A 57671-nucleotide genomic window follows, 5' to 3' on the forward strand; every position below is an offset into this window, starting at 1 on the left:
AGGGCATGAACCCGGTAGTGGCCAACCAAGGTTGGCGCCTACCAGGGCGGGCCGGTCAACCGCCGCGTACTGATGGCCGTTTACCAAGGCAGGGCATGAACCCGGTAGTGGGTGCAGGCCGGGCGCCTGTGGGATACTGCCGCCGAATGTGCGGATGATCACATTCGGGCGGGGAGCCCGGATCACCACTGGCGGAATGGGGAAAGGACGATGGCCACGGTGTTCACCGAGGAGCCGGCGCGGCCGGCGGCCGATGCCACGGTACTGCTGCAGCGCTGGCGGCGCGGCGACGCGGCCGCGCTGGATGCACTGATGGAATTGCTGTACGGCACGCTGCGGGCGATGGCGGCGGCGCGCGTATCGGCGCGCGGCGGTGATCGCACCCTGCGCCCCACTGCATTGGTGAACGAAGCGCTGCTGCGCCTGCTCGACAGCCGTGCCGACCCGCAGGACCGCCAGCACTTCCTGGCACTGGCCGCGCTGAAGATGCGCGGCGTGGTGGCCGACCATGCGCGCGCGCTGGGCGCGGTCAAGCGCGGTGGCGGCCAGGTTGCGCTGACCCTGTCGGCGGTCGATCACGAAGCGCTGCCGGCGATGACCCTGCAGCAGGATCTGTTCGCGCTGGACCAGGCGTTGCTGCAACTGGAAACCCAGGACCCGCGCGCGGCCCGCGCGGTGCAGTGCATGTACTTCGCCGGCATGGACCGTGAGGCCATCGCCGAAGTGCTGGAGATTTCCGTGCCCACGGTCGACCGTGACCTGCGCTTTGCCCGTGCCTGGCTCAACAGCCAGCTGGGCAGCGCGGCCTGAGCACGGCCATGCCGCAGGCCGCGCACTGGGGGCAACTGCGTGAACTGTTCGATGCGGTGTGTGAGCTGCCGCGGGAACAGTGGGGCCCGGCATTGGCGGCGCGCAGCAGCGATGCCGCGTTGATTGCCGAGGTCACCCGGCTGCTGCATGCACAGACCGATGAGCTGATGCGGGTGCGTGCGCCGCTGGAGCGGCTGGCCGAAGACATCGCGCGGCCGGAAGTGCAGGTGGGCGATTGCCTGGGCCCGTGGCGGCTGACCGCACTGCTGGCCGAAGGCGGCATGGGTGCGGTGTTCAGCGCCGAACGGGCCGACGCGCTGTACCGGCGCACGGTGGCGGTGAAGGTGCTGCCCAGCCCGATGGCACCGGCACTGCGTGCGCACCTGCTGGCCGAGCAGCAGATCCTGGCCGACCTGCAGCACCCGGGCGTTGCGCGCCTGTACGACGCAGGCGAAACGCCGTCGGGGAATCCATACCTGGTGATGGAGCACGTGGCCGGCCTGCCGCTTGACCGCTATCTGCAGGTGCACGCGCCGCCGCTGCGGCAACGTCTGGCGCTGTTCGTGCAGATCTGCCGCATCGTGCAGTTCGCCCACGCACAGCTGGTGGTGCACTGTGACCTGAAGCCGTCCAACGTGCTGGTGGATGACCAGGGCCGGCCGGTGCTGCTGGATTTCGGCGTGGCGCGACTGCTGGGGCAACCGGCCGACGAGTCGGCCGATGACGGTCTGCCACGTTATGTCACCCCCGCCTACGCCAGCCCCGAGTTGCTGGGCGGCCAGCGCGTGGGCGTGGCCAGCGATGTGTTCAGCCTGGGTGCCATGCTGGCGGAAATCAGCTGTGGGCAACGCGTGCTGCGCCCGCTGCAGGCCGAGCCCGTTGCGGTGCCTCTGCCCAGCGCGCTGGCCCGCACGGCACGCGAACGGCGCGCGCTGCGCGGCCCGTTGGATGCGATCGTGGCGCGGGCCTGCGCGATGGTGCCCGAACAACGCTACGCCACCGTGGAAGCGCTGGCCGACGATGTGGCGCGCTATCTGGCATTCCGCCCGGTGCGCGCCGGGCACAGCGGCGCACTGCAGCAGACGCGGCTGTTCCTGCGCCGCAACTGGCGCAGCAGCGTGGCCGCCGCCGGCGTGGTGCTGGTGGTGGCAGGGCTGCTGGTCCGGCTGGACATGGCCGGGCGCGAATCGGCGCGCAACGCCGATATCGCCAACCGCACCAGCGATTTCCTGGTGGCGTCCTTCGATGTGCTGGACCCGGGCACCCGCGGCGGTGCGGCCACCTCGGAACTGAGTGCGCGCGAACTGCTGGACCAGAGCGTACGCCGCCTGCATGCCACGCCCACGATGCAGCCAGTGCTGCGTGCGCGGCTGCAGGTGGTGCTGGGCCGTGCCTACATGAACCTGGGCCAGCCGCAGCAGGCCGAGCCGCTGTTGCAGCAGGGCGCACAGGCGCTGGCGGCGGCCGGCCCGGCCGACCTGCGCGATGCGGCGCTGGCCTATGCCGACCTGGCCACCCTGCAGGACCAGGCGCGGCAGCGCGACGCGGCCGCGCGCAGCGCCAGCCAGGCCGCTGCGCTGCTGGCCTCTGCCACGACGCCCGATGCGCTGGCACGCGCGCGGGTACTGGCCGTGCAGGCGCAGGTGCGCAGCCGCAGCGCAGGCGGCAGCCAACCGGCGGTGGCCATGTTCACCCAGGCGCTGGGCATGCTGGATGACCAACACACCCTGGACGCGCGCCGGGTGCGTTCCAGCCTTCGCCGGCAGCTGGCCAGCGTGCAGGCCGCGACCGGTGCATTGCTGGCTGCCGAACAGACCCTGCGTGCGGCCATCAATGACGACGGTGGCGCCGATGGTGAAGGCATCGATTACCAGAAGGATCTGCAGCTGCTGTCGCAGGTGCTGTTCGACCAGGGCCGCATCGATCCGGCGCTGCAGGTGATGGAACGCAACCTGGAACTGACCCGGCACATCTACGGTGAACAGAGCAGCTTCACTGCCAGCGCCGAAAGCGCACTGGCCGGGCAGTATCTGGATCTTGGCCGCTACGAAAGCTCTGACCGCCACTTCCGCCACAGCCTGCAGATCAGCGCGGCCATCGACGGCGTGGACAGTTTCGCCTACGCCCGCAAGCTGTTTGCGCACGGCATCATGAAGGAAGCCTACGGCGATACGGCGGCGGCCGAGGCGCTGTACCGGCAGGCGCTGGACCGCCACCAGCGCTTGCTGGGTGCCGACCAGGGCGAAACGCTGGACGTGGAAATGGTGCTGGCGCGGCTGCTGATGCGGGTGGGCCAGCTGCAGGCATCCGACGCGCTGCTGCAGCGCGTGGGCCGGGTCTGGCGGCGCCAGTCCGACCCGGGCAGCCCGGACCGGCAGTCACTGCGCCTGGTGGAAATCGAGTGGATGACCCGCAGTGGCAACCTGGTGGCCGCACGCACCGCGCTGGATGCGTTCCGCGCGCAGCATCCTTCACCGTCGTCGTCGCTGGCGCTGCGCCAGACCATGCAGGAGGCCCTGTTGGCCCAGCGCAGCGGCGCGGCCGATGCGGCCGAACGTGCCGGGGAAGTCGTGCGCGAGTTCTCGCGGCTGTACGGCGCCGATTCGGTGGCCACGGCCAAGTGGCGCATTCCCTACGCCGAAACCCTGACCGACGCGGGCCACATCGCGCAGGCGCGCGCCGAGGTGAAGCGGGCCCAGCCCCGCCTGGGCGAAATCTACGCGGGGTCTGAGTTCACTACGCGCATGCATGCGCTGGCCCAGCGCTGGACCCAGGGCACGACGGCTGTCGCCCCGCCGCCGGTCGGGGAGAGCGCTGCCCCCTGACGGCCCCGGTTCACAAACGAAAGTATGAACCGTTCATAATTTTTGCAATTTTGTGTGATGGGAATCCCGTTTCTTTTCCGGTTGCTCTGGTGAGACCCCGCGTATGCCCCGCGGTCGGGTCGCTTTCACTCGCCTCCGGATGCTCCCATGAACAAGATCTACAAGCTGGTTTTCAACGCTGCCCTCGGCGTTGTCCAGGTCGTTTCCGAAATCGCCCGCAAGCCCGGCCGCCTGTCGGCAGGTGGCGCCGCCGTCGGCCTGCGCCGTGACGTGCTGGCCATGGCGCTGGCGTTGGGTCTGGGGCTGCTGCCGGGGCTGGCGCTGGCGGCCAACTATTCGGTCCGTAACCCGGACGGCAGCTATTCCACGGTCGACCTGATCCTGACCAGCGAAGTGGCCGGCGAAACCAATGACGATGGCGATGTGATCGCCTCGCGCAAGGTGGGCGTGATCGCCACCGATGGCAGCAACGATTACCTGGTGCGCGACATCAAGGGCTTGGGCAGCAGCGTGCTGATCGCCAGTTCCGGCACCGGCGTGGAAACCGACGGTGACGGCCAGGCGCAGTCGGTGACGGTGGTGGGCTACCGGCTGGCCGGCAGCCCCGGCACCACCACCCGCGATGTGGTGTTCAACAGCAGCAGCGGCCGCTGGGAAAACAGCAACGGCGATGCGGTGACCATCCTGGCCATGGTTTACGGCAGCACGTCCACCGACGACGAGGGCAACCTGACGGTGACCGAGAATGGCACCGTGGACGTGGCCACGCGCATGCTGGCCGATGGCGATGGCCCCGACCCCACCGACAGCTACGGCAGCGGCACGCTGGTGAAGGTGACGCGGGTGGGCAGCAAAGGCAGCAAGGGCCGCACCGGTGCCCTGTTCGTACCGGCCAAGGCCGGTGGCAATGGCGGCCGCGGGCCCGACATCACCCTGGGCCCGGGCCAGGATTCCAAGCTGCAGATCAACGACACGGTCACCATCAGCAATGGCAACCCCGGCATCCTGATCACCAGCACCGGCGGCAATGGTGGCAACGGCGGCAGCATCTACCTGTCCACCTCCAAGGCCAAGCCCGGCGGTGATGGTGGCTCGGGCGGCAACGTGGATGTCACCGTGGCCGGTTCGGGCAAGATCATCACCACGGCGTCCGGCGGCACGCCGGCGCCGGGCATCGCGGTGCAAAGCCGCTCCGGCCAGGGCGGCGATGGCGGCAATTCCTACGCCGGTGGTGGCGCCGGCGGTGGCGGTGGCACCAAGCAGGGCGGTGACGTGTCACTGACCAGTTCGGTGAACGTGGAAACCCATGGTGCCGATTCGGCCGCGCTGCTGGTGCAGTCGCTGGGCGGCGGTGGTGGCAGCGGTGGCAATTCCTATGGCCTGTTCCCGACGGCGGGCGCCAGCGGTGGTGCCGGTGGCCACGGCGGCAAGGTGACGGTGAACAACAGCGGCACGCTGGTGACCGACGGCGCCGGTTCGGCGGGCATCAACGCGCAATCGATCGGTGGCACCGGCGGCAACGGCGGCACCACCGTGGCGCTGGTGGTGCTGGGCAGCGACAGCAGTTCGATTGGTGGCAACGGCGGCGCGGTGGAGGTGTTCAACAGCGGGGCGATCAGCACCGGCGGCACGGGGTCCGATGGCATTTCCGCGCAGTCGATCGGCGGTGGCGGTGGCCGCGCTGGTACCCAGATCGGTCTGGTCACCCTGGGTGGCAGCAGTGGCGCCGGCGGCAACGGTGGTTCAGTCGCGGTCGACAACGACGGCAACATCACCACCCGTGGCGCCGATGCCAACGGCATCCTGGCGCAGTCGATCGGCGGCGGCGGTGGCAAGGCGGGGTTGAGTGCGGCGCTGGCCGCGCTGGGGTCGTCCGGTGGCGATGCCGGTACCGGCGGCACCGTGCGCGTGGACAACAGCGGGCGCATCCTGACCCTGGGCGAGCGCGCGATGGGCATCCTGGCGCAATCCATTGGTGGTGGTGGCGGCACCGGCGGCAGCAGCCTGGGCGTGTTCGCGCTGGGCGGCGATGGCGGCAAGGGCGGCAATGCCGGCGATGTCAGCGTGACCCACAGCGGCAGCATCGAAACCCATGGCACGTCCGCCGACGGCATCCTGGCGCAGTCCATTGGTGGCGGTGGCGGCAACGGTGGCGGCGCCAGCGCGGTGGCACCGTTCATTGCATTTGCCTTCGGTGGCAGTGGTGACAACGGCGGCACTGCCGGCAAGGTTTCCACCACGCTGGTGGATGGCGGCAGCATCCTGACACAGGGCAGCAACGCGGCCGGCGTGCGCCTGCAGTCGATTGGCGGCGGCGGTGGCAACGGCGGCAGCGCTACCGCGGTGTCGGTGGGCGTGGTCGTGCCGATCAGCCTCAGTGCTTCCTATGGCGGTTCCGGCGCGGCTGGCGGCAATGGCGGCGTGGTGGAACTGCAGGGCAACGCCGATGTCACCACCCATGGCAACAACGCCGATGGCCTGTACCTGGCCTCGATTGGTGGCGGTGGCGGCAGCGGTGGCAACGCGCTCGGTGTTGCACTGACCGGCGGCAACGCCTTCGCGGTGAGTTTGAACAGCAGCAAGGGCGGCAGCGGTGCCGGTGGCGGCGACGGCGGCGCGGTCACCGTCGACAGCGGCGGCACGCGCGGTTCGATCTGGACCGCGGGCGATTTTTCCAACGGGCTGGTGGCGCAGAGCGTCGGCGGCGGTGGCGGCTCCGGTGGTGATGCCATCGGCGTGACCGGTGCGGCCAGCGGCGGTATTTCGCTCACCGTGTCGTCCACCCTGGGCGGTACCGGCGGTGCCGGCGGCAAAGGCGGTGATGTCGATGTCACCTACAGCGGGGACATCACCACCGGCGGCACCAGCACGCTCAACACCGAAGCCAGCGGGCAGGGGGCAGTGGGTGCGCTGATCCAGTCCGTGGGTGGCGGCGGTGGCAGTGGTGGCAGCGTGGTGTCGGTGGCTGCCGGCCTGGGCGCTACCGCCATCAACATCGGCCAGAGCCTGGGCGGCAGCGGCGGTGATGGTGGCAACGGTGGCCGCGTGGATGCCGTACTGGACAGCAGCATCTGGACCGGCGGCGACGATGCGGTGGGTGCGCTGATCCAATCGGTGGGCGGCGGTGGCGGCAACAGCGGCAACAAGATCGACGTGGGCGTGGCGGTGGCGGGCGGCACCGCGCAGTTGTCGCTGGGCATCGGCGCGACCGGCCTGAGCAGCACCGGCGGCAACGGCAGCAACGGCGGTATCGTCACTGGCGACTACCGCGGTGAAGTGACCACGCTGGGGCAGCGCGCCAGTGGCGTGGTGATGCAGTCGATCGGCGGCGGTGGCGGCAACGGTGGCTTCACCGTGGATGCTGATGTGTCGGTGAGCGCAGCGCTTTCGCTGCAGGGCACGCTGTCCATCGGCGCATCCGGGGGCGAAGGCGGCAATGGTGGCGCGGTCACCGGTGCGGTGGATGCCACGGTGATCACCGCCGGCGACCAGGCCACCGGCGTGCTGCTGCAGTCGGTGGGCGGTGGCGGTGGCAGCGGTGGCTTCGATGTGGCCGTGGGCCTGCAGACCGCGGTGATTTCCGGTGCCACTGTCGGCGCCACCATGGGGCTGGGCGGTGACGGTGGCGACGGCGGTGATGGCGGCGCGGTCAGTGGCCAGTTCGCCGGCAGCGCATCGACCCTGGGCGCGCAGTCCGATGCCTACGTGGTGCAGTCGCTGGGCGGCGGTGGCGGCAACGGCGGGTTCGCCGTGGCCGGTGGTCTGGCGATCAGCAATGGCGCAGCGGCGCAGGCCGCGATCGGCATCGGCGGCAGTGGTGGCAAGGGCGGCAATGGCAGCAGCGCGCACGCGGAACTGGACGGCCTGCTGCAGACATTCGGCGCACAGTCCAACGGCATGCTGGTGCAGTCGGTGGGCGGTGGCGGCGGCAACGGTGCCTTCAGCGTGGGCGGCGCCCTGACCATCGGCAGCACTGGTGCAGGTTCGGCATCGGTCGGCATCGGTGGCAACGGTGGCGATGGCGGTACCGCGGGCGCGGTCAGCGCCACCTTCAACGACAGCACGGTGCTGACCGAAGGTGTCGGCTCGGGCGGCGTGGTGCTGCAGTCGATTGGCGGCGGTGGTGGCAACGGTGGCTTCAGCGTGGGCGGTGGGGTCACCGTCAGCACGGTGGCGGTAAGTGCGTCGGTGGGCCTGGGCGGCACGGGCGGCTCGGGCGGCGTGGCCGGCAGCGTACGTGCCGATGCCACCGATCTGCAGGTACAGACCCTGGGTGACGGTGCCACCGGCATGCTGCTGCAGTCGGTCGGCGGTGGCGGCGGCAACGGCGGCTTCGTGGTGGCCGGGGGCATCAGTGCCGGTGCGGCAGCCGGCGCGGTGTCGGTCGGTATTGGCGGCAATGGTGGCGATGGCGGGCGCGCCGGCGCGGTGACCGCTGATCTGCGCGGCGGTTCGGTCTACACCGTGGGGGACAACGCCTCGGCGCTGGTGCTGCAGTCCATCGGTGGCGGCGGTGGCAACGGCGGCTTCAACATCAGCGGTTCGCTGGCCGCCGGCATGGGCAGTGGCGCGGTCAGCGTGGGCCTGGGTGGCAACGGTGGCAGCGGCAACACCGGTGGGCGCGTTGTCGGCTACGTCGATCAGGACGTGCAGACCGACGGCGATGATTCCACCGGTGTGCTGGCGCAGTCGGTCGGTGGTGGTGGCGGCAATGGCGGCTTCAACGTGGCCGCCGGCATCAGTGCGTCGTCCAGTGGCGGCGTGGCCGTGTCGGTGGGCCTGGGGGGCAGCGGCGGTACCGGCGGCAACGCGTCCACGGTGCAGCTGGAAAAGCAGGGCAGCGTACTGACCCGTGGCGATCGAGCCGACGCCGTGGTGGCGCAGTCCATTGGCGGCGGTGGCGGCAACGGGGGCTTCAATGTGACCGGCAACCTGGCCGCCAGTGGTGGCGGTGCCGGCAGCGTGTCGGTGGGCCTGGGCGGCACCGGTGGCACCGGCGGTACCGGCGCCGCGGTGGGCCTGACCCAGGTCGGTCGTGTTGCTACCGAAGGCGAGCAGTCGCTGGGTCTGCTGGCGCAGTCGATCGGTGGTGGCGGCGGCAACGGTGGCTTCAACGTCAGTGGTGCACTGACCGCCAGCGGCGGTGCCGGCGGTTCGGTGTCGGTGGGCCTGGGGGGCAGCGGTGGCGACGGCGGCAGCGCCGGCGCGGTGACCGTGGACAGTACCGGCCTGGTGTCCACCGAAGGCGACGGCAGCCATGGTGCGCTGGCGCAATCGCTGGGCGGTGGTGGCGGCAACGGCGCCTTCAACATCAGCGGTGGGCTGACTGCCACCGGCAGTGCCGGTGGCTCGGTCACCGTGGGCCTGGGCGGCAACGGCGGCCAAGGGGGCAGCGCCGGCAACGTGAGCGCCACGTTGCAAGCGGCTGCGCCGGACGGCTCGGCCGACGACGGCCGGGTGCTGGCCACGCTGGGCGATGGTGCCTCGGGTCTGGTTGCTCAGTCGATTGGCGGCGGCGGTGGCAACGGTGGCTTCAGCGTGCAGGGCGCGCTGACCGCCAGTGGCGGTACCTCCGGTTCTGTGAGCGTGGGGCTGGGCGGCAACGGCGGTGACGGCGGCAGTGCCGGTTCGGTGGAAGGCAGCACCGTGGGTCTGGTCACCACCGCAGGCAATGACAGCCATGGCGTGCTGCTGCAGTCGCTGGGGGGTGGCGGTGGCAACGGCGGCTTCAACGTGAGTGGCAGCCTGACCGCGACGGCGGGCTCGGGCGGTTCGATCAGCGTGGGGTTGGGCGGCAACGGCGGCCAAGGGGGCTTGGCTGGCAACGTGACCGGCAGTGTGCGCGCGCTGGCGCAGAACGAGGGCTATGCGGTGATCACCGAAGGCGACGACGCCATGGGGGTGGTGGCGCAGTCCATTGGTGGCGGCGGTGGCAACGGCGGCTTCGTGGTCGGTGGCGCGCTGACCGCCTCGGCCGGCAATTCCGGTGCGATCGGCGTGGGTGTGGGCGGGCGTGGTGGCAGCGGCAATACCGCAGGCGATGTGCACGTGGACGTGGAAGGCCATGTGCAGACCGCCGGTGACGGCGCGCAGGGCATCCTGCAGCAGTCCATCGGCGGCGGCGGTGGCAACGGCGGCATGACCATCGCCGGTGCACTCAACGCCAGCGCCTCCAACGGCGGCAGCATCGCCATCGGCGTGGGCGGCAGTGGCGGCAGCGGTGGCGATGGCGGCGCCGTGAGCGGCAGCCTGGTCGGCAACGTGGTGACCGCCGGTAGCGATGCCGGTGCGGTGACCTACCAAAGCCTGGGCGGTGGCGGCGGCAACGGCGGCATGACCATCGCCGGCAGCCTGGCCGCGTCGGGCAACGGCAGCGGCAATGTCAGTGCCAGCATCGGCATCGGGGGCAGCGGCGGCACCGGCGGTACCGGCGGTGACGTGCAGGCCGATCTGGACGGCAGCTTGTCCACGTTGGGGGACGGTGCCTGGGGTGGCCTGTTCCAGTCGATTGGTGGCGGCGGCGGCAATGGCGGCATGACCATTGCCGGCGCGCTGACGGTGGCCGCCTCGGCACAGAACCAGTTGGCGGTGAGCGTGGGTATCGGCGGCAGCGGTGGCAGCGGCGGCACGGCCGGCGATGTGCAGGTGAACCACACCGGCAATGTGAGTACGTCGGGCAACGATGCGCAGGGCATGGTGCTGCAGTCGCTGGGCGGCGGTGGCGGCAATGGTGGGCTGACCGTGAGCGGTGCCGGCGGCATCAACCTGGGCGATGGTTCGCGCAACCTGGCGGTGTCGGTGGGCGTGGGCGGCAACGGCGGCAGCGGTGGCAGCGCCGGCGATGTCAGCGGCACGCTGGAAGGGGACTACTTCACCGCGGGGAATGGATCGACGGCCGTGCTGGCGCAGAGCCTGGGCGGCGGTGGCGGCAACGGTGGCATCACCGTGGCCGGCAGCATCAGCGCCAGCCTGGGCGACAACGGCGTGGCCAGTATCGGCATCGGTGGCACCGGCGGCAGTGGCAATACCGCCGGCGACGTCGGTCTGCTGCGCCAGGGCAGCACCGTGACCGAAGGTGAGCGCGCAGACGCCATCGTCGCGCAGTCCATCGGCGGTGGTGGCGGCAACGGCGGCATGACCATTGCCGGTGCGCTCAGCCTGGGCGACAGCCGCAACGGCAGCGTGGTGGTGGGCGTGGGCGGCAAGGGCGGCAGCGGTGCCACGGCCGGGGATGTGAGCGTGGATGTGCTCGGCACGGTGGCCGCGCTGGGTGGACTGGGCGACGTGCTCACGCTCGGCAACGGCAGCGCGTTCCAGGTCGATGCCAGCGATCTGTCCAAGGGTTCCAGCGGCATCGTCGCGCAGTCCATCGGCGGTGGTGGCGGCAATGGTGGCATCAACATCCAGGGCGGCCTGGCGGTCGATCCGACGGCGGTGTTCGGCGGTGGCAGCAGCGGCGGTGGCAGTGGCGGATCGTCCGGCGGCGGCAGCGGCAACAGCTCCACCAGCGTCGGCATCGTTCTGGGCATCGGCGGCAATGGCGGCACCGGTGGCCATGCCGGCAAGGTGGCGGTGAACGTGGGCCCGGAAGACGCCGACACCCCGCTGGTGGTCGCCATCGGCGATGAGCAGTCGGCCATCCTGGCGCAATCCATCGGGGGCGGTGGCGGCAACGGTGGCATCAACATCGGCGCAGCGGTCACCACCGGCAGCAGCATCACCGTGGGTCTGGGCGGCAACGGTGCCGATGCCGGCCGCGGCAACGATGTGCAGGTCGATGCCAGCGCCGATGTGTTCGCCTTCGGCGATCACGCACGCGGCATCCTGGCGCAGTCGATCGGTGGCGGCGGTGGCGCCGGTGGCATCAACATCAGCGCGGCACTCAGCAAGCCCTCGTCGCAGAACAGCGCTTCGCTGGTGGTGGGGCTGGGCGGGTCCGGCGGTACCGGCAACACCAGTGGCGTGGTGGACGTCACCCACATGGGCAGCATCAACGTGGTGGGCAGCCATGCCAGCGCGCTGCTGGCGCAGTCGATCGGCGGTGGTGGCGGTGCCGGTGGGCAGAACATCTCCGCCTCGGCCAGCCAGGGCGCGCAGCGCCTGGCGGTGTCGGCCGGCATTGGCGGCGACGGTGCCGAAGGCGGCGATGCCGGTGCGGTGTACGTGCACAGCGGCGGCGGCGACATGTTCGTCAACGCCAATGGGGCCGACGAGGTGGCGCAGGGCGGCACCGGCATCCTGGCGCAGTCGATCGGCGGCGGTGGCGGTGCGGGCGGTGGCAGCATCAGCGGTCTGTATTCGTCGGCGCAGGTGCCGATCAGCATCGGTATCGGCGGCACCGGTGGCAGCGGCGGCAATGCCGGCGCCGTCAGCGTGCTGCGGGGCGATGCGGCGGCCTGGGGCAGCGGCACGACGCCGGCGCTGAACCTGTTCGTGGGCGGCGACCATGCCACCGGCATCCTGGCGCAGTCCATCGGCGGTGGCGGTGGCAACGGTGGCGGCACCCTGGTGCTGGAAAAGTATTCCGACAGTTCGGGTTCCGGCTCAGGTTCGGGCTCGGGCTCGGGTTCGGGCAGCGGTACCGGCACTGGAAACGGCAGCGGCAACCAGCAGCGCACCACGGTGGCAGCCAGCCTGCAGATCGGCGGTGGTGGTGCCGGTGCCGGCAGTGGCGCCGCGGTGGAGGTGACCAGCATCGGCAACATCATCACCGATGGCCTGGCGTCGTCGGCCATCGTGGCGCAGTCGATTGGCGGTGGCGGCGGCAATGCCGGCCAGAACGTGCGCAAGGCCAGTGGCCTGGACGATGTGGATGTGGGCCTGAAGGTCGCGCTGGGCGGTGCGGCCGGTGCGGCCGGCACCGGTGGCGATGTGACGGTGCGCAGCCAGGGCAATCTGCTGACTGCGGGCGCATCGGCTTACGCGATCCTGGCGCAGTCGATCGGTGGCGGCGGCGGCAACGCGGCGGTGGACAACACCGGCGATGCGGCGGGCCAGAACAGCCTGGCCTTCACTCTGGGCCGCCAGGGCGGCGAAGGCGGCAGCGCCGGTACGGTGCAGGTTGCGCTGGAACAGGGCGTGCTGCAGACCGCCGGTGCCGGCGCGTCGGCCGTGCTGGCACAGTCCATCGGTGGTGGTGGCGGTACCTCCAGCAGCACGTCGGTGGCCGTGGCGGTGGCCGGGTCCAGTGGCAGTTCGGGCGGCAGCTCGGGCGGCGGCAGCGGCACGGGCGGTGGCACGGGTTCTGGAACGGGCACGGGCACGGGCGGCAGCAGCAACAGCGCCGATGAACCCGATGCACTGGCGCTGGATATCAGCCTGGGCGTGGCCGGTGGCAAGGGCGCCGCCGGCGGCGCGGTGCTGGTCAGCAGCGTGGCCGATTCGCAGATCCTGACCAGCGGCGACGACGCGCGCGGCATCGTCGCGCAGTCGGTGGGCGGCGGCGGTGGCACCGGCGGCAGTGCGGCCAGCAAGGGCGGCACCGCGACCGTGGCAGTGAACCTGGCACTGGGCGGTGCCGGCGGTGAAGCAGCCACCGGCGGCCGCGTCGATCTGGACCTGGACGGCGTGATCGAGACCCGTGGCGACCGTGCCGACGGCGTGCTGGCGCAGTCCATCGGCGGTGGCGGTGGCCTGGCGGGTTCGGCTTCGGCGACCTCCACGTTCAAGCAGGGCGGCACGGACGGCGGCCAGGGCAGCGGCAGCACTGGCAGCAACGGCAGTGGCAATGGCAGCAGCACTGGCAGCAGCATTGGCAGCAGCACTGGCAGCAGCGAAGCAGCCACCAGTGTGGCGCTGAACCTGGCCCTGGGCGGGCAGGGCGGCGACGGTGCGACCGGCGGTGATGTGAGCGTGGCCCACGGTGGCACGGTGATCACCTGGGGCGACGACGCGGTGGGCATCAACGCCCAGTCCGTCGGCGGCGGTGGCGGTGTGGGCGGCCAGAGTTCGGCCAAGGGTGAAGCGTCGGCCAGCAGCGCACTGACCCTGGTGATGGGCAACATCGCGCTGTCCGGCGCGGGCGGCACCGGTGCATCCGGTGGCGCGGTAAGCGTGGAAAACAGCGGTCGCGTACAGACGGCGGGCGCGCGCTCGGTGGGTATCGGCGCGCTGTCGGTCGGTGGCGGCGGCGGCAGTGGCGGGGTGGCATCCAGCGAATCGAAGGTGGACACCGACAAGGACGAGACCGGTTCAACCACGGTGTCGCTGCAGTTGGCGCTGGGCGGCAGTGGTGGGGATGGCGGTGCCGGCGGCGACGTGGCCGTGTTCAACGTGGCCACGGCCGGTAGTGCCGATGCACCGGTGGTATTGACCCTGGGTGACAGCGCACACGGCATTCACGCACGATCGATCGGCGGCGGTGGCGGTGATGCTGCGATGGCGTCGAGCCGCAGCGCGCAGAGCGGGGGCGGCACGGCGGTATCGCTGGACCTGGCATTGGGCGGCAGCGGTGGCACCGGCAACACCGGCGGCAACGTGCAGGTGCGCAACGAGGGCTACGTGATCACCGGCGGTGACACCGCCCATAGCGTGTTCGCGCAGTCCATCGGTGGCGGTGGCGGCAGTGCGGGGGTGACCGTGGCCGACGCGGCCAGTGCCGGTGAAGGCAGCATGGGCCTGGCACTGGCGCTGGGCGGCGAAGGGGGCAGCGGCGCCGCCGCCGGCAACGTGCAGGTGGACAACAGCGGTTGGATCAGCACCGTTGGCGCACGAGCATTCGCGATCTTCGCCCAGTCGGTGGGCGGTGGTGGCGGCGATACCGCACTGACCCTGGCCAACCGCAACGAGGTGGACAGTGGTGATGAGGATGCCGACAGCAGCACGGGCAACAGCAACAACAGCCAGGCGCAGCAGGGCAGTGGCGCGCTGCAGTTGAACCTGGCATTGGGCGGCAGCGCCGGCGACGGCGGTACCGGTGGCAATGTGAGCGTGAGCAACCGGGTGCAGGCCGGCGTGGCCGACAGCGGGGTGATAAGCACCACGGGTGAGGGCGCACACGGCATCTTCGCCCAATCCATCGGCGGCGGCGGCGGCAGCGCGTCGCTCACCGTGGCCAGCGTAGCCAATGCCGTGGAAGGTGCCACGTCGTTGAACCTGGCGCTGGGCGGCCAGGGCGGCAGCGGCAACCGCGCCGGCAGCGTGGAGGTGATCAATGACGGCCTGGTGCAGACCCGTGGCGACGCGGCCTACGGCATCCTGGCGCAATCCATCGGCGGCGGTGGCGGTGATGGCGGCCAGTCGGTGGCCATGACCGCGGCAGCGCTGCAGGGCGGTGCGGTCGATGCCAGTGTGCTGGCCGGTCTGTCCGGTGCAGCGAATCTGTTCGCGGGCAACAGCGGCGATTACTTCATGGCCGTGGGTGGCCACGGCGGTGATGGCGGCGACGGCGGCGATGTGCGGGTGGTCAACAACGGCCGCATCGTGACCTTCGGCGCCGGTGCCGATGGCATCGTGGCGCAGTCGATCGGTGGCGGCGGCGGCAACAGCCGCCTGGGCTTCGGCAGCATCGATGGCGGTGGCGGCCTGTCATTGGCCGGTGTGCTGCTCAGCCAGCTGGGCGGCAGCAACCTGGACGGTGGCGGCAAGGCCGGCACGGTCACCGTGGAAAACAATGGCAGCATCAGCGTGTCGGGTGCCGGTGCGGTGGCCGTGCGCACGCAGGCCATCAACGGTGGCGGCGGCGTGCTCGACCAGACGTTCACCGGTGTGGATCTGTCTGCGGCAGCGGCGGATGCGGCAAGTGGCAGCAGCGCAGCGTCGGGTATCGGCAGCGTGCTGGGCAGCCTGCTGGGCAGCCGGGGTGCCACCAACACCAGCGGCGGTGATGTGGAGGCCGGATCGAAGGGCGACTACGCCATCGCCGGTGACTTCTCGCTGGGCGAACTGACCCAGTCGATTGGTGGCGGTGGTGGCAGCAGTCTGACCCGCGTGCTGGGCGGTACCGACAGCGTCGCGCCGCGCGTGGCGTTCACTGCGGCCAGCGCCGGCAATGGCCTGTCGCAGGCCCTCACGCAGGCGCGGCCGACGGCACCGGCGCTGGTGTTCGCGGCCAGCCTGGGGGCAATCGGCGGCAGCAACAACAACGGTGGTGCACTGCGCCTGAGCCACGACGGCATGATGCTGCTGGAAGGCAGCCAGGGCGTGCTGGCCCTGCACCAGTCCATTGGTGGCGGCGGTGGCGAAAGCCGCGCGCAGCTGGAAGGCGCCGGTAGCGCCGTGCAGCTGCAGTTGCAGATGGGCGCCAGCGGCGCGCAGGACAGCCGCGGCGGCGCGCTGGCCTACACGCAGCGCGGCGATGTGGCCGTGGCCGGGCAGGACACGCAGGGGCTGCTGCTGCAGAGCATCGGCGGCGGTGGTGGCGTGGCGCGGGTGAGCCTGGATGCACCGGGTGCGGTGCAGGCGCAGGCGCGATTGGGGGCCGACGGCGGTGCCGGACTGGATGCCGGAGCCGTGGACATGCAGGTGGCCGGCAATGTGCTGGACCTGTCGGCCAATTCGGTCGCCCTGCTGGCGCAGTCGATCGGCGCCGGTGGTGGCATGGCCCTGTTGTCGCAGGGCATCGGCGCCGATGTGCAGTTCGGCGCACGCAATGGCGCGCAGGGCGATGGTGCAGCGGTCAGCATGGATGTGCAGGGCAGTGTGATCACCACCGGCGACAACAGTCTGGGCGTGGTGGCGCAGTCCATTGGTGGCGGCGGTGGTCTGTTGATGCAGTCCGCTGACACCGCCGCCATCGGCCTTTCCGCCGACAATCAGGGCGACGCCGGTGCGGTCAGCGTGCAGGTGCAGGGCGATGTGCTGGGCCTGGGCGCGCGCAGCGTGGGTGTGCTGGCGCAATCCATTGCGGGCGGCGGTGGCTGGGTAGCCGGGGTGGGCTCGGCGGCTGCAGGCGGGCAGGGCAGTGCAGGCGCGGTGAGCGTGGCGGTGAGCGGCGATGTGCTGCAGACCGGCACCGATGCGGTGGGCGTGCAGGCCGCCAGCCTGGGCCACGATGGCCGCGGCAACATCGACGTCACCCTGGCCGGTGCCGTGCGCGGTGGCAGTGGTGCCGGTGCGGGCGTGGTGATCGAAGGCGGCGCCGACAACCACATCGTGGTCGAGCGTTCGCTGTCGTCGGTATCCACGCTGGCTGCGTTGGCCGGTGAGGGCAACGACCTGCTGCAGAACCAGGGCAGCCTGTACGGCAACGTCGACCTGGGCAACGGCAGCAACCGGCTGTTGAACGAAGCCGGCGCACGCCTTGTCACCTATGACCGCCTGGCCATCGGCCAGGGCAGTGGCGTGGCCGCGCTGACCAGCGCAACGTCGGGCACGCTGGTGAACCGTGGCGATCTGCATTTCGGCCTGGCCGCACCGCAGTTCCCGATCGATCTGGCCGCCGGCGCGGTGCATGCCAACGTGGATGATGCGGCGGCCGCAGCGGACAACCTGCTGCTGGGCGCACGGGTGATCAGCAAGGTCGCGCTGACCGGCAACTTCGTGCAGGAGAGTAGCGGTGCGCTGTACATGGATGTGGCCTTCGGCTCGCCCGCGTCGGACCGCCTGATCGCCAGTGGTTCGGTTGCGCTGGCCGGCACCGGCTATTTCACCCTGGCGTCGCTGTCGAACGCGCAGTGGTTGCCGATCCTCTCGGCCGCGCAGGGCAGCCGCGATGATGGCTTCCAGATGCAGGACACGCTGGCGCTGACCTTCAAGGCCAGCTATCGCGCCGATGGCGTGCACCTGTCCTACGATCCGCACTTCCAGCAGGCGTGGCTGCGCGACAACCAGAATGCGCTGGCGGCGCACATGAACAGCGCACTGCTGACCGGCAGCAGCGATGGCATTGGTCGCCTGATGGCCCTGCTGGGCAACTACAAGGCCGGTGATGAAGCTGCCTACCGGCAGGTGTTCGACCTGATCAACGCCGATGGCCTGGGCTCTACGCTGTACAACCAGGTGCAGGTGCAGCGCGGCTTCACCGGCAGTCTGTTCGGGTGTAGCCGTACGCTGGAAGACGGCCGCTGCGTGTGGGGCGGCATCAGCAGCTACGATGCGCACCGCGATCGCACCGCTGCCGACCTGCCGATTTCGTTGTCAGGCAGCTACGCACGCTTCGGCATCGATGGCACGCTGCAGGGGCCCTGGTCGATTTCCACCGCGTTCGAGTTCGACCACTTCTCGCAGATCAGCGTGGACGATGGCCAGACCCGCAGCCGCGGTCGTGGCGTGAACCTGGGGGTGGGCTTCGAGCATGATGTCGACAACGTGCAGAGCCGCCTGAGCCTGGCCGCCGGCTGGTCCTGGTATGACACCACGCGGTTGTCGCCGGTGTTCGACGACAACGCACAGGCCACATCGTCACCGCGCACAGGTTACGTGAGCCTGGGCGCAGGCATCGGCACGCGTTTGGGCAGTGGCGGCTGGTCGCTGCAGCCGCGGGTGGATGCGCGCTACACCCTGCTGCACCACGACGGCCTGCGCGAACAGGGCATGGGAGATATCGGCTACCGCGCCGGTGCCCACAACCAGAGTCTGTTCTCGGTGGTGCCCAGCGTGAAGCTGGGTTACGAGCAGGCAGTTGCGAAGAGCCGTTTCGGTGTGTCCACCCAAGTGGCCTACGAAGTGTCCACGCGCACCGCAGTGAACCTGCCGGTGTCGCTGATCGGCGCCAATGCCGATGCCAGCGCCGCTGATATCCAGATTCCGATTGCCAGCCCGGCACTGAACTGGCGTTCGCGCCTGTACTACGGCAACGAGCGGGTGACGGTGGGCATGCAGTACGGCGTGCAGCACGGCAGCCGCGTGGGCGGCGAAGTGTATGGCGTGGACCTGCGCGTGAAGTTCTGAGGTAGTGGCCAACCTTGGTTGGCCGCGTTTCGCGGAAGTGCCAACCAAGGTTGGCACCTACCAGAGCCGGGCATGAACCCGGTAGTGGCCAACCTTGGTTGGCCGTCGTTTCCGGAAGTGCCAACCAAGGTTGGCACCTACCAGAGCGGTGCATGAACCCGGAAGTGCCAACCAAAGTTGGCACCTACCAGAGCGGTGCATGGACCCGGAAGTGCCAACCAAGGTTGGCACCTACCAGAGCGGGCCGGTCAACCGCCCCGCGTTTCCACCAGCACCGGGCACGGTGCGTGGTCCAGCGTCCACTGCGCTACCGAGCTGTCGAGGAGGCGCTGCAGGCGCGACAGGTGGCGATGGCCGATGACGATCAGATCGGCGCCCAGCTCGCGGGCCTGGGCGCTGATCACTTCGCCCGGGTCCCCGGCCGGCAGCAGCGAGCGCGCATCCACGCCGCGTTCGCGCAGCTGCGCCGTGGCGTCCTGCAGCAGGCCCTCGGCCTTGGCCTGCTGGCGGGCGGCCGCCGGATACTCGCGACGGTCGTCGTCGCTGGCGTCCGTGGGCAGGGCGAACTCGGGATCGATCACACACAGCAGGTGTACGCGGCTGCGCGGCCCGGCGACGTGGGCGACCAGGTCCAGCAGCGGGTCGTGCTGGCGGCCGCCATCGAGGGCGACCAGCAGGGTGGTGAACATGGGGAGGTCTCCTTGGCAGGCGGTGATGGTCGCCCATGCCGCAGCGCGCACCCATGCCGTGCGGCGCAGGCAATGCGTGCAGTGGATGCAATCGACTTCGGGCTGGAGTGTCGTAGAGTCATTCCAATTGTTGGAGACCGCCATGCCCCTGCCCGACCTGAACCTGCTGCTGGCCCTGGACGTCCTGTTGGACGAAGGCAGTGTCGCCGGGGCTGCGCGGCGCATGAACCTGAGCGCGCCGGCGATGAGCCGCACCCTGGGGCGGATCCGCGAGGCGCTGGGCGACCCGGTGCTGGTGCGCGCCGGCCGCGGGCTGGCGCCGACCCCGCGCGCACTGGAGCTGCGCGAGCAGGTGCGTGATGTGATCGAGCAGGCGCACCGGGTGTTCAACGACGGTCGCGAAGTGGACATGCTGACCTTGGAGCACACCTTCAGCATCCGCGCCAACGACGTGTTCATCGGCAGCTACGGCGGCCGCCTGCGCGAGGTGTTCCGCCAGCAGGCACCCGGTTGCACCCTGCGCTTCATGCCCGAAGGCGATACCGACGATGACGCGATGGTGCAGGGGCGGATCGACCTGTACATCAGCACCGCCGGCAAGCACACGCAGGAAACCAAGGTGCAGAACCTGTTCACCACCGCATTGCTCGGCGCGGCGCGCGAGGATCATCCGTTGTTCGACGGGGATATCACCGCCGAACGGTTTGCTGCCTGCGATCACATTGCCGTCTCGCGGCGGGGCATCGCCCATGGGCCGATCGATGACGAACTGGCGCAGATGGGCCTGCGCCGACGGGTGGCGATGGTCATTCCCACCTTCCATGGCGCGATCTTTGCGGCGGCCGCTTCGGACCTGGTGTTGCCGCAGATGCCGAGCGTGATGCTCGACCGCATCACCTACATGGGGCTGCCACTGCGCATGTTCCCGCTGCCGGTGTCGGTGCGCACCGTGGCCCTGGTGCAGGCCTGGCACCCGCGCATGGACAACGACCCCGCGCACCGCTGGCTGCGCCGCGCGATCAAGAGCATGTGCGACGCCGACGCCCCGTAGAGTCGAGCTTGCTCGACTGCTTTCGCCTGATCCCGCGCAGGGCAGTCGAGCAAGCTCGACTCTACGAAGCATGGGCACCATCGACCTGTCCTACCGTGCGTTGTACGCACGACTGGCATCGCACCCACACCATTTTTCGCAGTAGTGGGCCTGCCTAGACTGCGCTCCCCACCTTCACGGAGCGCACGCCATGTCGCTTCACCTGCCGTGCGCTGCACGGATCGAGCCGCGCCGATGAGCGCGGTCACCTTGCCCAGCACGCCCGTCGCGCCCGTTCCCGCCGCCTTCGATCGCCGCATCGTGGTGGGCCTGTGCGGCGTACTGCTGGTCGTGCTGCTGTCGGGCTTCAACGAAAACGTCACCAAGGTCGCACTGGCCGACATCCGCGGTGCGATGGGTTTCAGCGTGGATGAAGGCAACTGGATCACCGGCATCTACAGCGCCATGTCGGTCAGCGCCATGGCGTTCGCACCGTGGTGCGCGGTGACCTTCTCGCTGCGCCGCTTCGGCCTGGTGATGATCGCGGCCTTCATGCTGCTGGGCGTGTTGTGCCCGCTGGCGCCGAACCTGCCAAGCTTCCTGCTGCTGCGCGCGCTGCAGGGCCTGGCCGGCGGTGCGCTGCCGCCGCTGCTGATGAGCGTGGCGCTGCGCTTCCTGCCGCCGGGCATCAAGCTGTACGGCCTGGCCGGCTATGCGCTCACCGCAACGTTCGGGCCCAGCATGGGCACGCCCCTGGCGGCGCTGTGGGTCGAGCATGCGGGGTGGCAGTTCGCGTTCTGGCAGATCGTGCCGTTCTGCGTGGCCGGCATGCTGATGGTGGGCTGGGGCCTGCCGCAGGACCCGCTGCGGCTGGAACGCTTTGCCCAGTTCAACGGCGTGGGCCTGGCCCTTGGGTTTCCGGCGCTGGTGATGCTGGTGCTGGGCCTGACCCAGGGCGCGCGCCTGGGCTGGTTCGATTCGCCGCTGATCATCGCGTTGCTGGGCGGCGGCGCGGGCCTGCTGGTGCTGTTCTTCATCAACGAATGGTTCCACCCGCTTCCGTTCTTCAAGCTGCAGTTGCTGGCCCATCGCAACCTCAGCTATGCGCTGGTGACCTGCATGGGCGTGCTGTTCGTGCTGCTGGCGGTCATCTCCATCCCGTCAAGCTTCCTAGCCAGCGTGCAGGGCTACCGTCCGCTGCAGACGGCACCGATGTTGCTGTGGGTGGCGCTGCCACAGGCGCTCGCATTGCCGCTGGTGGCCACCCTGATGAACCAGCGTGCGGTGGATTGCCGCTGGGTGCAGGCGGCCGGATTGCTGCTGCTGGCAGTGGCGTGCCTGCTGGGCGCGCAGCTGGACGTGCAATGGAACCGCGACAACTTCCTGTGGGTGCAGCTGCTGCAGGTGGTGGCGCAGCCGATGGCGGTGCTGCCGTTGCTGCTGCTGGCCACCACCGGCCTGGCGCCGCAGGACGGCCCGTATGCCTCGGCCTGGTTCAACACCGTCAAAGGCTTCTCTGCGGTGTTCGCCGGGGGCGTGCTCGATGCGGTCGGGCAGTCTCGCCGCCACCTCCATTCCACCGCCCTGGTCGACCACCTGGGCAACCAGCCGTGGTTGCCGGCCAGTGCCGATCTGCCCGCGCGCCTGCACGCCCAGGTGCAGGCACTGACCTCGGCGGACCTGTACTGGCTGGTCGCGCTGGTGGCCCTGGGCTGCCTGCCGCTGCTGCCGTGGGCCACCCGTGTCCATCCGCCACGTGCCGTGGCCTGACCCCCTTTCGCAAGGAACCCTCCATGACCGTCAACAAGACAACCCTCAACACCGGCCTGGCGCTGGGCGTGCTGGCCCTGGCCATCGGCGGCTGGCTGCTGCTGCGCGATGGCCGCTACCAGCGCACCGACAACGCCTATGTCAATGCGGATTTCACCGTGGTTGCGCCGAAAGTGGCCGGCTTTGTCAGCAGCGTCGAGGTGCAGGACAACCAGACAGTGAAGGCCGGCGACGTGCTGGCCCGCATCGATGACCGCGACTACCAAGTGGCACTGCAGGCCGCACGCGCCGACCTGGCCAATGCGCGTGCACAGCTGGCCAATGCGCAAGCGGCGCTCGCCCAGCAGGGCTCGCTGATCGAACAGGCGCGGGCCAGCGTGGATGTCAGTCAATCCGAACTGACCCTGGCCCGTGCCGACCAGCAGCGTTACCGCGCACTGGCCAGCGACGGCGCCGGTACGGTGCAGAACGCGCAGCAGGCGCAGTCGAAGCAGGCCGTGGCCCGTGCCCACCTGCAGCAGGGCCAGGCCGCGTTGAGCACCGCCCGCCAGCGCACCGACATCCTGGCCGCAGGCGTGCAGTCTGCGCAGGCGGCGGTACAGCGTGCCGAAGCGGCGCAGGCCCGTGCCGAGCTGGACCTTTCGCATACCGAGCTGAGGGCCCCGATCGATGGCGTGGTCGGTCGGCGTGCGGTACGCGTGGGTGCCTACCTGACCCCAGGCACTGCGGTGGCGGCGGTGGTGCCGCTGCAGCGTGCCTTCGTGGTCGCCAATTTCCAGGAAACGCAGATGACCCGCATGCGCGCGGGGCAGCCGGTGGAACTGACCGTGGATGTGTTTCCCGGTACCTCGCTGCGTGGCCACGTCGACAGCATCGCGCCCGCCACCGGAGTGACGTTCGCTGCGGTGGCACCGGAGAACGCTACCGGCAACTTCACCAAGGTGGTGCAGCGCATTCCGGTGAAGATCGTGCTGGAACCGGGCCAGCCGTTGCTGGACCAGCTGCGTGCCGGCATGTCGGTCGAAGCCCGCGTGGACCTGCAGGGCGGGGAGGGCGCATGAGCGTGCGCAAGGTGATGCAGGCTCTGGCCAGCGCGTCGCTGTGCGTGGCACTGGCGGCCTGCACGATGGGCCCGGATTTCGTACGCCCGCAGGCTGCGCTGCCGGCGCAGTGGCAGGGCGAGGCGGTGGCCAGCACGGCCATCGACGATGACGCGGCCTGGTGGGCAGGCTTCGATGATCCACTGTTGGGACAGCTGGCACAGCATGTGTTGCAGTCCAACCTGGATCTGCAGCTGGCCGCCAATCGCGTGCAGCAGAGCCGGGCGGCACGTGGCATCAGTGCGGCCGATCGCCTGCCGTCGGTGGCGGCCACTGCCAGCGGCGTGCGCGCGCGCAACAGCGAGGTGGGCCTGAGCGATCCTTCCGGCAACGGCGGGCGCGATGACTACGGCCTGTTCCAGGCCGGCATCGGCCTGAGCTGGGAACTGGATCTGTGGGGCCGCGTGCGCCGCCAGGTGGAGGCCGCCGACGCGCGGGTGCAGATGGCGGAAGAAGATTCACATGCGGTGCGCATCGCGCTGCTGGCTGAAACCGCACGCAGCTACCTGCAGCTGCGCGCGACTTCGCAGTTGCTGGCGATCACCGAGCACAACCTGGGTATTGCCGCCGACATCCAGCGGCTGACCGAAGCACGCCAGCGGCAAGGCGTCGCCACGACCCTGCAGGTGTCGAGCGCGGCCGCGCAGGTTGCCGCGCTGCAGGCGCGCATCGCCCCGCTGCGGCACCGCCAGTCGCAGCTGCGCAATGCACTGGCATTGCTGCTGGCCAAGCCGCCGCAGGCGCTGGATACCCAGCTGCAGGACGCGCGTGCCGACTGGCCGGCATTGCCTGCCGTTGCGGTGGGCCTGCCCAGTGAACTGGCCGAACGCCGCCCGGACATCCGCCGTGCCGAAGCGGCGTTGCATGCGGCCACGGCGAACATTGGCGTGGCCAAAGCCAGCTTCCTGCCGCGCATCACCTTGAACGGCGATGCCGGGTTCCAGGCAAAACAGCTTGATGACCTGGACGGATGGGATGCCCACCGCTTCAGCATCGGCCCGTCGATCAGCCTACCGATCTTCCAGGGCGGGCGGTTGCAGGCCAATCTGGCGCTCAGCCGCCTGCAGCAACAGCAATCGGCGCTGCAGTTCCAGCGCACGGTGCTGCAGGCCTGGCATGAAGTGGACGATGCCATCGATGGCTACGCCGCCGAACAGCAGCGCACCACGCAGCTGCAGGTGGCGGTGGCGCAGAGCGAAACCGCGCTGGGTGCCGCGCGCCGCCAGTACCAGGCCGGCGTGGTGGATATGCTGGATGTGTTGAGTACCCAGCGCATCGCGCTGGACAACCAGGCTGCGCTGGCCAACAGCCAGGCCGCGGCCGCCATCGCCCGGGTGGAGCTGTACCGCGCGCTGGGTGGTGGCTGGTAGCGCGTGGCCAGAGCCGGGCATGAACCCGGTAGTGGCCAACCTTGGTTGGCCGTCGTTTCCGATGAGTGCCAACCAAGGTTGGCACCTACCAGAGCGGTGCGCTGCTTACCGCACGTCGCGCAGTTCCCAATGGTGGCCGGCCAGCAGGCGCAGGCGCTGCTTGAACACATCGCTGTCGATGCGGGTGGTGGCCACCAGGTTGATGCGCAGGTCCTTCTGTTCGCCGGTCACCGTGGCGTCCGGGTCGGTCACGCCCCACTGCGGTTCCACCGCATCGGGATCCGGCTGCTTGGCCTTCCAGCGTTCGAACAGGGTGCCCGTGCGCAGCGCGTCCTGCAGTTCTTCGGCGAAACCGCCGGCGCTCTGCGAATGGAAGGACAGGTCGGGGTCGTTGCCGCGGGCCTTGGATGGGTCGGGCAGGCTGATGTGGTACTGCGCAGGCATGAGGGTTCTCCTTCAGAGGTGGCAAGGCTGGCACAGCAGCGGTGCAATGCGCGTGTAGGCGCGCCCCGTCAATCGAAGGCGTGCGGGCCGTCGGCAAAGCCCACCGTCACCGCGCCCTTGCCCACGTTCACCATGCCGGTCAGGCTCATCACCGCTTCGTACACGGCCACGCCGTGGGCGGCGCAGGTTTCCTTCAGCGCCGTATAGCCGGGCAGGGCACGCAGTTCGTCCAGTTCACCGCCGTAGCTCACGCATACCGTGGGGGTCATCAGGCCGGCACGGACGCGCTTGCCGACCACGCCGAACAGCTTCTGCACCGCATTGTCGAAGCCCTTGATCTTGGCCACCGGGCCGGTTTCGCCGCGGTACCCGTGCAGCACCGGCTTGATGTCCAGTGCGCTGCCCAGTGCGGCGCTGATCAGGCCCACGCTGCGGTCGCCCTTGTGCCGGGCGCGTGCGCGCATGTAGTACAGATCGCGGGTGACCATGTAGCCATGCACGTTGCCGGCCAGCGCTTCCAGCCGCTCGCGGATCTGCTGCACGCTGGCGCCGCTGTCGCGCAGGCGCACCGCTTCGATGGCGGTGACCGCCTGCGCGGCGAACAGGTTCTGGGTGTCCAGCACGCGCAGCGCGAAGGGCGAATTGAAGCCCGCCGCCTGCCGCACCGGCTTGTAGTCGTTGAGGATGGCGAAGCTGGCCTGCAGCGCGTTGTCGTGGATCGGGCTGCGGGTCTTGGTGATGGTCATGCAGAACACGTGGTCGTAATCGATCACCAGCTGCTGCAGGAACAGATCGCGGATCTGGTTCACGCTGAAGGGAATGGTTTCCGCTTCGGCCCCGTGTTCGGCCACGTGTGCGTGCAGGAAGCTGAGCGTGGCCTGCTCATCACGGTGGTCGGCCAGTACCGCTTCACCAATGCGAACGGTGATCGGCAGCAGCACGATGTTGTGCGCGGCAATGAAGTCCTGCGGCAGGTCGCAGGCCGAATCGACGACGATTCCGATGCGCATCCGGCTCCCCCTCCAGGGCGGTTGTAGGTTCGGAAAGTGTGAAAACTATCTCAAAACCGAGCCGGGCGCGCGAGGGAATTACGCCATGCCTGTTCAGCGATTGCGCTGTACCGCCACTGGAAGCGTTATCACGTGCTGCCATTCCGGTTGCTGCAGCAGGCCGGGGTCGGCCAGCACCGCGGCCATCATCGGGTGCGCGTCGTTGCCCCAGAACAGTTCGCCGTCGATGGACAGGGTCGGCACGCCGAACACGCCGGCGTCGATGGCCGCGTCGGTGTTGCGGCGCAGCTGTTCCTTGATGGCCGGGTCGGCCAGGGCGGCTTCCACGTCATCCACGCCCAGCCGCTGCGCTGGTTCGCGCAGGGCCTGGGCGCTGTCGGCGCTGTTGCCGTCGCGCCAGATCCAGTCGAACAGCACATCCACCGCCTGCGCACTGCCGCCGGCGGCCAGGCACAGGCGCAGCACGGCCAGCGGGTTGAACGGATGCCCCGGCGGGAAGCGCAGTGGTGTGCCTTCGGCCTGCGCGGTCCACAGCAGCTGGCGGTAGATGAAGCGGCGTTTGGCCGGAATCTCGGCCGGCCCCAGGTTGCCCAGGTGGTGCAGGATCGCGCCGAAGGCGATCGGCACCGGTTGGATGCGGGTGAACTGCGGCAACTGCTTCAGCTTCTGCCAATGCAGGTAGGAATAGGGCGAAACGAAGTCGAAGTACCAGCGCAGGGTGGCCATCGGTGTTATCTCGGTCGGTCAGGGCTGGGTGGCGCGCTGCAGGTACCGGTCACGCAGTTCGGTCTGGCGCGAGCGCATGGGCATGGTGCGGCCGCCCAGCCAGACCTGTTCGGCATAGTGGGCCACATCCAGCGGATCGCCTTCCCACAGCACCAGGTCGGCGCGCTTGCCCGGTTCGATGCTGCCGATCTGGTCGGCCACGCCCAGCACCTGCGCCGGCACCCGGGTCAGGCCGGCCAGGCCATCGGCCCAGGGCAGGCCGTTGGCCACTGCATTGCCGGCCAGCTGGCGCATCTTGCGCGCGTTGTGCGACGCGTCTTCGCGCTGGGCGAAGGCCACCGGCACGCCGGCCCGCTGCAGGCGCGCGGCGTTTTCCAGGCTGGCGCCGATCTGGTCGAAGGTGCTGGGCAGGTTGCCCAGCGCATCCACGAACACCGGCACCTGCGCAGCGGCCAGCTCCGGCGCCAGCTGCCAGGCTTCGGCGCCGCCGGCAATGGCGATCTTCACCTTCTCGCGCGCGGCCCAGCGCAGCAGCTGGCGGATGTCGGCGGCGCGGTCCACCTCCACCACGATGCGGCCCTGGCCCCCCAGGTAGCGGGCCAGCGTGCGCCGCCCGGCCGGGGTCAGCAGCGCATGCGGCGAATCGGCCGGAACCTGGCCGCGGGCCTCGTCCACCATCTGCTGCAGCAGCATCCACTGGGCGGCACGTGACTGCCCGGTCAGTTCCGCAGCCGCCGCCCCCAGGCGCAGGTACAAGGCACGTGGGCCGATCGGATCGGCGCTGCCGTCCAACCGCACCACGCCGCCCTGGCCGGCCACGAAGCCGCCGCCGGTATGCGCGCCCAGCGCGGTGAAGCCGATGCCATCCAGGCGTGCCACCGGCACCAGCACCGAGGCCGGGTTGTAGGCCAGGGTGACGTCGAATTCCGGGCGCAGCGGCTGCTCGCCGATCTTCAGCGTGCTGTCCACCGTGCTCGATTCACCGGACACTTCTTCAATGCCGATCTCGGTGATGCCACCGAACAGGGCCGGGGTCAGCGGGCGGCCATTGGCCTCCACCACCGTTACCCCGGCCGGTGCAACCAGACTCGGCCCGACCGCGCGGATCAGCCCGCCCTGTACCAGCACGTCGCTGTTCTGCAGGCTGCCGCGCGCGCCGGCGGTATGCACCGTGGCATTGCGCACCAGCAGGTCCTGCGCCGACGCCGAACCGGCCAGCAGCACCAGCAGCGCGGCGGTAGCGCCGGGCCATGTCCGGCGACGCTTGTTCAACATGCCCATCAGCGCACCTCCTGGCCAAGCTGGAAATCAGAACGTGGCGTGGCCTCGGGCACGCTGCGGTCATACAAGCGCCGCCCATCGATGAACACCTGTTCGGCCAGGGCATAGGAACTGAACGGATTGCCGTTCCACACCACCACGTCGGCCATCTTGCCGGCCTCCAGGGTGCCGGTCTGGCCCTCGATGCCCAGTGCCTTGGCCGCATTGGCGGTCATCCAGGTGATCGCCCGTTCGGGGGCGATCGCCGGCATCTGCGCGCGCCGCGCGGCGGCGATGACTTTGGCCGCTTCCTGGTTCAAGCGCTGGATGCCTTCGGGGGAATCGGAATGGACGATGGCGCAGCTGTTCTGCGGCCGGTCCACCAGCGCGATGTTCTCGGCAATGCCATCGAAGGCTTCCATCTTGAAGCCCCACCAGTCGGCCCACAGGGCGCCGCAGACGCCGTCGGCGGCCAGGCGGTCGGCCAGCTTGTAGGCTTCCACGCCGTGGTGGAAGGCCGCGACCTTGAAACCGAATTCCTTGGCCAGGTCGAGCATGGTGGCCATTTCGTCGGCGCGGTAACAGTGGATGTGCACGCGGATGTCGCCCTGGATCGCCCCGGCCAGGGTGTCCAGTTTCAGGTCGCGCTTGCCGCCGGCATCACCAGCGCTGTCGCCCTTGTCGCTGCCGAACCAGCCCTTGCGCTTGGCCGGCTTCGGGCTGTTCTTGGCGATGTAGTCGGCGGCATCGATGAAGGCGGCGCGGTAGCCGGCCACGTTGCCCATGCGGGTGCCGGGGGCCACGCCCTTGCCGCCGCCGTAGACGCGCTTGGGGTTTTCGCCGCAGGCCATCTTCAGCCCCCACGGCGCGCCGGGGAATTTCATCGCCTGGTAGGTGGTGGCGGGCACGTTCTTCAGCACCACGCCGCGCCCGCCCACCAGATTGGCCGAGCCGGGCAGCACCTGCATGCTGGTCACGCCACCGGCCAGCGCGGCTTGGAAGCCGGGGTCCTGCGGCCACACCGAATGCTCGGCCCAGACGTTGGCGGTGACCGGTGCGGTCATCTCGTTGCCATCGCTGTGCGCGCCCACGCCGGGGCTGGGGTAGACGCCCAGGTGCGAATGCACGTCGATCAGGCCGGGGGTGACCCACTTGCCCTGCGCATCGATGCGGGTGACGCCCGCATCGGCCTGCAGCTGCGGGCCGACCGCCACGATGCGGCCATCGCGCAGCAGCACGTCGGCATTGTCCAGGCGCTGGCCGGTGCCGGTCAGCACGGTGGCGTTGTGGATCAGCACCGGCGCGCCCGGCTGGGCCCGGTAGGTGCTGGGGTAGGGGTCGGCCACGAAGCGCGACGCACCCACGGCCGGCGCCGAAGTCAACGAAACCAGCGCCAGCCCCAGAGCGGCGCGCAACACCATCGATGCCATGCAGATTCCCCAAACCCCCACGTGAATCCAGCGACGCTATCTGTCGCCGGTGCCACTTGCCAAGTGACGTTGGGCAGGGGCCGAAAAGAGCGGGGTAGGAATTTCCCTATACAGAAATTGTGAATCAAGCATTAATTTTTTGTGATACCTGCCGCTACTACCCGGTGGGTTAGCGCGCGCTGATCCGCCGCGAGGGTGTTCTTTCCACTGCTCCATGACGGAGCTGCACCTGAAACATTCCATGGAATCAAGGACGTAACTGCAGATGACTGTCTCCCCGTCGTATCGTTCCACCGCTTCCCGCCGCTCCATCCTTCCCTCCCCCCTGGCCTCGGCCATCGTGGGCTCGCTGCTGATGGCCGCCGCCCTGCCGGCCCTGGCCCAGGACAGCAACGCCGACGCCCTGTTGCGTTACCAAGCCCAGCGCAGCCTGCAGGCCGCGTTTGCCGCCCCGGTCCTCACCGCTTCGCCGTCGCTGAAGATCATTGCCGCCGACGTTGAAGTCGATCCGGAACCCATCATGGGCAAGCCGGGTGATGCCGCCAGCTGGCGCACCACCGAATTCAACAGTGACTGGGGCCTGCAGGCGATCAACGCCGATGTGGCCTACGCACGCGGCCTGACCGGCGCCGGCATCCGCCTGGGCGTGTTCGACAGCGGCACCGGCCTGGACCACGACGAGTTCGCCGGCAAGGACCACCGCAGCATCCACCTGGCCGACGTGCTGGCCGATGGCAGCCTGTGCGCACGCGAAGTGCTGGATGGCCCGGATGCCTGCTTCGCCAGTGACGGTGACCAGGTGGCCGTGTCCTACCAAGTGCTGGATCCGGACTACGCCGCGCTGCTGGAACGCAACGGCTTCTACGAAGGCCTGAGCTACAACATCCACGGCACCCACGTGTCGGGCACCATCGCCGCCAACCGCGATGGCAACGGCACCCACGGCGTGGCCTTCGGCGCCGACCTGAGCGTGGCCCGCCTGTTCTCCAACAGCGCCACTTACCTGTCGGTGGTGAACATCGGCGGCAACCTGTACCTGGACGAGCAGACCATCGCCGCCATCCAGGCCGATGATTCGATCTACCCGCAGCTGTACGCGCAGATGAACGAACAGGGCGTGCGCGCGATCAACCACAGCTGGGGCCTGGCCAACGAGCCGACCACCGCTGAAGACCTGGACCTGTACCAGTCGCACCCGGTGTTCGCCGCGAGTCTGGCCGCGATGGCCGAAGGTTCGCGCAGCAGCGGCCTGATCCAGGTCTGGGCCGCAGGCAACACCGATGCGCCCAACACCTCGCCGGAAGAAGCGCCGATCGCCGGCATGTATGCCTCGCTGCCGCGCGCCATCGCCGACATCGAGCCGTACTGGCTGGCCGTGGTCAACGTCAATGAAGACCTGGAGCTGAGCAACCGCTCGATGCGCTGCGGTCTGGCCGCGAACTGGTGCCTTGCCGCACCGGGTTCGAACATCAACTCGACCGTGTACGGTCCCGACTCGGTGATCGAAGGCGATTTCTACGACGACAACGGCAACCTGGTGGTGGACATCATCAGCCAGTCCCCGTCGTCCGATTACCAGGAACTGAGCGGCACCTCCATGGCCGCCCCGCACGTCACCGGCGCGCTGGGCCTGCTGTTCGAGCGCTTCCCGTACCTGGACAGCGCGCAGGTGCGCGACGTGCTGCTGACCACCGCCACCGACCTGGGCGCCGAAGGCGTGGACGATGTCTACGGCTGGGGCCTGATGAACCTGGCCGCGGCCGTCGAAGGCTACGGCTCGCTGCGCGTGGACACCGACGTGGTGATGAACCAGAAGGCCGGCGGCCTGAAGGTGTGGGAAGGCGATGCGTGGGATGACTGGACCAATGACATCGGCGGCCCCGGCAAGCTGACCAAGAGCGGCATCGGCTGGCTGCGCCTGAGCGGCGACAACAGCTTCAACGGTGCGGTGGTGCGCGAAGGCGTGCTGGAGCTGGACGGCGTGAACACGCTGACCAGTGCCGTGGACGTGACCGGCGGTACCTTCCTGCTCAACGGCACCCTGCAGAACACCGCGCTGAACAGCCTGGGCGGCAACAGCCGCATCACCACCACCGGCGTGCTGGACGGCTCGGACCTGACCGTCACCGGCGGCGTGGTGTCGTTCAACGGCGTGCAGACCGGCGGCAGCACCTTCGTCGGTGAAAAGGGCACGCTGAAGGGCGTGGGCCAGCTGGGTGACACCACCGTGGCCGGCATCATCGCCCCGGGCAACTCCATCGGTACGCTCACCATCAACGGTGACTACGTGCAGACCGCCACCGGCGTGTACCAGGCCGAAGTGGCCCCGGGCAGCCGCAGCGACCAGCTGCACGTGACCGGTACCGCCACCCTGGGCGGCACCCTGGTGGCGCTGCCGGAGCCGGGCATCTACTACCTGGGCGAGCAGTTCAACTTCATCCAGGCCGACGGCGGCGTGAACGGCCAGTTCGCCACCACCGATTTCAGCGCCTTCTCGCCCTTCATGCAGTTCAGCCTGGCCTACACCGCCGCTGGCGCGCGCATTGAAGTCACCCGCGGCAACGCGCTGGCCACCTCGGCCACCACTGGCAACCAGCTGGCCGTGGCCACCGTGGCCGACGGCCTGGCGGTCAACCAGGGCCTGCCGCGTCCGCTGACCATGCTGTTCCCGGAACAGGTGGGCAGTGCACTGGACAGCCTGAGCGGCGAACTGCACGCCGCCACCAGCGTGGCCCTGCTGGAAAGCAGCCGCTACGTGCGTGATGCCGCGCTGGCCCGCCGTGCCGGTGCCGCTGCACCGGGTGCCGAAGGCGGCGACGCCACCGGCGTGTGGGTGCAGGCCCTGGCCGGCAGCACCACCCTGGACGGCAACACCAACACCGCCCGCACCGAAGCCAACAGCAACGGCCTGCTGGTCGGTGCCGACCGCGAGTTCGGCGGCTGGCAGGTGGGCGTGCTGGCCGGTACCGGCCGCACCGACGTGAAGCAGGGCGAAGGCCGCCGTGCCAAGTCGAAGGTGGACAACACCCACTTCGGCGCCTACGCCAGCCACAACTGGGGCGGTTTCGGCCTGCGTGGTGGCCTGGCATGGAGCGAACACGAGGTGGACAGCACCCGTGAGCTGGCGTTCGCCGGCTACAGCGACACCCTGAGCGCCCGTTACGACGCGCGTACCCGCCAGGCCTTCATCGAAGCGGCCTACCGCTTCGGCGGCCGCGAGGCCGGCCTGGAGCCCTACCTGCAGGTGGCCCGCGTGGAAGTGGACACCAAGCACGTGAACGAGCGTGGCGGTGCCGCGGCCCTGCAGGGTTCGGTGGATGACGTGCGCACCACCCTGGCCACGGCCGGCGTGCGCTTCGACAAGGGCCTGAAGGCGTCGTTCCAGCAGGACAGCTGGCTGCACGTGCGCGGTGCGGTGGCCTACCGCCACGCCAGCGGCGACCGCAACCCGGCGGCCCGCCTGGGCTTTGCCAGCGGCGGCGACAGCTTCGTGGTCAACGGTGCCCCCATCGCCGACAGCGCGGTGGTGGCCGAACTGGGCCTGTCGGCCTGGCTGACCGCCAAGCAGCAGCTGGAACTGGGCTACAGCGGCCAGTTCGGCGACGAAAGCCGCGACCACGGTGCCAACCTGCGCTGGTCGGTGCGCTTCTAAGCCACCGGTTCCCGTAGGGAGATTAGAGGGGGGGCGGCCGCAGGGCCGCCCCCTTTCTTTGTGTGGCAGGGCAGGTGCAGCGTTGCCTACAATGGCCCCCCCTGCAGCACCGGACCGGGCATGAAGAGCAAACAGGAAATCGTCGACAACTGGCTGCCACGCTATACCGGCGTGCCGTTGGACCAGTTTGGCGAGCACATCCTGCTGACCAACTTCGGCGGCTACCTGCACACCTTTTCCGAACTGACCGGGGCGCCCATCGTCGGCCTGGACCGGCCCATGGCCAGTGCAACCATCGATGGCATCACCCTGATCAACTTCGGCATGGGCAGCCCGAACGCGGCCATCATCATGGACCTGCTGTCGGCGGTGATGCCCAAGGCGGTGCTGTTCCTGGGCAAGTGTGGCGGCCTGAAGCGCAAGAACGCGCTGGGCGACCTGGTGCTGCCGATCGCCGCCATCCGTGGCGAAGGCACCTCGGGCGACTACCTGCCGCCGGAAGTGCCGGCCTTGCCGGCCTTTGCCCTGCAGCGTGCGGTGTCCACCATGATCCGCGACCTGGGCCACGACTACTGGACCGGCACGGTGTACACCACCAACCGCCGGGTCTGGGAACACGACGAGGCCTTCAAGGAACGGCTGCGGGCCATGCGCTGCATGGCCATCGACATGGAAACGGCCACCGTGTTCGCCGCCGGCTTCGCCAACCACATTCCCAGCGGCGCCCTGCTGCTGGTGTCCGACCAGCCGATGATCCCGGACGGGGTGAAAACCGAGGCCTCCGATGCCAAGGTCAGCTCCCAGTTCGTGGAAAACCATATCCAGATCGGCATCGAGGCGCTTAAGCTTATCCGGCGCAACGGCAAGTCGGTCCGCCACCTGCGCTTTGACGAATGATTGATGACGGCCTGGCGCGGCGCGCGGGGCCCTGGGAGTAGGTGATGGACGTTGCCGCGCAAGTGGTGGAATTCTGGAGCGAGGCCGGCCCGGCCAAGTGGTTCGCGCGCGACGATGCGTTCGACGCGCGTTTCCGCGAACGCTTCCTGGACGAGCATTACGCCGCCGCGGCGCGTGGCCGCGAACACTGGCTGGGCAGTGCCGAAGGCGCGCTGGCGCTGATGCTGCTGCTGGACCAGTTCCCGCGCAACTGCTTCCGCGGTACCGCCCATTCCTATGCCACCGATGGCCTGGCCCGGCACTACGCCATGCGTGCCATCGAAGAAGGCCTGGACCTGCAGCTGGTGCCCAAGCTGCGCGCCTTCATCTACCTGCCGTTCGAACATTCCGAAGATCCGTTCGACCAGGATCGTTCGGTGGCCATGTTCGACGTGTTGGGCGACAAGGAATACCTGCAGTACGCCGAACTGCACCGCGACATCATCCGCCGCTTCGGCCGCTTCCCGCACCGCAACGCCGTGCTGGGGCGCATTCCCAGCCCGGAAGAGCTGGACTACCTGGCCGAAGGTGGCTTCGCGGGGTAGATACACGCCCTGCGTGGATGCAAAAAAAACGCCGGCGGATGCCGGCGTTTTCTGTGCTGGGGCCAGAGCCCTTTCCTGCGGAAAGGGGTCCGACCCCAACCGGGCAGGGTCAGATCCCTTTCCGCAGGAAAGGGCTCTGACCCCGTGCCGGCGCCGATCAGTACTTCGGCACGCCGTTGTCCACTTCGTCCGACCAGGCATCGATGCCGCCGGTCACGTTGAACACCTTGGTGAAGCCCAGGGTGCGGAACTGTTCGGCGGCCTGCGCACTGCGGCCACCGTGGTGGCACAGGAAGGCCAGCGCGGTGTCCTTGGGCAGGGCTTCCAGCTCGGCACGGCCGTTGCCATCGAAGCTCTTGAACGGCACGCCCACCGCGGCGATCGCGCGTTCGTCGGCCGGGCGCACGTCCACCAGGGTCACGTTGCCAGCGCGCACCAGATCGTCGGCGTCGCGCACGCTGATTTCCTGCACCGGCTTGGGCGCGTTCGGGTTGTCGATGGCCAGGCCCTTGCCGCGGATATCGTCCACCCAGTCGATGGTGATGCCGTCGGCGCGGCGCGCGCTGGACAGGTCGAACTGCACGCGCAGGCCGTTGGATTCGGCGGCGATGGCGCTGTCGTCATGCGGGGCCAGCTGGAAGTTCGGCTGGAAGCGTGCATCGATGGTCAGCTGCAGCGAGGCACCGGGCGCATCGGCCAGCGCGCCCTTCAGCATTTCCACTGCGGCCGGGGTGACGGTGATGCGCGGTGGTGTGCGGTCCGGTGCGGCCAGGCCCAGCACGCTGCTCAGTTCGCCGCTGGCGGCCATCTGCAGCACGATGTCGCTGCCGCCGACCAGTTCGCCGTCGATGTACAGCTGCGGGATGGTCGGCCAGTCGCCGTAGGCCTTGATGCCTTCACGGATCTCCTGGTCGGCCAGCACGTTCACGTGGGCAAAATCCACGCCCAGATCCTGCAGGGCGCCCACGGCCTTGGCCGAGAAACCGCACTGCGGCATGGACGGCTGGCCCTTCATGAACAGCACGACGCGGTTGGCGTTGAGGAGGGATTCGATGCGCGAACGCAGGGCGGGATCGAGGGACATGGCAGTCGTGGTCCGGGAAATTCGAATCGCTCATTCTACGCCCCATGGCATCATGGGGCATGACCAACGCAGGAACATTGCATCGCATCCCGTCCCGGCCCTGGCGCTGGCTGCCCTGGCTGGTGGCGTCGCAGCTGGCCGTGATCCTGCTGTGGTCGTGGGCCGGCTGGGTGTGGGGGTTGCCGTTGATGGTGGCCAGCCACGCGCTGTTCCTGGTGCCGGTGTTCCTGCCCAACAGCCGCTTCTACGCACCGGTGCTCGACCGCCTGCCGGCCACCGGCAACAGCGTCTGGTTGACCATCGACGATGGCCCCAGCGCCGAGACCCCGGCCGTGCTGGACCTGCTGGATCGCCACCAGGCCAAGGCCACGTTCTTCCTGGTGGGCGAACGCGCATTGGCGCATCCGGCCCTGGTGGCCGAGATCCTGCGCCGCGGCCACGACCTGGGCAACCACAGCCACACCCACCCGCAGACCCGCTTCTGGCGGCTGGGCCCGGCGGCGATGCGGGCCGAGATCGAGGCTTGCCACCATGCCCTGCAGGCGGTCGCCGGCCGGCCCATGCGCTGGTACCGCTCGGTGGTCGGCATGACCAACCCCTTCGTGGCCCCCGCGCTGAAGGCGCTGGGTCTGGTGCGGGTGGGCTGGAGCGCGCGCGGCTTCGACGGCGTGGGCTGCACCCCCGACGGCGTGCTGGCGCGCCTGCTGCCCGATCTGCAGCCCGGTGCCATCGTGCTGCTGCATGAAGGCGCCGCGCACGGGCACAACCTGGCCATCATCGAACGGGTGCTGCAGGTGTTGGACGAGCGTGGCCTGAAGGCCGAACTGCCGGCCGCATGACCGGTAGCGCCGGGCCATGCCCGGCGAGCGCAGCGGCCCGCAGGTAATCCGCCGGGCAGGGTCCGGCTAGCGCTGGGCCACCAGCAGCCAGCTGTTGAACGGTGTGCGCCCATGCAGCGGACGCACCTGGCCGACCTGCAGGCCGCAGTCGGCCAGGGTGGCGCGCAACTGCGCCGGGTCCGGGTAGTGTCGCGGGCGCGTGCCCATCCAGCCCACCAGCCAGGCCAGCCGGTCGGCCACCCGGGTGGTGCGGTCGCGGCGGTCGCCGGTGGCCAGTGGCGTGCGCAGCAGCAATCGCGCGCCGGGGGCCACGCGCGCGCTGGCGGCCTTCAGCAACGCCAGCTGCGGCTGCGCATCCAGATACTGCAGCACGTCCAGCAGCAGCACGTGGCCGTGTTGTGCCGGCAAGGGCGCCTGTACATCCAGACAATCGAACTGCACGTCGGCCAGGCCGGTGCCGGCGCGCTGCGCACGGGCGATCTTGGCGGCGTCCACATCCACGCCCAGATACGGTGCGCGGCGGCCACGCTGGCGCAGCACATGGGCGAACAGGCCCAGCCCGCAGCCCAGGTCCAGCAGCGGCTGGCCATCGTCGGGCAGGTGCTGCAGCACGCCGTCATAGAGCGGATCGCTGCCCAGCTTGCCGCGGGTGTAATAGTAATCGCGGCGGTTGCCCCAGGCCTGCGCAGGCCGGAAGGCTTCGGCAATCGCCCGTGCCTGCGCGGCATCGAGCGGTGAACAGTGCAGCGGTGTGCCGTTCCGTGGCGTGCCGTCCATGGGTTCAGCCGGCTCCGGCCAGCAGGCGCGTGGCCAACGGCAGCGCCCGCGCGCTCCACAGCGCATACATCGCCGCCGAAGGGTGCAGCCCGTCATCGGCAATCATCGCCGGGTCGTGGCCGTGCGCTCGGCTGATGTCGGTGATATCCACGAACGCCACGCCGTGGGCTTCGCTGATCGCGGCAGCGGCCGCATTGAAGGCATCGGTCTGCGCGGCTACCTGGGCCAGATCGCGGCCACTGCCGGCGCCGAACGGGGTGAAGCCCCAATCGGGGAAGGACAGCACCAGCACGCGCTCGGCGCGCCCGCCGGCAAAGCCGATCGCGCGCTGCAGAAGGGCCTGGAACTGCGCGCGGTACTCGTCCAGCGCACGGCCCCGGTACTGGTTGTTCACCCCGATCAGCAGGCTGACGAAGTCAAACAGACCCTGCGGCGCGGCCGCATCGATGCCCGCATCCAGTTCATCGGTGGTCCAGCCGGTGGTCGCGATGGTCTGCGGTTCGGCCAGTGCCACGCCCTCGGCCCGCAGCGCGGCGGCCAACTGGTGCGGCCAGCGGCCATCAACGTCCACCGCTTCGCCGATCGTGTACGAATCGCCCAGCGCCAGGTAACGCAGCGCCACGGCTCAGGCCACCGAACGGCGTGGCTTCAGCGGCACGACCTTGGTGGCGTCCTCGGCGCGGCGGGCCAGCACCCGGTCGATGCGTGCGAATACATCGCGCATCACCGAGGCTTCCGGCAGCAGGGTCACGCGGAAGTGGTGGCGGTAGGGCACGTTGAAGCTGGAGCCCGGTACCACCAGCACGCCTTCGTTGTTCATCAGGTCCAGGGCGAAGGTGTGGTCGTCGAAGCCCTTGGCGGCGGCGCCGACCACGGCCGGGAACGCGTACAGCGCGCCGGCCGGCGCAACCAGCGACAGGTGTTCGCTGGCCTCGCAGGCCTCGATCACCGCACGCCGGGTTTCATACAGACGACCGCCGGGGGCGCACAGCTCGGAAATGGTGTCCGGGCCGTTCACCGCCGCGTCGATCGCGTACTGGCCCGGCACGTTGGCACACAGGCGCAGCGCGCTGAGCAGGTCCAGCGCGGCGCGGAAATCGCCCAGGCGCGCATCGTCGCCGCTCAGGTGGGCCCAGCCCACGCGCCAGCCACAGGCACGGTGCACCTTGCTCAGACCGCTGAAGGTCAGGCAGGGGTGATCGCCGGCCAGCGGCGCGACCGGCTGGAACACCGCATCGTCGTACAGGATCTGGTCGTAGATCTCATCGACCAGCAGCAGCAGGTTGTGGCGGCGCGCGATCTCGACCACGCGCTCCAGCAGTTCGCGCGGGTAGCTGGCGCCGCTGGGGTTGTTCGGGTTGATCAGCACGATGGCGCGGGTGCGCGAGGACACCAGCGTCTCGATCTCGGTCGGGTCGGGCTGGAAGCCGTTTTCCGGCGCGCAGCGGTAGTACACCGGGCGGCCGTCGTTGAGGATGGCCGCGGCCGACCACAGCGGGTAGTCCGGCGAGGGCACCAGCACTTCATCACCCGGGTTCAACAGTGCGCGCAGCGACAGGTCGATCAGTTCGCTGACGCCGTTGCCGACGAACACGCGGTCCGGATGCGCATCGGGCGCACCGCGGCGCGCATACGCGGCGGCAATGGCTTCGCGCGCGACCGGCAGGCCCTGCTGGTGGGTGTAGGGGTCGGTACGGCCCATGTCATCGGCAATCGCGCGCTGCAGGTGCTCGGGCGCACGGAAACCAAAGTTGCCGGGGTTGCCGATGTTCAGCTTGATCAGCTTGCGGCCCTGCGCTTCCAGCTCCCGCGCTCGCCGGGCCAGTTCTCCGCGGATTTCGTAGCGCACTTCGGAAAGGCGCTCGCGGATGGCCAAGGGCTTGGGCGAGGGGGTGGACATGGGGGCTGGGCCGTCGTAAGGCATGGGGCTTCCATCCTACCGGAATTGGTGCAGCGCATGGCAAGGGTGCAGGCCCCGCCGTTGCTGGGCTGGCCGGGTAGAATGGCGGCGATGACCCAGACCCCCGATTTCACCGCCCTGCAGACCATCGGCTGGCCTTGGCCGGGCCCGCCGCAGCAGGCCGACTGGCAGGCCGCCATGGCCGCGCACCCGCAGGCCCGCCCGGCGCGGGTGATCGAACAGCATCGCACCCACTACGTGGTGGCCGATGGCCCGGACGCGTCGATCAAGGCCGAATCGCTGCCGGAATGGCAGCGCCCGCGTTTCCCCAGCCATGAACGACCGGCGGTCGGTGACTGGGTGCTGCTGGACGGCATCCGCATCGTCGCCCTGCTGCCGCGGCGTACCGCGATCAAGCGCGGTGCCGCCGGTGAGCATTACCACCAGCAGGTGATCGCGGCCAACATCGATACGGTGTTCATCGTCTGTGGGCTGGATGCCGACTTCAATCCGCGCCGCATCGAACGCTACCTGCTGCTGGTCGGTGGCGGTGGTGCCGAACCGGTGGTGGTGCTGACCAAGGCCGACCAGACCGAATACAGCGAAGATGCGCTGGCGGTGCTGGAAGAACTGGAAATGCAGGGCATTGCCCTGCACGCGATCAATGGCCTGGATGCCGACAGCGTGGCCGTGCTGCAGCCGTGGCTGGGGCCGGGCCGCACGGTGGTGCTGGTGGGATCGTCGGGGGCGGGCAAATCCACCCTGACCAACACCCTGCTGGGCGAGCAGCGCATGAAGACCAATGCGGTGCGCGCCAACGATTCGCGCGGCCGCCACACCACCACCCACCGCGCGCTGATGCCGCTGCCGACCGGCGCCTGCCTGATCGATACGCCCGGCATGCGCGAGCTGAAGCCGACCGGCGAAGAGACGCTGTCCGAGGGGGGCTTTGCCGATATCGAAGCGCTGGCCGAACAGTGCCGCTTCAATGACTGCAAGCACCAGCAGGAACCGGGCTGTGCAGTGCGCGCGGCGATCGATGCCGGCGAAATTGAAGAAAGCCGCCTGCTGAACTACTTCAAGTTGAAGGAAGAAGTCGCCGCGGCCGCAGCGAAGCTGGCCGTACGCCAGGCCGAGACCGCGCAGGAACGCGGCGGAAAGAAGGGCAGGGGCCAGCAGTTCCGCCCGGCCAGCAAACCGCGCCGGCGCTGATCGCGCGCGGCGGGGTCGGATCCCATTGCACCGCAACGGGCTCTTACCCCTGCAATGAACTGCAACGGCCTGCTCCTGGTGGATGCAAACTGCCGACTCCTGGTAGGTGCCAACCTTGGTTGGCACGAATGTTTCCGCAGCCCGCCTTCGGCGCGTGCCAACCAAGGTTGGCACCTACCGGGGGTCCGCCTCTGCCTGCTCTTGGTTGGCACGAATCTGTTCGTAGCCCTCGGTCGGCGCGTGCCAACCAAGGTTGGCACCTACCAAAGCAAGGGCAGGGCGCTATAGTCCGCCCATGGAACCCACCACAATGCTGGACCCCGATGTGGCCCACCATGCCGCGCTCGATGCGCGCCTGGTCGAGGCTGTCGGCGGCATCCGCCTGCTGGGGCTCACCAGTTGGCCGGCCACCGTGCAGGCGCCGTTCCTGGCCAGCGTGGCACGCGGCCAACCGGTGCTGCCGCAGGTTGATTACCCACGGCTGGATTTCAGCGAAGAACGCCGCGCACTGGATGCCATCAGCCGCGCGTGCGACGAAAGCCATCCGTTGGGGCACTACGTGCGGCAGTCCGCGCAGAGCTGGGACCTGGCCGCGCAGCTGCTGGAAGGATTGGGCACCTCCACCGTTGACCGCTGTTCGGTGCAGTTGTTCGGCGCACCCGAGCAGCCGTTGCCGGGCAACGGCCCCAGCACGCGCGATGCAGCGCGGCACTTCATCCAGATCGCCGCGGAACTGGACCACGAACTGCTGGCCCCGGAAGAACAGGTGCCCGTGTCGGCCATCGCGCTGCAGCTGCAGTTGCAGAACGATCTGGACGCCTTCTTCGAATCACGCATCATCCAGGTGCAACTGGACCCGGATCTGGTGTCTAAGGCCGCAGCTGGTCCGACCCGCATCCGCCTGCGCACCACCGCGCGCTTCAGTGCCTACGACCGCGCGCAGCTGTTCCACCACGAAGCGCTGGTGCATTCGCTCACCGCCTTGAACGGGCGCGAGCAGCCGGTGCTGCCCAGCCTGGGACTGTCCTCGCCACGGGTGACCGCTACCCAGGAAGGCCTGGCCACGTTTGCCGAACAGATCACCGGCAGCATCGATATCGAACGATTGAAGCGCATCAGCCTGCGCACCGAGGCCATTGCAATGGCACGCGAGGGCGCCGATTTCATCGAGGTCTACCGCTACTTCTGCGATGCCGGGCAGAACCCGGAAGAAAGTTTCGCCTCGGCCCAGCGCGTGTTCCGCGGCGTACCGCCCAGCGGCGGCCTGGCCTTCACCAAGGACACCGTGTATCTGCGCGGCCTGGTGTCGGTGCACACCTTCTTCCGCCACATGCTGGCTCAGGATCGCCTGCAGGTCTGCCGCTGGTTGTTCGCCGGCAAGATGAGCCTGACCGACGCCATCGCCTTCGCACCACTGTTTGAAGCCGGCGTACTGAAGCCCCCGCGCTGGCTGCCGCACTGGGTCAGCCGCGCCAACGGCCTGGCCGGCATGCTGGCGTTCTCGCTGTTCGCCAACCGCATCCGCATGGACCAGCTGGCGCCGGAGTAAATGGCGTACGACAGCAGTAGATCCACGCCATGCGTGGATGAACCCGTCAAACATCGATAAACAAAATGGGGTCAGAGCCCGTTGCCACACAACGGGATCCGACCCCGTGCCGTTCCAACAGCTCGCGGCCAACTGTCGAAGGCGGGGTGGGTCCGGTTGCGGGGGCGTGAGCCGCATGGATGCGGCGACCGAGCCTGCATGGACGTATTCACGGCGTCCCCCGCAACCGGACCCACCCCGCCCTCCCACCGAATGCACGCTTTTGACGTTGCAGTGAGCAGGTGCAGGGCGGCAGCCCTGCCGACACACCCACACCCACACCCACAAACGAGACGCGCGTCACCGCCCGCAGCACGCGCGCCGCTTCGTAAACAACCTTTCATCTTCCATTCGCATAGTGGCGGCGCGCCGCGCGCAGACGCGCCGGTCTTCCCCCATGCAATGGACTCACATGCAGACCCGATACCTGACGATTGCCGTGGCGATCGCCCTCTCCGCCGCCGCCAGCACCCATGCCGCCGAAACTGCCGACGCCAGCACCGATGCCGCGCTGAGCGCGCAGACGCTGGATACCGTTTCCGTGATCGGCCAGGGCGAAACCCGCCAGGTGCAGCGCATCACCGCCGTCGACAAGCAGGTGCTGCCGCCGGGCACCAGCGGCCAGAAGATCCTCGACCGCCTGCCGGGCGTATCGGTGCAATCCAACGATGCGTTCGGCGCCAATGAAGAATCGCAGACCATCAGCCTGCGCGGCTTTGACAAGAGCCGCCTGGGCTACACGCTCGATGGCATTCCACTGGGCGACAACAGCTACGGCAACTACAACGGCCTGAGCATCGCCCGCGCGATCATTGCCGAAAACCTGGCCGGCGCTGAACTGTCGCAGGGCATCGGCTCGCTGGGCGTGGCCTCCACCAGCAACCTGGGCGGCACCATCCAGTACTTCTCGATGGACCCGTCCACCGAATTCGGTGGGCGCGCCAGCATCACCGTGGGTGATGACAACCAGCGCCGCGGCTACCTGCGCGTGGATACCGGCGATATCAACGGCTTCTCGGCCTACGTGTCCGGCGTGCACCAGGACCAGGACATGTGGGCCGCGCCGTACCAGAACCAGACCACCCGCCAGTTCAATGCCAAAGCCGTATGGAACGTGGGCGACCATCGCTTCGGTGCGTTCGTGGCGACCTCGCGCGCCAGCCAGGCCAACTATGCCTACCTGTCCAAGGACATGCTGGCGCGTGGCCTGGGCTGGGACTGGAACATCTACGCACCGGACTGGGACCGTGCTGTCGCCGCAGCCTATTGCGCGCCGGGCACTCGAGATCCGGCCAAGTGCGCTTTCAGTGGTGGCGTCAACAGCATCGACGATGCCTACTACCAGAGCCGCGCGCTGCGCGATGACAATCTGTACTCGGTCGATGCCGATCTTCGCCTGGGCGAGCAGGGCCGCCTGAAGCTGATGGCCTACCACCACGACAACCGTGGCCAGGGCCACTGGTGGGCGCCGGGCCAGCCGTCGTACCCGGGCACCGACCGCATGCTGCCGATCTCGATCCGCAGCACCAACTACACCATCAACCGCGATGGCCTGACCGCCGCGCTGTCGTGGACGGTGGGCATCCACGAGCTGGAAGCCGGCCTGTGGTACGAGCAGAACGACCATAACGTGTCGCGCAATTTCTACTACATCAGCGGGCCGTTCCTGGACGATCTGTACCTGCAGAACCCCGACCGCCTGCTGTTCAACCAGGATTTCGATATCCGCACGCAGCAGTTCTACGTGCAGGACCGCATGCGCTTCCTCGACCAGCGCCTGACCGTGGACGTGGGCCTGAAGAGCCCGAACACCCGCATGCGCGCCACCGCCAAGGGCGGCGTGGAAACCAGCATCGCCTCCGGCACGCTCACCGCCAAGGAATCGGTGCTGCCGCAGCTGGGCGTGGGCTTCAAGCTCAACGCCAACAACGAGCTGTTCGCTTCGTACGCGGAAAACATCGCCGCGTTCGTGGGCGGTGGCAGCGGCGGCCCGCTGCAGGTGTCGCCGGAATCGTTCGCGGCCAGCGCCGGCCTGGAGCCGGAAAAGTCCAAGAGTCTGGAAGCCGGCTTCCGTACGTTCGGTGAGAAGTACCAGGCCTCCATCGCCGCCTACAACGTGAAGTTCGACAACCGCCTGCTGTCGTTGAATCCGTGCTCGAGCATCGAAGTCGGCACGCGCCCCGAGTGCGTGACGCGCTTCATCAACGTCGGTTCGGTGAAGAGCCATGGTGCCGAGCTGACCTTCATCCTCAAGCCCATCGATGGCCTGCAGTGGTACAACGCGCTGTCCTGGAACAAGACCACCTACGAGGATGACTACACCTCCGGCGGTGCGATCGTGCCGGTGGCCGGCAAGATCACCGTGGACACGCCGCAGCGCATGGCGTCCAGCGAGATCAGCTGGAACCGCGATGGCTTCTTCGCCAGCCTGCGCGCCAAGTACACCGGCAAGCGCTACTACACCTACACCAACGACCAGTCGGTGCCGGGCGTGACCACCTTCGATGCCGGCGCCGGCTATGACTTCGGCCCGGGGCTGGGCCTGCGCAACGTGCGTGTTTCGTTGAACGCCACCAACCTGACCAACAAGCGCTACGCCGGCCAGTTGAGTTCGTTCGCACCCACCGACCCGAACGGCACGCGCTACGCGATCCACGCCAGCGCACCGCGCCAGGTGTTCATGACCGTCGCCGCCGAGTTCTGATGCGATGGGGTCAGAGCCCTTTCGCGCGCGAAAGGGATCTGACCCCGATTCGGGGCACGGCCGGGGTCGGATCCCTTTCGCCTGCGAAAGGCTCTGACCCCGGTGCAAGGGACCGCTAGACTGCACGGGCACTGAGCAACGGACACCCCACGTGACCCCCGACGAGTACCACACGGCCTGCAGTCGCCTGCTGCAGGACTACCTGCGCACCGCCTCGCCCGAACAGCGCCACATCTATGTTGCACGGCGCAACTACGATGACAGCCCCGACGTGCTGGCCTGGCTGGCAGAGCAACGCGATCTGGACCGTGCCACGGCACTGCTGATGCACGCATCGCTGGGCGCAGGCCGGTTCGTCCAGTACGCAGACGCCAGCGAGGTGCCTGGCCACGAGCAGGCGGCGTACGCGCTGGTCCGTCGCATCGAGCAGCGGTGCCTCGATGGCTTCTACGCCGACCATGGGCTGGACTTCGATCCGTTTGCCGAGGCGGTCGATGATGCGTACGACGATGGCCTGCCGTTCCTTATCGCGCAGCAGTTGCACGATCTGGCCGCGGCGTTTGAACCCGAACGCGGCCCGGCACTCGGTGATGCCACCGCAGGTGATGTCGATATCTGGGCGGAGGTCGTGCCCCCAGCACTCTCACCCGTAGCAACCGCGTCGGATCCGGGCTGGCCGCTGCTCGTCTCGTTCCTCCAGCAGGCCACGCCGCAGCAGCGCCATCAGCTGATGCTGTTCGCCGACACCCACACCCTGTCCGATGCGCTGCAATGGCTGCTTGAACAGCCGTCGTTGGCCGCATCCAGCGCACTGGCGCTGTACTGGAACCTGGGGGCGTCCTGGTACGTGCCGTTTGCCACGGTCGACGATGTGCCTGCATCGCACCGCCACACCGCCGCGGTGCTGCGTGGCATCGAACAACGGCTGGCCGAGGGCGGCTACGCTGACCAGGGCCTGGGCTTCGACCTGGCGCAGAACCGGCCGCGCTTCCCGGCCCGTTGGCCCGGCCGGCCGGTGCTGCGCGCGATTCCCGAGGCGATGTGGTTGCCGCGCGACGGCCAGATCGTGGAGGAGTCCGACGAGGTGGATTTCATCTCCGGCCTGCCGGAGGAGGTGGCTGGCGCACTCGCGCAGTCGCGCGGATAGACCGCGGAGCGCATCGGGGTCAGAGCCCTTTCGCATGCGAAAGGGCTCTGACCCCAGGGGCGACCGAGCATCCACGCATGGCGTGGATCTACTGCAACGCGTGGGGGTCAGCCCATGTATAACCCACCATTGACCGCGTAATCGGCGCCGGTCACGTACGAAGCCTCGTCCGATGCCAGCCAGCCCACCAGCCCGGCCACTTCCTCCGGGCGGCCCAGGCGGCGTACCGGCACCGAGGCGGCCAGCCGGTCCAGTACATCCGGCGGGAAACTGCTGATCGCCTGGCTGGCGATGTAGCCGGGCGACAAGGTGTTCACAGTGACCCCGCGCGAGGCCACTTCGGCGGCCAACGCCCGGCTGAAACCGTGCATGGCGGCCTTGGCCGTGGCGTAGTTCACCTGGCCGATCTGCCCCTTGTGCGCGCTGACCGAACCGATGTTGATGATGCGGCCCCAGCCGCGCGTGGCCATGCCATCGACCACCTGCTTGGTCAGGTTGAACAGCGCGTTGAGGTTGGAGGCGATCACCGCGTTCCAGTCCTCTACGGTCATCTGCCGGAACAGCAGGTCGCGGCTGCCGCCGGAATTGTTCACCAGCACATCGACCTCGCCCACTTCGGCGCGCACCTTGGCAAACGCAGCGCTGGTGGAGGCCCAATCGGTGGCGTTGCCTTCCGATGCGATGAAATCAAAGCCCTGTTCGCGCTGTTCGCGCAGCCAGTTGGCCTTGCGCGGCGAGTTCGGTGCGCAACCGGCCACCACGGTGTGGCCGGAACGGGCCAGGCCCTGGCAGATGGCAGTACCCACGCTGCCCATGCCGCTGGTGACATATGCAATTCGAAGCGTCATTGCAGAAAACTCCCTGGTACGTGGATCAGGCGGCGAGGGGATACAGGGCAAACAGCAGGCCACCGGCCATCAACAGCAGCGAGATGGCGATCGCCCACTTCAGCGTGAACTTCTGGTGGTCGGCGAATTCAACCTTGGCCAGGCCCACCAGCAGGTAGGTGGACGGCACCAGCGGACTGAGCAGGTGCACCGGCTGCCCGGCCAGCGACGCGCGGGCCATTTCCACCGGGGTGATGCCGTAGTTGCCGGCGGCCTCGGACAGGATCGGCAGCACGCCGAAGTAGAAGGCGTCGTTGGACATGAAGAAGGTGAACGGCATCGAGGCCAGCGCGGTAATCACCGCCAGGTACGGGCCCCAGGCATCGGGAATGATCGCCAGGAAGCTGTGCGACATCGCCTCGACCATGCCGGTGTTGTTCAGGATGCCGGTGAAGATGCCCGCGGCGAAGATCAGCGATACCACCGACAGCACGTTGCCGGCATGGTTGACCACGCGGCGGCGCTGCTCGGCCAGGTTCGGGTAGTTGATGACCAGGGCAATGGCGAAGCCGACCATGAACAGCACCGGCATCGGCAGCACGCCGATGATCAGCGCGGTCATCAGCGCCAGGGTCAGGGCCAGGTTCACCCACAGCAGCTTCGGTCGCTTGATGTCCTCGGCGTCTTCCACCGACGGCAGTGCCGTGTTGTCGTCCGACACCGTGCTGTCCATCCAGCTGCCACCCTGCGGCAGGGTGACCACGCCCAGGCGACGGCGTTCCTTCATGCCCAGGTACCAGGCCAGCACCAGCACACCGGCGCAGGCGATCACCATCGACGGAATGAGCGGCACGAACACATCGGCCGGGTCCACGTGCAGCGCGGTGGCGGCACGTGCGGTGGGCCCGCCCCATGGGGTCAGGTTCATCACGCCGCCGGCCAGGATGGTCACGCAGGTCATGTTCAGCGCGCTCATGCCCAGGCGCTGGTACAGCGGCAGCATGGCCGACACGGTGATCATGTAGGTGGTCGAGCCATCGCCATCGAGCGAGATCAGCATGGCCAGCACCGCAGTGCCAAGCACGATCTTCATCGGATCGCCCTTCACGAAGCGCAGGATCACCCGCACCAGCGGATCGAACAGGCCCGCATCGATCATCACCCCGAAGTACAGGATGGCGAACATCAGCATCACGCCGGTGGGTGCGATCTTCTTGATGCCTTCCAGCATCATTTCGTCGATGTTGGCACCGAAGCCGCCCAGCAGGGCGAAGATGATCGGAATGGTGATCAGGGCGACCAGCGGCGACAGTCGTTTGCTCATGATCAAGTACATGAACGTAATGACCATGCCAAAGCCGAGGATGCTCAGCATCATCTGCGGACTCCTAGTGAAGACAGGACGTGGGGAAGGGGAGGGGAAGGGGGAGGCTTAGAAGTCGAACTGCAGGCGGCCGGTGACCGCGCGCGTGCGGTCCACCGTGACGCCGGCCAGGCGGTCGCGGTTGCGGCTCTCGATCACGTTCAACATGAAGCGCAGGTTGTCGCGCAGGTACCAGTTACCGCCCAGCGTCCAGGCTTCGGTGCTGCCGCGGCGCAGGTCCGGCGCGCCATCCAGGTGCTGTGCGCCCCACATCTGGTCGTAGCGCAGCGCCACTTCGAAGGCGCCGGCCTTGTGGCGGATGTCCTTCACGCGGGCGAAGCGGCCGGTCTTGCGGTCGTAGGCACGGCTTTCGCCGGTCACGAACCAGCTCAGCATGCCGTAGGCCGCCATCACGTCGCCGCGCTGCGCACCGTCATCGAACGTGGCGCCACTGAATTCGCCCTGCCAGGACAGCGGGCCGCGCACCTGCGCGTATTCCAGCGACCACTTGTTGACGTCGGTATCGCGGCCGGCGGAGAAGTCGACCAGGGTCAGGCGGCTTTCATCGGACAGGTGGCCGGCCGGGCGCGGGCGGATCTTCAGCCCAGGGGCACCGCTTGCGCCAGGGTTGTCGTAGGCCTCGCGGGCCAGCGACAGGCCCAGGTGCAGCACGTCGCCATCGCGGGGGGCCGGGGCCCAGGTCACGCGACCACCGGCGGCGCGGCCCTTCACCTGCCAGGCGTCGATGCTTTCCAGGCTGTAGACGCTGGCCGCCCAGGTGAAATCGCCCGGATTGGCCTGCCAGGACGCGCCCAGGCGGTACAGCGGCGCCAGCGTGGTGCCGGCGTTGCCACGCTCCAGGAAGCTGCCGTAGTTGGAACCGGTGCGGTCGTCCAGCGAGAAGTACTGCTTGAACTGGCCCACGGTCAGGCGGCCGGCGCTGCCGAAGCCGCGGCTCAGGTAGACGTCCTTGGCCTCCACGCGGTCGCCGGAAAAGTCCGCTTCCATCTTGTAATCGACCACGAAGAACTTGCCCGACACATCCAGCCAAGCGCGGCGTACTTCGGTGTCGTCCTTGTTCGGGGTGCCGCGGTCGTCGTTGTCGAACGTGGCGAAATCCAGGTGCAGGCGGCCGCCGACGGTGGCGGTGACCGGCCGGTCGTCCTCAGCAAAGGCCGGCGCGGCCAGCGCAGCCAGGGCCATCATGGCGGCGGGGCGCTGCCAGGCAAACTTCAATTCCACAAACCCTCCCAGGTGCGCGCCAGGCGCGCGGCAATCGTGGGCACCGGATGGTGCGCGGCCGCAGTCTGGGTTGCGGTAGCTGTCATCGTCCTGTCAGCGGTTTGTGCGGTGCAGCGTAAACGCGGCCGCCGCGCCCCCGGTAGCGCCGGGCCATGCCCGGCGGAATGCACCCGCCACACGCCATCGCGCCGCACGCGGTAGCATTCGCTTCCCCCCCGCGTCCCTCTGTTCCCGCCGATGCGCCTGCTGCTGGTCGAAGACAACCCGGACCTGGCCGATGCCATCATCCGCCGCATGCGTCGCAGTGGGCATGCCGTGGACTGGCAGGCCGACGGCCTGGCCGCCGCCAGCGTGCTGCGCTACCAGAGCTTCGATCTGGTGGTGCTGGATATCGGCCTGCCCAAGCTGGATGGCCTGCGTGTGCTGGCCGGCATGCGCGAACGCGGCGACAGCACCCCGGTGCTGATGCTGACCGCGCGCGATGGCATCGAAGACCGCGTACAGGCGCTCGACGTGGGCGCCGACGACTACCTGGGCAAACCCTTCGATTTCCGCGAATTCGAAGCGCGTTGCCGCGTGCTGCTGCGCCGCGCGCGCGGCCAGGCCAGCGAAGTGGTGCAGGTGGGCGGCTTCCAGTTCGACAACGCCGCTCATCGCGTCACCCTGGACGGGGAACCGATCGAACTGCCCAATCGCGAATACCGCCTGCTGGAAATCCTGGTGGGCCGCATGGGCCAGGTGGTGGGCAAGGACGAGATCGGCAACGGCCTGTTCGGCTTCGACGACGAGGCCGGCCCGAACGCCATCGAGCTCTACGTGGGGCGCCTGCGCAGGAAGCTGGCCGACGCACCGGTGCGCATCACCACCGTGCGCGGCGTGGGCTATCTGCTGGAACCCACCGACGGCGGCAATGACGGCGATGGCTGAGCGGCGCGCCACGGCGCCGGGTTCCCTGCGGCGCACCCTGCTGCTGTACCTGGGCGGATTGCTGGCGGTGTTCGCGGTGGCGCTGTTGTTCGCCGCACGTGATTACGGCCAGCGCGCCGCCAACCGTTCCTACGATCACCTGCTGGTGTCCTCGGCGCTGTCGATTGCCGATTCGGTGGCGCTGGTCGATGGCCAATGGCAGGTGGACCTGCCCTATGCCGCGCTGGACCTGCTGTCGATGGCCGCCGAAGACCGCGTGTTCTACCGGCTGACCGACAGCCGCGGCAACCTGATCACCGGCTACGGTGACCTGCCCGCGCCGCCGCGCCGCCCGGGCCTGCAGCCGCAGTTGTTCGACGCCGCCTACAGCGGCGAGACCGTGCGCTTCGTGGTGGTCAGCCGCAGTTTCGCGGCGGCGTCTGCGCAGGGCGATGTGCAGGTGCAGGTGGGCCAGACCCGGCGTGCGCGCGAAGCGCTGGCGCAGGACATGGTCAACCGCGCCCTGCTGGCCATCGGCGTGTTGTCCGGCCTGCTGCTGGCCCTGGTGGCCTTCGGCGTGCACCGTGCGTTCCGGCCGCTGGTGCGTGTGGAACGCGAGCTGTCGCGGCGCGAGCCGTCCGACCTGAAGCCGCTGGATGCGCGCGTACCGCGCGAAATGGACCAGATGGTCGCTGCCCTGAACCGCTTCATGGAGCGCCTGTCCAGCAGCAACGAAACGCTGCGCGCGTTCATGGCCGAGGCCGCGCACCAGATGCGCACCCCGCTGGCGGCGCTGCGCGCGCAGGCACAATTGGCGCTGGACGACGACGATCCGCAGGACATGCGCCGCAGCCTGCTTGCGATCGAACGCAATGCCACCCACATGAGCCGCCTGCTGAACCAGCTGCTGAGCGACGCCAGCGTGATCCATCGCTCGCACCTGCAGCGCTTTGCGGCCGTGGACCTGGCCGAGACCGTGCACCAGGCCCTGCACGAAGCGCTTCCGCAAGCCGGGCCGGCGCCACGCGTGCAGTTGGCCATGACCGCCGAACCGGTGCAGGTACAGGGCGATGCACTGCTGCTGCGCGAGGCCATCAAGAACCTGGTCGACAACGCGTTGAAGTACGGTGGTGACGGCGCGCTGCAGATCGCGCTGACCGTGGAAGGCGGGCAGGCCGTGCTGACCATTGCCGACCATGGTCCCGGCATCGCCGCAGCCGATGCCGGACGCGTGTTCGAACGCTTTGCGCGTGGCGAGGGCGCGGCGGCCGGCGGCGCCGGCCTGGGCCTGGCCATCGTCAAGCGCGTGGTGGACAGCCACAACGGCCACATCGACCTCAGCAACCGCCCCCAGGGCGGCCTGGTGGCCACCATCCGCCTGCCCCGGAGTACCGCATGATCCGCCTGTTCGCCGCCGCGCTGGCGCTGTTGTTGGCTACCCCCGTACTGGCTGCGCCCGGCGATGTACGGCGCTTTCCCGCGCAGGGCGCGGCGACCGCGCAGCTGCGCATCCACGGCACCACCGATATCGAAGTGTTTGCCGAGGTCATCGCCGATTACCAGCGTCTGCACCCCGGTACCACGGTGGTCTACGAAGACATCATCACCCAGGACCTGTACGCGCGTTACCTGCACGACCGCAGCGGCCCGGATTCGCCGGACCTGCTGATTTCCAGCGGCATGGACCTGCAGACCAAGCTGGTGAACGATGGCCACGCGGTGCCGCACCGCTCGGCGCAGACCGGTGCACTGCCGGCCTGGGCGCAATGGCGCAGCGAGGCCTTCGGTATCAGCTACGAACCGGTGGTGATGGTCTACAACACGCGTGCATTGCCGGCGGCCAAGGCGCCGCGCACGCGCCGGCAACTGCTGGACCTGCTGCGTGCCGAGGGCCTGCCGCTGCGTGGCAAGGTCGGTACCTACGATATCGAACGCAGCAGCGTGGGCTACCTGCTGGCCACCCAGGATGCGCAGCGTGGCAGCATCGCCGGCGCGCTGCTGGGCGCGCTCGGCGACAACGCGGTGGTGCGTGAAGAACGCACCGGCGTGCTGCTGGACCAGGTGGCCAGTGGCCAGTTGTCGCTGGTCTACAACGTGCTGGGCTCGTATGCGCAGGCGCGCATCGATGCCGGCGCGCCGCTGGCCATCGTGGAACCCGAGGACTACACCCTGGTGGTGCTGCGCACGGCAGTGATTCCGCGCACCGGCGCGCACCCGGAAGAGGCCGGGCGCTTCCTCGATTACCTGCTGTCGCCGCGTGGCCAGCAGGTGCTGTCACGCGAGGCGCGGCTGATGCCGATCGTGACCGGCAACACGCGCAGCGACGATGCGCCCGGCCGCAGTCGCCGCCCGATCCAGCTTGGCCCGGGGCTGCTGGTCTACCTGGATGCGCTGAAGCGCCGCCAGTTCCTGGATGCCTGGCGCAGCAGCGTGGAACCGGCCGGGCGCTGAGCCCTTGGGCGCGCCGGGACATGCCCGGCGGATGCGCGGCAGTGCCCGTACAATGGCCCCATGAGCGAATACACCATCCTGATCGCCGATGACCATCCGCTGCTGCGTTCGGCGGTGGTGCAGTCGTTGCGGCAGAGCCTGCCGCTGGCCCAGGTGCGCGAAGTGGCCAGTGCCGATGCACTGGCACAGGCGCTCGACGCCCAACCGGATGTGGACCTGGTGCTGCTGGACCTGACCATGCCCGGCGCGCATGGCTTTTCCGCGCTGTTGCACGTACGTGGCTCACACCCGGACATCCCGGTGGTCATCCTGTCTTCCAACGACCACCCGCGGGTGATCCGCCGCGCCCAGCAGTTCGGCGCCGCCGGTTTCATTCCCAAGTCCGCCCCGGCCGAAACCATCGGCGAAGCGGTGCAGGCGGTACTGGACGGCAGCCTGTGGTTCCCGGCGATGGCGCCGGAGCGCAGCGAATCCGACGCCCTGCTGGCCGCACGCCTGGCCCAGCTCACCCCGCAGCAGTTCCGCGTGCTGCTGTGCCTGGCCGATGGCCTGCTGAACAAGCAGATTGCCTACGAACTGGGCCTGGCCGAAAACACTGTGAAAGTGCATGTGACCGCCATCCTGAAGAAGCTCGAATGCCACAGCCGCACCCAGGCTGCCGTGCTGGTGAAGGCGCTGGAGCCGGAAGGCGACGCGGGCGGGATCTGACCCTTTCCGCTTTGCGGGTCCGGTGGGCCTGCCTTCGGCCGCAAGGATGATTGATCAGCCGCTTTTGTAGAGTCGAGCTTGCTCGACTGGGGTGGCAACGGCAGTCGAGCAAGCTCGACTCTACGAGGCGAAGCAGTCGAGCAAGCTCGACTCTACGCCCGTCAGGCGCTGAGCGACCGCAGGTCGATGCTGGGCCGCATGCGTTCGGTGCCGTCCCATTCGGCAGGCAGGCCGACGCTGGCGAAGGCATCGACGATGGCCTGGCCGATGCGCTCCATGGCCGCGCTGTCGGGCGGGCCCCAGAAGCCAATGGATAGATCACTGGTGCGCTTGGCGCGCTTCATGTCATCGCCGGAATAGAAGCAGAAACCCTTCAGGCCTGCTTCTGTTCCACCGCGGCGCCAGAACAGTTCGTTGGTGTCGTCGGCAGCGTCGTCGCGGGTATCGCCGCATCCGCGGGTGGTGACGATGCCTGCCGATTCCAGGATGGCAAACGCTGCCTCGATCTTCGCCTGCGCCAGCTTCCATGCCGCAGCGGACATCTTCCGGTCCGGCTTGCGCACGACCACCGGGGGGACAACGTGGCCGGTCAGGGCGGACAGCAGGGATTTCACCTGCGGCGACCAGGCGTTTTCCACGATGTGGTTGCCATGCGCGTCGCGGACATCCGGCTGTGCGCCGGCGTCCAGCAGCAGTTGCACTGCCTCGGGCCCGTCTGGCGAGAATTCTGCCGCCAGGAACAGCGCCGTGCGTCCACCCGCGCCCACGTGCTCCAGCGGACTGCCGGCATCGACCAGCAGACGCAGCGTGGCGAGCGTGTGTTCCATCGGCGCGCGGTCCTGGCTGGACGCGGCCCGTTCCAGCGCGGTGAAGCCAAACGCATCCACCGCGTGTACATCCGCGCCTGCGGCGAGAAAGGCCGCGGTGGCCTGCGTGTCGGCGGCCCATGCGGCGGCAAACAGATCAGCGGGGCGCTCGGCCTTGGGGGATTTCGGCACGATCCATCCTTCAAACGTTGCAATGACCGCCGATTGTAGGCAAAGCAGTCGAGCAAGCTCGACTCTACCCCCGATGGCGCAGCAACAGTTGGGTCATCAACGCGCGCAGGGCGGGGGGCCGCACCGGCTTGGGCAGGAAGCCCCAGCCTTGTTCGGCCGCATGTGCCTTCAGGGCTTCATCGCGCTCGGCGGTCACCAGGATCGCCGGTGGCCGCGCCTGCCACAGTCTGCATAGCGCTTCGTACAGATCCGGGCCGTGCCACTGGCCCATGCGCACGTCCAGCAACAGCAGCTGCGGCACGTTCAGCGCGCTGGCGATTTCCAGGGCGCCCTGCGGGCCGTCGGCCAGCTCCACGTTGCAGCCCCAGCGCTCCAGCAGGGCGCGGGTGGCGGCGCAGACGCGCGGGTCGTCGTCGATGCTCCACACCCGGCACTGCCGTAGCGGGCTGTCGTCGGTCAGCTCGGCGGCCACCACCGGCGCGGGGGCCGGCACCGCCACGTCTTCGGCCTGCCCCAGCGGTACGCTGACCGCGAACACGCTGCCCTTGCCCAGGGTGGAACGCAGGCTGATGCGGTGGCCGAGCAGGCGGCCGATGCGCTCGACGATCGCCAGGCCCAGGCCGGCGCCGCGTTCCTGTTCCACGCCATCGTTCAAGCGGCGGAATTCCTCGAAGATCTCACCCTGCAGGCTTTCCGGAATGCCCGGGCCCTGGTCGTGCACTTCGATGCGCAGATGCTCGCCCACGCGCCGGCAGCCGATCAGCACGCGCCCGCGCGGGGTGTAGCGCAGCGCGTTGGACAGGAAGTTCTGCAGGATGCGGCGCAGCAGCGCTTCATCGCTCACCACGATGGCGCGCGTATCCACCCAGTGCAGGTGCAGGCCACGGCTCTGCGCGACCATGCCGAATTCACGGGCCAGGGTTTCCAGCAGCGGCGACAGCGCGAACGCGCGTACCCGCGTCTGCAGCGCACGCGATTCCAGTCGCGAAATATCCAGCAGGCTGTTGAGGATGGCGTCCTGCGCGGCCAGGGCCGCATCCACGTGTTCGCTCAGTTCGCGTGCATCACCGCTCAAGCGGCCGCGCAGCACCGACACGAACATGCGCGCGGCATTCAACGGCTGCAGCAGGTCATGCACGGCCGAGGCCACGAAGCGGGTCTTGTAGCGGTTGGCCTGCTCGGCCTCGCGGCGCGCTTCGTCCAGATCGTGGGTGCGTTCGGCCACGCGGTGTTCCAGCGCGTCGGCCAGCGAGCGCAGCTCGCGCGCGGCGTTCTTGTAGCTGGTGATGTCCGCGTAGCTGGTGACGAAGCCGCCGTCGGGCAGGGGATTGCCGCGGATCTCAAGCACGGTGCCGTCGTCTTTCTCGCTTTCGCGCATGTGCGGGCGGCCGCTGCGCAGGTGGTTCAGGCGGCGCTCGATGGCCTCGTCGATCGGCCCCGGGCCGAGCAGGCCGCGGCGCGCATTGAAGCGGAACAGTTCTTCGATTGGCCGGCCCACCCGCACCAGCCCCGCCGGGAAGCGGAACAGTTCGACGTAGCGCGAATTCCAGGCCACCAGGCGCTGTTCGCGGTCGATCACCACCACGCCCTGCGGCAGGTGTTCCAGGCTGCGACTGAGCCCGCTGTCGGCATCGGTGGCTGCCTGCAGCAGGCCATCCTGGGCGGTGCGCAGTTCCTGCGCGTGCTGCTTCAGCAGTGTTTCCAGTTCGCGGCGGCTGCGCTGGCGGTGCTTGGACAAGCGCCGGCGCTGCTGCACGAACAGCACCAGGAAGCCCAGCGCCAGCCAGGCGGCGGCACCGGCAATGGCTGCACCGCGGCCGGCACTGCCCGCAGCACTTGCATCGTGCAGCAGGTGCAGGCTCCAGTCTTCGTCCTCCAGCGCCAGGCTCTGCCACAGCATCGGCGTGGCCAGCGCCGGGTCCAGCAGGCGCACCATGCGCCCGCCATCGGCCAGTACGTCTTCGGTACGCACCCGCAGCGGCTGCAGCGAACGGTCGGCGTACTGGCGCGCGGCCAGCATTTCGCGGCGCTCGCTCGCGCCCAGCGGGCGCAGCAGGCGGTAGCGCCAGGCATCGCGGTTGGCCAGGAACACCACATCGTGGTTGTCGCTGGCCAGCACCACGTCGGGGCTGCTCAGCCATTCCTGTTCCAGCGCCGACAGCTCGATCTTGATCACGATCACGCCGATGCGCTGGCCGTGTGCATCCACGATCGCTTCGGACATGAAATAGCCCGGCACGTTGGTGGTCATGCCGATGCCGTAGAAGCGGCCGCGGCCGTGGGCCATCGCCTGCTGGTAGTACGGGCGGTAGCTGTAGTCCTCGCCCACGTTGCTGGCCGGTTCGCTCCAGTTGCTGGCGGCCACGGCCACGCCGTCGCGGCCGACCAGGGTGAGCGTGGAAGTACGGGTGACCTGGTTGGCGCGCTGCAGCTTCAGGTTCAGGCGCTGCCGCTCGGTTGCCGACAGCGGCGCCTGCAGGGCCTGCAGCAGGTCCGGGTCCAGGGCCATCACCTGCGGCAATGTGCCGAAGCGGTCGATGCGCTGTTGCAGGCCCTGCCCATACAACTGCAGCTGGCGCTGCACCTGGGCGCTTTCGGTGGCCAGCGCGCGGCGCCAGGCGTAGTGGCCGGCCGCGACCGCGCACAGCACCGTACCGCCGATCATCACCAGCAGGGTCAGCAACAGCAGGCGGTGGCGGCTGAGCCAGTACATGGCGGCAGTCTACGCAGGGGCGGCGGGCGTGGGGAGCACGCCCGCCGCAGGCACTGTGGAAGGAAGTGCCGGGGAACGGATCAGAAGTGCATCTGCGCGCGCAGTTCGAAGATTTCCGGGGTGCTGTGCACGCCGCGACGGCTGGCGTCGACCTTCACGTAGTTGGCCTGGAACTTGAAGTGGCTGGTCAGGTACCAGTTCGCACCAATGGTCAGGTCGTGCTGGCGGCCGCCCAGGATGCTGCCATCGTCCAGGTCCAGGCGGCTGTAGCGGGCCAGCAGTTCCACCGCGCCGTAATCGTGGGCGGGCTTGATGTTGGCCACCGCGCCGGCGTTGTACGGGCGCGATTCGCCGGTCAGCACCCAGCTGGCCATCGCGTACTGGCCATTGCCGGTGTAGTCGGGCAGGCCCTTGCGGGTCACCGTGGCCTGCAGGGCTTCGGCCTGCAGCGAGAACGGGCCACGGATCCAGATACCTTCCAGGCCGGTGCGGCGGATCTGGTCGGCAGTGACCAGCGCACCCGAATCGACCAGGCGGATATCGGTCAGGCCGGCTTCCGGGCGGGCACGCAGGCGCGCGCTGGCTTCGTGGTGCACGTCGCGGCCATCGTGGTAGCCGCGCGGGTTTTCCTGCGAATAGGCCAGGCCCAGGTGGACCACGTCGCCCGGTGCCTTCACCGGGGTCCACACGGCACGCACGGCCTGGGTGGTGCCCGGGTTGTCACCCTGCAGATCCTTGCCGCCGTACGCGCCGGCCTGCAGCAGGTACTGCGGGCGCTCCAGCACC

General features: G+C 68.9%; 35 protein-coding genes (1 of these 35 cut by a window edge). 19 read left to right on the plus strand and 16 right to left on the minus strand.

The window, feature by feature from the left end:
• The first annotated feature begins 210 nt into the window (after window positions 1-210).
• The 3 genes from G4G00_RS06965 to G4G00_RS06975 all read left to right on the plus strand — a co-directional run bounded on the left by G4G00_RS06965 (window position 211) and on the right by G4G00_RS06975 (window position 18464).
• Window positions 211-810 carry an ECF-type sigma factor gene (locus G4G00_RS06965; protein ID WP_108754125.1) on the plus strand — a complete coding sequence of 200 codons (600 nt, stop codon included), beginning with the start codon at window positions 211-213 and terminating at the stop codon, window positions 808-810.
• An 8-nt stretch (window positions 811-818) separates the two neighbouring features.
• The gene (locus G4G00_RS06970) at window positions 819-3635 is read left to right on the plus strand and encodes a serine/threonine-protein kinase (protein WP_164272088.1); all 2817 of its coding nucleotides are present in this window, start codon (window positions 819-821) and stop codon (window positions 3633-3635) included.
• A 147-nt stretch (window positions 3636-3782) separates the two neighbouring features.
• The gene (locus tag G4G00_RS06975; RefSeq protein WP_164272091.1) at window positions 3783-18464 is read left to right on the plus strand and encodes an ESPR-type extended signal peptide-containing protein; all 14682 of its coding nucleotides are present in this window, start codon (window positions 3783-3785) and stop codon (window positions 18462-18464) included.
• A gap of 248 nt (window positions 18465-18712) precedes the next feature.
• Here the strand turns inward: G4G00_RS06975 and G4G00_RS06980 are convergent, their stop codons facing one another.
• The gene (locus tag G4G00_RS06980) at window positions 18713-19153 is read right to left on the minus strand and encodes a universal stress protein (protein WP_164272093.1); all 441 of its coding nucleotides are present in this window, start codon (window positions 19151-19153) and stop codon (window positions 18713-18715) included.
• A gap of 142 nt (window positions 19154-19295) precedes the next feature.
• Here G4G00_RS06980 and G4G00_RS06985 point away from each other — a divergent pair, with 142 nt between their 5' ends.
• From G4G00_RS06985 to G4G00_RS07000, 4 genes are all read left to right on the plus strand, one after another.
• Window positions 19296-20204, plus strand: a complete 909-nt coding sequence (locus G4G00_RS06985; protein WP_108754876.1) for a LysR family transcriptional regulator — start codon at window positions 19296-19298, stop codon at window positions 20202-20204.
• A gap of 234 nt (window positions 20205-20438) precedes the next feature.
• Entirely contained in the window at window positions 20439-21953 is a 1515-nt protein-coding gene (locus G4G00_RS06990) for an MFS transporter (protein WP_164272096.1), read from the plus strand.
• Window positions 21954-21976: 23 nt separating this feature from the next.
• Entirely contained in the window at window positions 21977-23014 is a 1038-nt protein-coding gene (locus tag G4G00_RS06995; protein ID WP_108754120.1) for an HlyD family secretion protein, read from the plus strand.
• Window positions 23011-24423: an efflux transporter outer membrane subunit gene (locus G4G00_RS07000; protein ID WP_164272099.1), complete on the plus strand. Its 1413-nt coding sequence runs from the start codon at window positions 23011-23013 to the stop codon at window positions 24421-24423. Before G4G00_RS06995 ends, G4G00_RS07000 begins: the two co-directional genes overlap by 4 nt.
• Before the next feature lie 105 nt (window positions 24424-24528).
• Here G4G00_RS07000 and G4G00_RS07005 read toward each other — a convergent pair whose 3' ends face one another.
• The 5 genes from G4G00_RS07005 to G4G00_RS07025 form a co-directional block, all read right to left on the minus strand.
• Complete coding sequence (locus tag G4G00_RS07005) at window positions 24529-24867, minus strand: hypothetical protein (RefSeq protein ID WP_108757130.1); 339 nt, start codon at window positions 24865-24867, stop codon at window positions 24529-24531.
• Between the two features lie 68 nt (window positions 24868-24935).
• Entirely contained in the window at window positions 24936-25877 is a 942-nt protein-coding gene (locus tag G4G00_RS07010; RefSeq protein WP_164272102.1) for a DegV family protein, read from the minus strand.
• A gap of 93 nt (window positions 25878-25970) precedes the next feature.
• A complete protein-coding gene (locus tag G4G00_RS07015; RefSeq protein ID WP_108757129.1) occupies window positions 25971-26603 on the minus strand; it encodes a 2-hydroxychromene-2-carboxylate isomerase in 633 nt (210 codons plus the stop codon).
• A gap of 18 nt (window positions 26604-26621) precedes the next feature.
• A complete protein-coding gene (locus G4G00_RS07020) occupies window positions 26622-27884 on the minus strand; it encodes an amidohydrolase family protein (RefSeq protein WP_164272105.1) in 1263 nt (420 codons plus the stop codon).
• On the minus strand, window positions 27884-29293 hold the full coding sequence (locus G4G00_RS07025) for an amidohydrolase (RefSeq protein ID WP_108754115.1): 1410 nt from the start codon (window positions 29291-29293) through the stop codon (window positions 27884-27886). Before G4G00_RS07025 ends, G4G00_RS07020 begins: the two co-directional genes overlap by 1 nt.
• 265 nt (window positions 29294-29558) lie before the next feature.
• Between G4G00_RS07025 and G4G00_RS07030 the strand changes: the two genes are divergently transcribed.
• The 3 genes from G4G00_RS07030 (at window position 29559) to G4G00_RS07040 (ending at window position 34426) form a co-directional block, all read left to right on the plus strand.
• The gene (locus G4G00_RS07030) at window positions 29559-32945 is read left to right on the plus strand and encodes an autotransporter serine protease (protein ID WP_164272108.1); all 3387 of its coding nucleotides are present in this window, start codon (window positions 29559-29561) and stop codon (window positions 32943-32945) included.
• Between the two features lie 120 nt (window positions 32946-33065).
• Entirely contained in the window at window positions 33066-33842 is a 777-nt protein-coding gene (locus G4G00_RS07035; protein ID WP_108754113.1) for an AMP nucleosidase, read from the plus strand.
• A gap of 44 nt (window positions 33843-33886) precedes the next feature.
• The gene (locus tag G4G00_RS07040) at window positions 33887-34426 is read left to right on the plus strand and encodes a DUF924 family protein (protein WP_108750569.1); all 540 of its coding nucleotides are present in this window, start codon (window positions 33887-33889) and stop codon (window positions 34424-34426) included.
• 157 nt (window positions 34427-34583) lie between these two features.
• Here the strand turns inward: G4G00_RS07040 and grxD are convergent, their stop codons facing one another.
• The gene (grxD, locus tag G4G00_RS07045) at window positions 34584-35510 is read right to left on the minus strand and encodes a Grx4 family monothiol glutaredoxin (protein WP_108754112.1); all 927 of its coding nucleotides are present in this window, start codon (window positions 35508-35510) and stop codon (window positions 34584-34586) included.
• Between the two features lie 59 nt (window positions 35511-35569).
• Here grxD and G4G00_RS07050 point away from each other — a divergent pair, with 59 nt between their 5' ends.
• Window positions 35570-36349, plus strand: a complete 780-nt coding sequence (locus G4G00_RS07050) for a polysaccharide deacetylase family protein (RefSeq protein WP_164272111.1) — start codon at window positions 35570-35572, stop codon at window positions 36347-36349.
• Between the two features lie 66 nt (window positions 36350-36415).
• Here the strand turns inward: G4G00_RS07050 and G4G00_RS07055 are convergent, their stop codons facing one another.
• Genes G4G00_RS07055 through G4G00_RS07065 form a run of 3 tightly spaced genes read right to left on the minus strand, consistent with a single transcriptional unit; the run spans window position 36416 to window position 39026 of the window.
• Window positions 36416-37126 (minus strand): methyltransferase domain-containing protein, encoded by a 711-nt coding sequence (locus G4G00_RS07055; protein ID WP_164272113.1) that lies wholly within the window; start codon window positions 37124-37126, stop codon window positions 36416-36418.
• Window positions 37127-37130: 4 nt separating this feature from the next.
• Complete coding sequence (locus G4G00_RS07060) at window positions 37131-37748, minus strand: SGNH/GDSL hydrolase family protein (RefSeq protein ID WP_164272116.1); 618 nt, start codon at window positions 37746-37748, stop codon at window positions 37131-37133.
• Between the two features lie 3 nt (window positions 37749-37751).
• On the minus strand, window positions 37752-39026 hold the full coding sequence (locus G4G00_RS07065; protein WP_026347275.1) for a pyridoxal phosphate-dependent aminotransferase: 1275 nt from the start codon (window positions 39024-39026) through the stop codon (window positions 37752-37754).
• A 111-nt stretch (window positions 39027-39137) separates the two neighbouring features.
• On the opposite strand from G4G00_RS07065, the gene rsgA reads away from it, so the two are divergent.
• The 4 genes from rsgA (at window position 39138) to G4G00_RS07085 (ending at window position 45677) form a co-directional block, all read left to right on the plus strand.
• Window positions 39138-40238 (plus strand): ribosome small subunit-dependent GTPase A, encoded by a 1101-nt coding sequence (rsgA, locus tag G4G00_RS07070; RefSeq protein WP_205515529.1) that lies wholly within the window; start codon window positions 39138-39140, stop codon window positions 40236-40238.
• Between the two features lie 295 nt (window positions 40239-40533).
• Window positions 40534-41787, plus strand: coding sequence for a flavohemoglobin expression-modulating QEGLA motif protein (locus G4G00_RS07075; RefSeq protein ID WP_108754107.1), 1254 nt, complete (start codon window positions 40534-40536; stop codon window positions 41785-41787).
• A gap of 451 nt (window positions 41788-42238) precedes the next feature.
• Complete coding sequence (locus tag G4G00_RS07080; RefSeq protein ID WP_164272119.1) at window positions 42239-44530, plus strand: TonB-dependent receptor; 2292 nt, start codon at window positions 42239-42241, stop codon at window positions 44528-44530.
• A 151-nt stretch (window positions 44531-44681) separates the two neighbouring features.
• Window positions 44682-45677 (plus strand): DUF4274 domain-containing protein, encoded by a 996-nt coding sequence (locus G4G00_RS07085; protein WP_164272122.1) that lies wholly within the window; start codon window positions 44682-44684, stop codon window positions 45675-45677.
• 107 nt (window positions 45678-45784) lie between these two features.
• Here G4G00_RS07085 and phbB read toward each other — a convergent pair whose 3' ends face one another.
• From phbB to G4G00_RS07100, 3 genes are read right to left on the minus strand one after another with little or no spacing between them, the layout of a single operon-like run.
• A complete protein-coding gene (phbB, locus tag G4G00_RS07090; protein WP_108762854.1) occupies window positions 45785-46525 on the minus strand; it encodes an acetoacetyl-CoA reductase in 741 nt (246 codons plus the stop codon).
• A gap of 25 nt (window positions 46526-46550) precedes the next feature.
• Window positions 46551-47879 (minus strand): CitMHS family transporter, encoded by a 1329-nt coding sequence (locus G4G00_RS07095; RefSeq protein WP_108754875.1) that lies wholly within the window; start codon window positions 47877-47879, stop codon window positions 46551-46553.
• Window positions 47880-47936: 57 nt separating this feature from the next.
• The gene (locus tag G4G00_RS07100) at window positions 47937-49073 is read right to left on the minus strand and encodes a porin (RefSeq protein ID WP_164272223.1); all 1137 of its coding nucleotides are present in this window, start codon (window positions 49071-49073) and stop codon (window positions 47937-47939) included.
• A gap of 273 nt (window positions 49074-49346) precedes the next feature.
• Here G4G00_RS07100 and G4G00_RS07105 point away from each other — a divergent pair, with 273 nt between their 5' ends.
• The 4 genes from G4G00_RS07105 to G4G00_RS07120 are packed head-to-tail and all read left to right on the plus strand — an operon-like array spanning window position 49347 to window position 53174.
• Window positions 49347-50036, plus strand: a complete 690-nt coding sequence (locus G4G00_RS07105) for a response regulator transcription factor (RefSeq protein ID WP_108751623.1) — start codon at window positions 49347-49349, stop codon at window positions 50034-50036.
• Window positions 50029-51414: a sensor histidine kinase gene (locus G4G00_RS07110; RefSeq protein ID WP_164272226.1), complete on the plus strand. Its 1386-nt coding sequence runs from the start codon at window positions 50029-50031 to the stop codon at window positions 51412-51414. The genes G4G00_RS07105 and G4G00_RS07110 overlap by 8 nt, the downstream gene beginning before the upstream one ends.
• On the plus strand, window positions 51411-52466 hold the full coding sequence (locus G4G00_RS07115; protein ID WP_164272125.1) for an ABC transporter substrate-binding protein: 1056 nt from the start codon (window positions 51411-51413) through the stop codon (window positions 52464-52466). Before G4G00_RS07110 ends, G4G00_RS07115 begins: the two co-directional genes overlap by 4 nt.
• Before the next feature lie 60 nt (window positions 52467-52526).
• Window positions 52527-53174: a response regulator transcription factor gene (locus G4G00_RS07120; protein WP_108754101.1), complete on the plus strand. Its 648-nt coding sequence runs from the start codon at window positions 52527-52529 to the stop codon at window positions 53172-53174.
• 161 nt (window positions 53175-53335) lie between these two features.
• On the opposite strand, the gene G4G00_RS07125 is transcribed toward G4G00_RS07120, so the two are convergent.
• The 3 genes from G4G00_RS07125 to G4G00_RS07135 all read right to left on the minus strand — a co-directional run.
• Window positions 53336-54172 carry an ankyrin repeat domain-containing protein gene (locus tag G4G00_RS07125; RefSeq protein ID WP_164272128.1) on the minus strand — a complete coding sequence of 279 codons (837 nt, stop codon included), beginning with the start codon at window positions 54170-54172 and terminating at the stop codon, window positions 53336-53338.
• Window positions 54173-54236: 64 nt separating this feature from the next.
• Window positions 54237-56885, minus strand: a complete 2649-nt coding sequence (locus G4G00_RS07130) for a PAS-domain containing protein (protein WP_164272131.1) — start codon at window positions 56883-56885, stop codon at window positions 54237-54239.
• Between the two features lie 80 nt (window positions 56886-56965).
• Window positions 56966-57671 carry the 3' portion of a porin gene (locus G4G00_RS07135; RefSeq protein ID WP_108754098.1) on the minus strand. Its footprint extends 461 nt past the window's final position, so 706 of the gene's 1167 nt are visible here — the last part of the coding sequence; its start codon lies beyond the right edge, outside the window — the gene reads right to left on this strand; the stop codon is at window positions 56966-56968.

This window comes from Stenotrophomonas sp. B1-1, from assembly GCF_010894375.1.
Lineage (GTDB): Bacteria > Pseudomonadota > Gammaproteobacteria > Xanthomonadales > Xanthomonadaceae > Stenotrophomonas.

Bases quoted from the DNA above. Each gene is read 5' to 3' on its own strand.
- G4G00_RS06965 (WP_108754125.1), top strand. From the start codon at position 211: ATGGCCACGGTGTTCACCGAGGAGCCGGCGCGGCCGGCGGCCGATGCC.
- G4G00_RS06970 (WP_164272088.1), top strand. From the start codon at position 819: ATGCCGCAGGCCGCGCACTGGGGGCAACTGCGTGAACTGTTCGATGCG.
- G4G00_RS06975 (WP_164272091.1), top strand. From the start codon at position 3,783: ATGAACAAGATCTACAAGCTGGTTTTCAACGCTGCCCTCGGCGTTGTC.
- G4G00_RS06980 (WP_164272093.1), bottom strand. From the start codon at position 19,153: ATGTTCACCACCCTGCTGGTCGCCCTCGATGGCGGCCGCCAGCACGAC.
- G4G00_RS06985 (WP_108754876.1), top strand. From the start codon at position 19,296: ATGCCCCTGCCCGACCTGAACCTGCTGCTGGCCCTGGACGTCCTGTTG.
- G4G00_RS06990 (WP_164272096.1), top strand. From the start codon at position 20,439: ATGAGCGCGGTCACCTTGCCCAGCACGCCCGTCGCGCCCGTTCCCGCC.
- G4G00_RS06995 (WP_108754120.1), top strand. From the start codon at position 21,977: ATGACCGTCAACAAGACAACCCTCAACACCGGCCTGGCGCTGGGCGTG.
- G4G00_RS07000 (WP_164272099.1), top strand. From the start codon at position 23,011: ATGAGCGTGCGCAAGGTGATGCAGGCTCTGGCCAGCGCGTCGCTGTGC.
- G4G00_RS07005 (WP_108757130.1), bottom strand. From the start codon at position 24,867: ATGCCTGCGCAGTACCACATCAGCCTGCCCGACCCATCCAAGGCCCGC.
- G4G00_RS07010 (WP_164272102.1), bottom strand. From the start codon at position 25,877: ATGCGCATCGGAATCGTCGTCGATTCGGCCTGCGACCTGCCGCAGGAC.
- G4G00_RS07015 (WP_108757129.1), bottom strand. From the start codon at position 26,603: ATGGCCACCCTGCGCTGGTACTTCGACTTCGTTTCGCCCTATTCCTAC.
- G4G00_RS07020 (WP_164272105.1), bottom strand. From the start codon at position 27,884: ATGGGCATGTTGAACAAGCGTCGCCGGACATGGCCCGGCGCTACCGCC.
- G4G00_RS07025 (WP_108754115.1), bottom strand. From the start codon at position 29,293: ATGGCATCGATGGTGTTGCGCGCCGCTCTGGGGCTGGCGCTGGTTTCG.
- G4G00_RS07030 (WP_164272108.1), top strand. From the start codon at position 29,559: ATGACTGTCTCCCCGTCGTATCGTTCCACCGCTTCCCGCCGCTCCATC.
- G4G00_RS07035 (WP_108754113.1), top strand. From the start codon at position 33,066: ATGAAGAGCAAACAGGAAATCGTCGACAACTGGCTGCCACGCTATACC.
- G4G00_RS07040 (WP_108750569.1), top strand. From the start codon at position 33,887: ATGGACGTTGCCGCGCAAGTGGTGGAATTCTGGAGCGAGGCCGGCCCG.
- grxD (WP_108754112.1), bottom strand. From the start codon at position 35,510: ATGTCCCTCGATCCCGCCCTGCGTTCGCGCATCGAATCCCTCCTCAAC.
- G4G00_RS07050 (WP_164272111.1), top strand. From the start codon at position 35,570: ATGACCAACGCAGGAACATTGCATCGCATCCCGTCCCGGCCCTGGCGC.
- G4G00_RS07055 (WP_164272113.1), bottom strand. From the start codon at position 37,126: ATGGACGGCACGCCACGGAACGGCACACCGCTGCACTGTTCACCGCTC.
- G4G00_RS07065 (WP_026347275.1), bottom strand. From the start codon at position 39,026: ATGTCCACCCCCTCGCCCAAGCCCTTGGCCATCCGCGAGCGCCTTTCC.
- rsgA (WP_205515529.1), top strand. From the start codon at position 39,138: ATGACCCAGACCCCCGATTTCACCGCCCTGCAGACCATCGGCTGGCCT.
- G4G00_RS07075 (WP_108754107.1), top strand. From the start codon at position 40,534: ATGGAACCCACCACAATGCTGGACCCCGATGTGGCCCACCATGCCGCG.
- G4G00_RS07080 (WP_164272119.1), top strand. From the start codon at position 42,239: ATGCAGACCCGATACCTGACGATTGCCGTGGCGATCGCCCTCTCCGCC.
- phbB (WP_108762854.1), bottom strand. From the start codon at position 46,525: ATGACGCTTCGAATTGCATATGTCACCAGCGGCATGGGCAGCGTGGGT.
- G4G00_RS07095 (WP_108754875.1), bottom strand. From the start codon at position 47,879: ATGCTGAGCATCCTCGGCTTTGGCATGGTCATTACGTTCATGTACTTG.
- G4G00_RS07100 (WP_164272223.1), bottom strand. From the start codon at position 49,073: ATGATGGCCCTGGCTGCGCTGGCCGCGCCGGCCTTTGCTGAGGACGAC.
- G4G00_RS07105 (WP_108751623.1), top strand. From the start codon at position 49,347: ATGCGCCTGCTGCTGGTCGAAGACAACCCGGACCTGGCCGATGCCATC.
- G4G00_RS07110 (WP_164272226.1), top strand. From the start codon at position 50,029: ATGGCTGAGCGGCGCGCCACGGCGCCGGGTTCCCTGCGGCGCACCCTG.
- G4G00_RS07115 (WP_164272125.1), top strand. From the start codon at position 51,411: ATGATCCGCCTGTTCGCCGCCGCGCTGGCGCTGTTGTTGGCTACCCCC.
- G4G00_RS07120 (WP_108754101.1), top strand. From the start codon at position 52,527: ATGAGCGAATACACCATCCTGATCGCCGATGACCATCCGCTGCTGCGT.
- G4G00_RS07130 (WP_164272131.1), bottom strand. From the start codon at position 56,885: ATGTACTGGCTCAGCCGCCACCGCCTGCTGTTGCTGACCCTGCTGGTG.